The following is a 57671-nucleotide window of genomic DNA, read 5'->3' as shown; positions in this document are numbered from 1 at the left end:
GGCTAAGTCAATAGATTCTTTCTTCGTTGGAGTTGTCAGCTTTGTGGGCTTAGCACTGATTGGTTCTAAATATGCGTTGCTACTTGGGATTATCTGTGGACTTACTAACATGATTCCATATTTTGGACCGATAATTGGTATGGTGCCAACTGTGTTAATAAATGTATTCTATAGCTTTAAAGTTGCAATAATAAGCTTGATATTTCTTCTTGTTTTACAGCAGATTGAAGGTAATATAATTGAGCCTAAATTTGTTGGAGGCAAGCTTGGTTTAAGTCCAATATTAACCTTACTTGCAGTTACTATTGGTGGTGGATTCTTTGGAATAATGGGAATGATCTTATCTGTTCCAGTTATGGGAGTAATAAAGATATATATGGATAAGAGTGTTGAAAAGTATAATTACAGACAAGAAATTTAAATTATATCAGGCAGAAATTCGTTGAAATATTTCTGCCTGATTTTTAAGTGAACATCAAAATATATGATTTGGTATATGTGAACTTACTCCTTCGAAAAAAGAGAGAAGGAGTTTCCTTATAAAAGTATATTTTTTCTTTCGAATATCTTAAAAATTTCTTACATGTTAACTCTTAATGGAAAAAAGGAAGTTCCTATGGTATAATCTGTGGAGACCGAGATAATAAATATATATAAAAGTAGGGAGATTGTATGGAGACTAATTTTGATTATATTGTTGTAGGCTGTGGTTTTGCTGGCAGTGTAATGGCTCGAAAACTAGCTGAAGAAGGTGACAAAAAAGTTTTAATTATAGATAAAAGAAGTCACTTGGGTGGAAATGCTTATGATTTTGTGGATGAAGCTGGAGTGCTTATTCATAAATATGGTCCGCATATATTCCATACAAATAATGAAAATGTATATAAGTATTTAAGTAATTTTACGAAGTGGTATGATTACAGCCATGAGGTTGTAGGAAGTATCGGAGGAAATTACATTCCTATTCCATTTAATCTAAATTCTTTAAAGCTAACTTATGAGGAAGATAAGGCGGAAAGATTAAAAGAAAAATTGCTAAAGGTTTATGGGCTAGATAAAAAAGTATCAATTTTAGAATTGCAAAATCAGCAGGATGAGGAATTAATTGAACTAGGAAAGTATATATATGAAAATGTATTTCTTTATTATACTATGAAGCAATGGGGGCAAAGTCCTAATGAAATAGATAAATCTGTTATTGCAAGGGTGCCAGTTCATATATCTTATGATAATAGATATTTTCAGGACAAGTTTCAAGGGGTTCCAAGGGATGGATACACTAAAGTATTTGAAAATCTCTTAAATCATCCGAATATAACTGTAAAGTTAAAGCTTGATGCGGGTGACATCTTAAAGTTTACAGAAAATCAGGTTTATGTTGACAATAAAGTTTTTAATGGTGGAGTAATATATACAGGAGCTATAGATGAACTTATGAAGTGTAAATATGGAAGACTTCCATATAGAACTCTTGATTTTAAGTTTGAGACTCATAATATAGATTACTATCAGCCAAGGGGAACAGTGAATTATACTGTAGATGAACCGTATACTCGTATTACAGAATTTAAATATCTTTCTGGGCAGAAGATTAGTGGGACAACCACTATCGTTAAAGAGTATTCAAGACAGTATACAGGAGCAGAGGGGGAAACTCCTTATTACGCCATATTAAATGAAGAAAATAGAAATAAGTATGATGAGTATTGTAAGGATCTAAAGAAAGTAAAAAATGTATATCTTTTAGGACGATTAGCTGAGTACAAGTATTACAATATGGATCAGATTGTGGCTCATGCTTTAGAGCTTGCAGATAAAATATTAAATAATTAGTAAATATAAAGAAATAGGAGTTGTGGCTATGAAAATATTAACATTTGTTGTTCCATGCTATAATTCAGCAGCATATATGGATCATTGTATTTCAACACTATTAGCATGTGGTAATGAAGAAGATATAGAAATAATCATAGTTAATGATGGATCAAAGGATGATACAGCTAAAATAGCTGATAGTTATGGGGAGAAATATCCAAAGGTTGTTAGAGTGATACATCAAGAAAATGGTGGACATGGTGAAGGGGTTAACCAGGGAATAAGGAATGCAACAGGAAAATACTTTAAAGTTGTAGATTCTGACGATTGGATTGATGTTAAATGTGGAAAAGCACTTATTGGAAGAATTAAGGAATTGATGAAGGGTAAAGAAGAAATTGACTTATTTATCTGTAATTATGTTTATGAGCATTCAAGAGATAATTCACAGGTTGTTATGGATTACAGAGGTATACTTCCAGAAAATAAAATTATTCATTGGGCGGAGACAAAGAGATTTAGTATAGATAGATATCTTTTAATGCATTCCCTTTTATATCGCACAGAAGTGGTGAGAAAAAGTGGGTTGGAACTTCCAAAGCATACTTTTTATGTGGATAATTTATTCGCATATGTACCTCTACCTTTTGTAAAAAGTATTTATTATATGGATTTAGATTTATATAGATATTTTATAGGAAGAGATGATCAATCGGTAAATGAAGCAGTTATGGTTAAAAGGGTAGATCAACAGCTAAGAGTAACCAATGCTATGTTAGATGCTTATGATATTTCAGAACTGATAAAAACAAATAAAAGACTAGGTGTTTATATGAGAAACTACTTAGCAATGATGGTGGTTGTATGCCAGATGCTTTTACTTGTTGATGGAAGCGAAGAAGCGCTGCAAAAGAAAAAAGAATTATGGAAACATATTAAACAAAAGGATGAAGCTTTATATAGACACTTTAAGTATGCATCAATTGCATTGTTTATGAATCTGCCAGGAAAATTGGGAAGAAAGTTAGGTATAGGCCTATATAGAATAGCTAGCAGGATATATAAATTTAACTAAAGTTAAAAGGTTATTAACATCCACTACATTTGTTTTTAATAGAATTTAAAGAAACTCCTCTCAAAAATAGTCGAAGGAGCAAATTCGCATTAACCAAATCTTTGATTTGGTTATTCATTTAAAAGTAGTCTTATAAAGAGGATGATGAATATGAAAGAAGTTATAAAAGGTAACGTGGTATCTGAAGAAATAAAGCTTGAAATGTGTGAAAGTGTTAAAGAAAAGATATATAAGTTTAGTCCGTTAGCTATAATGATATATTTTCCAATATACTCTATTTGGTTTGCGGCCTTAGAGAAAATAAATGTAAATGTAAATATTATTTATTCTCCATTAGATTCGTTGATACCATTCTGGGAAGTGTTTGTTATCCCATATTTAATGTGGTTTGGATATGTGGCAGTGGTTATGATATATTTTATGTTTACTTCTAGAAGAGATTTTGTGAGAATAGGAATGTTTTTACTTGTTGGAATGACCATTTGCTTAATAATTTATACTGTATTTCCAAATGGGATAGATATGAAGCCAACGGAATTTGCAAGAGATAATTTTATGGTTGATATTGTTAAATATATCTACTCTATTGATACTCCTACTAATGTATTACCGAGTATTCACTGTTTGAATTCTATTGGTATTCATATTGGAATCATGAAATCAAAGAAATTTAGCGGAAGTAAATTTGTTCGTACAGCATCTGCTATTATGGCAGTTTCTATATGCCTATCAACAGTATTTATCAAGCAGCATTCAATTTTAGATATGTTTGCAGCTATAGCATTATCAATTCCTCTTTATTATATTTCTTATGTTTTTGATTGGAATAAAGTTTTGATTAAGTTTATGAAGCGTAAAGTAATAAAAGAATGTGTTAATAGTAAAGGAAATCCTATATAAGGATTTCCTTTTTTTAGAGCGTATTTTGGTTAGTAAGTAACTTCGTTTTTATGAGAGTGATCCTTGCTATTTGCGTAGGAGCCTATTTTGACTCCGTTAACAATTCCAACATCTGCGCCATCTTTAGGATACATTTTTCTAAGTTTAGATTGACTATACTTATGATCCTTTAAGCGGCTTTTATTGTTATCAGTCATAAGAGATACCTCCTTTAAAATAATGACAACTCATACTCCTATATAATTTTAGGAGTGAGTTGGAATAATCTAAGGTAATATTTAGATTATTAGTTTAAATAATTTAGCAGAGCTATGAGTTGAAAAGATTAAATAGATATCATTAAGTAGTTTGTCCTAAGGTAAATAAATTATGGTGGGGATTGAAGGAAAAGAAGGGGAATAAAACAGATTTGGATTTATTTAAATGTATTAAAGGTAAGTTTGGACACATACTATAAATGTAGAAAAAATCATTAGGAGGTTTTAAATCTATGTCTAAGTTATCAAAGAATCATGAGCATACTCCTAGCAACCCTAAAACTGGAAATGTTAAGGAACACATATCTTCAAAAGCTGGAATTAAAGCTCCTAAGGAAAAGGAATAGAAAATTACAAGAGGAGCAAATTTAAAGGGTCATCTAGAAAGTTTAGATGACCCTTTAAATTGTATAGCACATTTATCAGTAAGTTAATTAATTGAAAATAAAATAAACTTGTTCTACATCTAAAGTTCGAATAATAAGCATTAAACAAGTGAAATAAAGGTGAAAAACTAAAAAAAATAAATATTTTTGATAAAATACGAATAATAAATCGAAAAAAACGTAGAAAATTTGTGCATCATCGTGTATAATAAGGATATAAGATAAAAATAGTTCGAAAAACTTATTTCTAGGTTTGTAATATTGTTTTAGAATTGAAAAATTGCAGGTTGGACTTGTTCAACAAGTTTATTGCAGGGAAGTTCAATGGGGTAAACGGAATTTATTTTTGCGGACTTGTGGGGTTGAAATTATGGGTGAAAGAAAAGTAGTAAGTAAGTCGAATAAAAAAATTCCTAGCTATGTGCCGATTTATAATATGATATATTCTGATATAATAAATGGATTTTATAAATATGGCAGTCAACTTCCAAGTGAAGTTGAGCTTACAGAAAAATATGGTGTTAGCAGGAATACATTAAGACAAGCTTTAACAATATTAAGAGAAGATGGGCTGATTGAAAAACAGCAAGGGAAAAGTTCAATTATTACTTATAAAGAAGAGAAAAATAATACTGTAGAGAAAAGAATAAACAATATGATGATTAGCTGTTCCAAAGATGAAATAGATGCGATAGACATAGATTATAACTTTGGACCACCGACGGATGTTGCACAGAAGAAGCTTAAGATTAAGGCTAGTGAGGTTATACTAGCAAGTAATGTGGTGTACTATGTTGATGAAGTTCCAGTTGGACATGCATTTCTTCAAATTCCAGTTAAACATATTGAACAACTTAATGTGGATTTGAACTCAGAGAAAGATGTTTCAAAACTGATTAATAAGACAATATTTGAAATTGCTGATTCTTCCGTTATTAATATTAGAATAGTAAATGCAGAAGAGAATATAACAGAATTTTTGAAGGTTGGAAAGAATCATCAGATTATTTATATTGAAGAAGTTTTACATAACAGGGAAGAGGTTCCGATATGTAGATGTAAATTTTATTTCAGACCAGAAAGGTATGAAGTCACCATAAAAATCTAGTATATTTTAGTATCTAAAATGCACATTAATAGTGTATAATAGATGTCTATATGTAATTATAAAAATTTAATCTAAGGGGGAACTTAAAATGAAATTCAAGGATTACTTCAAGGTTAACACGAAAACTATTGTTGCTACTGGACTCGGAGCAGCTATATTCATGCTTCTATTTATGTATGTTAAGGTGCCATCACCAGTGCCAGAAACAAGCTTTCAAACTGCATATGGTTTAAGTGCATTCTTTGGTACTTTATTTGGACCAATTGCTAGTGGATTAATTGCATTCATAGGTCATGCTTTAAGTGATGCTGTTCAGTATGGATCACCATGGTGGAGCTGGGTTATAGCAAGTGGAGTTGCAAGTTTCATATTTGGTTTTGCTTACAAGAGAACAGGGGTAGAAGAGGGCGATTTCGGTAAAAAAGATATTATAACATTTAATGTTATTCAAATTATCGGAAATGTATTTGCTTGGCTTTTATTAGCGCCAGTATTGGATATCGTTGTTTATAGTGAGCCAGTAAACCTTGTATTTACACAAGGAGCAATTGCTGCTATATTAAACTCTATAGCTACAGGAGTTATGGGAACATTACTTTTAATTGCTTATGCTAAAACAAGAACTAAAAAAGGAAGCTTAAGCAGAGATTAATTATAAAGTATTCCTTCTAAGGTTTATTTGAAGGAATACTTGAATAGTGAGTTTGAGAAACTAAATTATGAATTTAGTTTCTCACTTAACCTCATATTACCAAATTAAAGGTTTGGATGTTTACTTATGGATAAAGGGAGACTGCAATAATGAATAAGAAACCAATTATTGAATTTAATGACTTTACATTTCAATATTTTAGTCAAGCCCACCCAACTTTAAAAAATATAAATTTAAAGATATATCCAGGAGAAAAAGTATTAATAGTAGGACCTAGTGGTAGTGGTAAAAGTACTCTAGGACATTGCTTAAATGGACTGATACCTTTTTCTTATAAGGGTGAGATTGGTGGAAGCTTAAAAATCAATGATTTAGAAAGTAAAGAACAAAATATTTTTAAATTATCTAAAATGGTAGGAACTGTGCTTCAAGATTCTGATGGTCAGTTCGTAGGAATAACAGTTGGAGAAGATATCGCTTTCGCATTAGAAAATGATTGTATTCCAACAGAAGAAATGAAGGAAAGAGTAAAAAAAGTAGCAAAGCTAGTTGATATGGAAAACTGGTTAGCATCTTCACCATATGAGCTTTCAGGCGGACAAAAGCAAAGAACTGCTTTAGGTGGAGTAATGATAGATGATGTTGATATATTACTTTTTGATGAGCCTTTAGCAAACTTAGATCCAGCAACAGGAAAAAGTGCCATAGAGATAATAGATGACATTCATAAGCAGTCAAATAAGACAATAGTAATAATTGAACATAGATTAGAGGATGTATTACATCGTGATGTAGATAGAATTATACTGGTTCATGATGGAGGAATCCTTGCTGACATGCGTCCTGATGAATTGTTATCAACATCGATTTTAACGGACAATGGTATCAGAGAGCCTTTATACGTAACTGCTTTAAAATATGCGGGAGTTAACATTACCGAGGAAATGAGACCAGGGCATATTGATACTTTAACGCTTAATGAAGAAGAAAAAAGTAAGGTGTCTGCATGGCATAAATCTATTGTAAAGAATACAAGTGAAGATGATAGACCATCAATTTTAAGGTTAGAAAATATATCTTTCTCTTATGATGGCGTTAGAAATATATTAAATGATGTAACTTTAGATGTTAAAAAAGGCGAAATGGTATCTATCGTTGGAAAAAATGGAGCTGGAAAATCCACTTTATCAAAGGTAATATGTGGCTTTATTAAGGAAGATTGCGGTAAAATTTTTTATGATGGAAAAGATATCAGCAGCAAAAGTATAAAAGAACGTGCTGAAAATATCGGTATAGTAATGCAGAATCCAAATCAGATGATTTCCAAGGCAATGATATTTGATGAGGTTGCATTAGGGCTGCGTTTAAGAGGTGTAAGTGAAGAAGAAATAACTGAAAGAGTGGAAAAGGTTCTTAAGATATGTGGATTAGCTCCATTTAAATCTTGGCCTATATCTGCATTAAGCTATGGACAAAAGAAAAGAGTTACAATTGCATCTATTTTAGTACTTGATCCGAAGGTCATCATTCTTGATGAGCCAACTGCAGGCCAAGATTATCGTCATTATAGTGAAATTATGGAGTTTTTAAAAGAGTTAAATGCTGAGGGTGTTACAATCATCATGATTACCCATGACATGCATTTAATGCTTGAGTATACACCAAGAGCTATTGCTATTGCTGGCGGAAGAAAAATTGAAGATGCACCATCATCTGTTATTTTAACTAATGATGATGTAATTAATGAAGCTAATTTAAAGGAAACATCTCTTTATAATTTAGCAACTCTTGCGGGAATCGAAGATGGAACAGCGTTTGTTCAAGGATTTATTGATTATGAAAGGTTGGTGGAAAATAGATGAAGGCAAAGTTATTTTCCTATAACCTTGTAGACACATATATTCACAGATTATCAGGTTTAACAAAATTAATATGCTTTTTATGTTTAACATTTTCAGTAATGTTTTCTTATGACATAAGAATAAATTTAGGTATTTTAGTATTTTCATTTATATTACTTAAAATATCTAAGATAAAGTTTACTCAAATTAAAGTAATGATGATTTATGTTTTGGTGTTTTTGGCTACCAACGTAATTTTAACCTATTTCTTTGCTCCAGAAGAGGGCGTAAGAATTTATGGAACAAGGCATGAACTTGTGCGTTTATTTGGACATTATACCATTACAATTGAACAGTTATTTTACTTAATAACAAAGTTCTTTAAATATGCATCGGTTGTTCCACTGGGAATTATCTTTTTATTAACTACTAATCCTAGTGAGTTTGCAGCTGCTTTAAGTGGAATAGGTGTAAGTTACAAGGCATCTTATGCAGTAGCTTTAACACTAAGATATTTTCCGGATGTTCAAAGAGAATATCATGATATAAGTCTTTCGCAGCAGGCTAGAGGGCTTGAAATGTCTTCTAAGGCTAAGCTTTGGGATAGATTTAAAAATTCAGTACTAATAGTAATACCTCTTATATTTTCAACTTTAGACAGAGTCGAGAATATAAGTAATGCTATGGATTTACGTGGATTTGGTAAAGAGAAGAAACGTACATGGTACAACAGAAAAAAATTAACCAAAGAAGACTATACTGCTATTGCTGTTTCTGCAGGAATATTTATTGCAACTATATGCATAACAGTATTTGTTAACAAGAGTAGATTCTATAATCCATTTATATAGACTTAGGGGAGGAAATTAATATGAAACCAATGTTAGTATTTCAAACGGACTTTACTTATAAAGAAGGGGCAGTATGTGCAATGTATGGCGTTGTAAAAAGCGTTGACAGAGAACTAGAGATTATCGATGGTACTCACGAGATAGCTCAATACGATACATGGAGTGCTTCATACAGATTATATCAATCTATGAAGTTCTGGCCAAAAGGAACAATATTTGTATCAGTTGTTGACCCAGGTGTTGGTACACCACGTAAGGCATGTGTAGCTAGAACTACAGATGGATATTATGTTGTAACTCCAGATAACGGTGCTTTAACTCACTTAAAAGCATGGGTTGGAATTGAAGAAGTAAGAGAAATTGATGAAACAGTAAACCGTTTAAAAGGAAAAGGAACTGAAGGAGTTGCTATATTCCACGGACGTGACTTATTTGGATACTGTGCAGCAAGACTTGCTAGCGGAATAATAGATTTCGAAGGTGTAGGTCCTAAGTATAGTGTTGATGAAATAGTATGCCATGAAATATTAGAGCCATCAGTAGAAGGTAATAAGGTTTGCGGTATATTCGAAGTTAATGACCCTAACTTTGGAAACCTATGGACTAATATTCCTCTATCAATGTTTAAAGAAGCTGGATTTGAGTACGGTGATTACTTAAATGTAACTGTTAAACATGAAGGAGAAGTAGTTTACAGTGATAAAGTATTATTCCATCAGTCATTTGGATATGCTAAAAAAGGTGACGTAATGATATACAATAATGAGCTTATGAAGGTTTCTATGGCTGTAAGTCAAGGAAGCTTATGCAAGAAGCATAACTTAAGCTTTGGATCTGATTGGGTAGTTGAATTCGAAAAATAGGAGATATAGTATGCTTATCAAGGCAAATGAGGAACATAGATTCATAATTATGGACTATTGTAAATCAGAGCCATCTATCAACCTGTTTATTATGGGTGATATAGAGAACTTTGGTTTTGATAGTGAATTCCAAGATGTCTGGATGCAAGAGCTGAATGATAAATTAGTTGGAGTGGTACTAAGGTACCACGACAACTTCATTGTCTACAGTAAGGACTTGGATATGGACATAGAGGAAGTAAATTGCCTTTTATCCAAAATGGATAGTAAGGTTATCAGTGGAAAGCTTTCTGTAATAAATCTTCTTTATCCCTTAGTTGCAGAGAATTACAATAAAAAAGAAATGTTTTTCTGTGAACTTAAAGATGGAAGCTCTTTAAGAAAAGAAGAGACCGATATTGTTGTTGCTGAATATGAAGATGCTATGGAAATAGCAGAGACTTATGGCCTTATTGAAGAGTTTAAAGGTATGTATTCAGAGGATGTACAAGAAAGGTATAAGCAAATAAGTACCCGAATTAAGACAAAAGAGGGTATTCATATGTTTATGAAGGAAAATGGGAAAATAATAAGCCACGGTAATACTACAGCAGAAACAAGTGTTGCAGGTATGATTGGCGGGATTTTCACTTTACCTGAATATAGAAACAATGGATTAGGCAGCAAGATGGTTGGGGCTTTGGCTTCTAGTCTCATTTCAAGAGGAAAGTCTGCATGTCTATTCTTTAATAATCCTGATGCAGGAAAAATTTATTACAAATTAGGATTTAAAAACATTGATAAATGGGCAATTTTAGGGAGGAAATAAGAATGAAGAAAATATTAGTTTTTCAAAGTGATTTTGGATTAGTTGACGGAGCAGTTGCAGCAATGTATGGAGTTGCACATGAAGTAAGTGAAGATTTAAGATTATATAATTTAACTCACGACATAACACCATATCAGCTAGATGAAGCATCATATCGTTTATTTCAGGCTGTAGAGTATTGGCCAAAAGGAACAGTATTCGTATCTGTTGTAGATCCAGGTGTTGGTTCAAGCAGAAAGAGTGTTGTAGCTTTAACTAAGGATGGTCATTACATTGTTACACCAGATAACGGAACTTTAACACATCTTAAAAAGTATGTTGGAATAGTTGCAGTTCGTGAAATAGAGGAAATCAAGCACCGTCGTCAAAATACAGAGCATTCTTACACTTTCCATGGTAGAGACGTTTACGCATTTACTGGTGCTAAGCTTGCATCAGGACAAATAACTTTTGAAGAAGTTGGAGAAGAGTTAAGTGTTGAGGGAATAGTGGAAGTTGAATTAGGTGAAGTTGTAAGAACTGAAACTGGAATTAAAGGAAGCATTGATATCCTTGACGTTCGTTTTGGAAGCTTATGGACTAATATAACAAGAGAAGATTTCTTAGCAGCAGGATTTGAAATAGGTGAAAAAGTAGAAGTTATAATTCAAAACGGACCAAGTTTAGTGTATAACAACTTAGTTGTCTATGGAAAATCTTTTGCAGATGTTCGTATAAGTGAACAAATAATCTATGTTAACTCATTATACAGAATGGCTTTAGCTATAAACCAAGGAAACTTTGCTAAAGCATACAGTGTTGGCACAGGAATCAACTGGACAATAGAATTTAGAAAAGTTAATAGATAAAATGAAAAGCACCAGTATTTGGTGCTTTTTTATTTTAAAATGTTGAAAAATCATATATAATGTAGATAATGTTGGTAAATAATAAAAAATGTACATAAAGAGAATTAATATTATGGAGGTACGTTATGTTAGAATTTAAGTTTGCACATGGTGATGATGAGTTTGTTTTAGGAGAAGAAAATCTTACTTATATAGATAATGAAGACGTAGAAAACTTTGACGTAGAAGAGATTATAGAACTTTTAAACGAAACAAATGAAGAAGTCGACTTTGATTATGAGTATTTTGCTGACAAATGCGAAGAATGCGGTGGAGGGAAAACACAGGATAAAAAGCACTATGGATTTTTAGAGTATCACTTTTATGTCTTCACTAAAGGTGGCAAGTATATAATTAGTAACATAAGCAAGGACTTTGAAAATACTTCTTATACTCAGTTAGTTAAAGAGAGAAAGATAGATAACAGCTATATTGTATCAGTTTTATTATGTGAGGATTGCAAAACTTATAATATAGCTATTGAACAATGCGATATGTAATTTTAATTTAGAATGTCCGAATGTAGAATTTAGAATGGTGGAGGATATTCTTATAGAATTTCTTGTGAATAATTTAAAGTTAGAAATGATTTCAATTTTATTATTAAATTGAAAAAAATAGTTTTATAAAGAACAAAATTTATTTTACTTAGCAATAAAGAAATTCAGCGTTAGCTAAATTTCACCTATCATTCTACATTCTTAATTTTAAATTCTATATTATATTAAAGTTTTAAAACTAGAAGAAGTTTGATTTTACAATTTATTTACAAAATCTTCTTAACTGATGTATAAAAAAATCAGACTTGTCAACAATCCCTAATAGAGGAGGGATTGTATGTTTGATAGGATTAAAAAAAATGCGAAATCATATATAATTTTTGTGTGCATAGGTATAATTGTCTTTTTACTTAGTTATACTGTTAGTATAGGTATTTTAAGAGGAAATGACGGTATTTTAGGTTTTCTTGGTGATGCAAAGGAAACAAATGCCTTTGGAGAAGATAATACTATAATTAATAAGGATACAGAGATAAAGTTTGTTCTTAATTATGGAAATTGTATAAATAAGGTTAAAGCAAGTGAAAACTTAGAACAACCAATTAATGTTGAACAAGATAAACTTTTAGGATTAACAGAAAAAGAAGCAGATAAGATTTTTTCAAATTTTGGATATACAGTTGATAAGTTTTCAAGCGATGAAGTTGTATTTGAAAAAAATATCCCAGGATTCAAGTATGACGATGAATGTTACTTTATTGGTGTAGCAGAAGATAATGTTGTTATCTATAAGAAGAATAGTAATGAGACTATTGAGATTGCTCAAGATCAGATTATAAATCCTAAAGGGGATGGAACTTCTTACTTACAAATAAAAGACATAGAAAACAGAGGTAATTTACTAAAGACTTTTTATGAAGGAAAGGCTGATTACCAGTTTTCAGATATACAAGAAGCTATAGAGTATGCTCAAGCTCTTTGTAGCACATAGTTTTAAACAAAACCTAAGAACGTAAATTGTTCTTAGGTTTTTGTTTGCTAAACTTTAATATAGTTTATGTTGAATTGTGAGGGTATAGATGATAAAGTATATAAAGGAAACTCATTCTCAAAAATAGTCGAATGAGTGCTCTACTGAGTAAGTTTGAGGAACTAAATCAAAGATGCACGTAGTGAAAGTTCTGCTGACCAAATCATAGATTTGGAGCATCACTTTTAGACTCTTACTTAACTTCGCCTTAGCCAAATGTAAAATTTGGAGGTTCACTTAAGGAAATGGGTGGTTTAATGTACGAATACATAAAAGGGATTTTTAAGTCTATAGAAAAAGAATATATTGTTATAGAATGTGGAAATATTGGATATAAGATTTTCACATCAGGAAGTACGATTTCTAATATGCCTTCTACGGAGAATGAAGTTAAAATCTTTACACATCAAATCGTTAGAGAGGATTTTATTGGATTGTATGGTTTTTTAACTAAAGAAGAAATAGAAATGTTTAATCTTCTTATAGCGATTAATGGAGTAGGACCTAAGGCTGCGTTGTCTTTAATGTCCATTGCTAGTGTTTCAAATCTTAAATATGCCATAATCACAGAAGATGAGAAATTAATTGTAAAAGCACCTGGAATAGGAAAGAAAACTGCTCAAAGAATAATTCTTGAGCTTAAAGATAAGGTTGGAAAAGGTGAGGCTGTTCATGTGACATCTTTAGAAGAACTTGTGGATGGTCATAGTGAAAAGCTTGCAGAAGCTGTAGGAGCACTTATGGCGTTAGGGTATTCTGATAAGGAAGCAGAAAAGGCAGTTGAAAAAGCTGACAAAACTAAGAGTGTTGAAGAGATTATTAAGGAATGTTTAAGAATATTAATGGGATAAAATAGAACGGAGGGGTATTATGGACGATAGATTTATCACCTCTAGTAGTGTAGAGGAAGATACAGAAGTTGAATATTCCCTAAGGCCCCAACGTCTTAAGGAATATATAGGTCAGGAAAAGGTTAAGGGGAAGTTGGATATCTTTTTACAGGCCGCTAAAATGAGAAATGAGGCTTTAGACCATGTTCTTCTATATGGGCCCCCAGGACTTGGGAAAACGACCCTTGCAAATATTGTGGCAAAGGAGATGGGGGGGAACCTTAAGGTTACTTCAGGACCTGCAATTGAGAGAGCGGGTGATTTAGCGGCATTATTAACTAACCTTAATACGAATGATGTTTTGTTCATAGATGAGATTCATAGATTGAACAGGTCTGTTGAAGAAATTCTTTATCCTGCCATGGAGGATTATGCACTTGATATTGTTATTGGTAAGGGAGCCGCAGCAAAATCTATAAGGTTAGATCTGCCTAGGTTTACATTGATAGGGGCAACTACAAGGGTTGGATTATTAACAGCTCCTTTAAGAGATAGGTTTGGAGTGCTGTGTTCTATGGAATATTACACGGATGAAGAGCTTAAAGAAATAATAATAAGATCCTCAGATATTTTTGGAATTAAAATGGATGAAGAAGGGGCACTATGTCTGGGAAAAAGGTCAAGGGGAACACCAAGAATTGCTAACCGATTGTTAAAAAGGGTGAGAGATTATTCTATGGTTAAGGGTGTTAACAATGTCGATAAGGAAATTGTTGAACAAGCGACGAAATTATTAGAGATTGATTGTGAGGGATTTGATCGTTTAGATAATAAAATATTGGAAGCTATTATTGATAATTTTGGTGGTGGTCCTGTTGGTATTGAAACTCTTGCTTATTTTATTGGAGAAGAGGTCAATACTATAGAGGATGTATATGAGCCTTATTTAATTCAAAAGGGCTTTATAATTAGAACGCCAAGAGGCAGAGTAGCTGGACACAAAGCTTATGACCATTTAGGAAGACTTATACCAGATCATATGGGTCAATTAAGATTTTAAATATGAGGTTTTAGGGAAACAAAAGAAAGTAAAGGAGTGTCAGTTTTGAAGGTAAAAGATTTTTATTTTGATTTACCACATGAATTAATCGCTCAGCATCCTTTGGCAAAAAGAGATGAGTCAAGATTAATGGTTCTTAATAAAAAGACAGGCGAATTAGAACATAAAGTGTTTAAAGATATAATTAATTATTTAAACCCAGGAGATTGTTTAGTTTTAAATGATACCAGGGTTATGCCTGCAAGATTATACGGAGCGAAGGAAGGCTCTGGAGGTAAAATGGAGTTTCTTCTTTTAAGAAGATATCCCGATGATGTTTGGGAAACTCTTGTTAAACCAGGTAAAAGAGGTAAAGTAGGTGCACGTTTTGTTTTTGGAAACGGTGAGCTTACAGGAGAGATTGTTGAAGTTTTAGAAAATGGAAATAGAAAAATTAAGTTTTTCTATGATGGGATTTTTGAAGAAGTTCTTGATAGACTTGGAGAAATGCCACTACCACCATACATAGAAGAAAAGCTTGAAGATAGAGAGCGCTATCAGACGGTTTATTCTAAAGAAGTTGGATCAGCAGCTGCACCAACAGCAGGGCTTCACTTCACAAAAGAACTTTTAGAAGACATAAAAGAAAAAGGTGTTAAGGTTGCCTTTGTAACTCTTCACGTTGGTCTTGGAACCTTCAGACCAGTTAAAGCAGAAAATATTGAAGAGCATGAAATGCATTCAGAATTTTATATTTTAGATGAAGAGAATGCAGCAATAATTAATAGTGCAAAACAGAGTGGTGGTAGGGTTATAGCAGTTGGTACTACATCAAACAGGACTTTAGAGAGTATTGCATCTGAAGATGGGGTTGTTAAGCCTTTAAGTGGATATACTAGTATATTTATTTACCCAGGTTATAAGTTTAAGATCGTTGATGCTATTATTACTAATTTCCATTTGCCAGAATCAACTTTAATTATGCTTATCAGTGCTTTCTCAACTAGAGAAATCGTAATGAATGCTTACAAGACTGCAGTAGAAAACAAATATAGATTCTTCAGCTTTGGAGATGCTATGTTTATAAATTAGTGTGTATATCATATAAACTAAATTGGAGATTCAAAGTGAAAAAATGAGCGTATACTTTAAATGAAGGATATGAATATATTTTAAGAATTAAATTGAAAATTTAGGTTCTCACTTAAGATTAACTTTGTTCAGAACAGGGAAGGACGATGTACAGGTGTATAAATTATTAAAGAAAAGTGGAAAAGTTAGACGTGGAGAGTTTACTACTCCTCATGGGAAAATACAGACTCCAGTATTTATGAATGTTGGAACTCTTGCAGCAATAAAGGGTGCTGTATCATCTATGGATTTAAAAGAAATTGGCTGCCAAGTAGAGCTATCAAATACTTATCACTTACATTTAAGACCAGGAGATAAGGTTGTTGCTGCTAACGGTGGATTACATGAGTTTATGAATTGGGATAGACCAATTTTAACAGACTCAGGCGGATTCCAGGTATTCTCTTTAGCAGGACTTAGAAAGATAAAAGAAGAAGGGGTTTACTTCAGTTCACATATAGATGGTAAGAAGATATTTATGGGGCCAGAAGAAAGCATGCAGATCCAAAGCAATCTTGCATCAACAATTGCAATGGCTTTCGATGAATGTATACCAAATCCATCAACTAGAGAATATGTTGAGAAGTCAGTTGCAAGAACAACAAGATGGCTTGAGAGATGTAAAATTGAGATGGACAGATTAAACTCTTTACCTGATACAATAAATAAAAAACAGATGCTGTTTGGTATAAATCAAGGTGGAGTTTATGAAGATATAAGAATAGAGCATGCAAAAACTATTGCTAAAATGGATTTAGATGGATATGCTATTGGAGGATTAGCCGTTGGTGAAACTCATGAAGAAATGTATAGAACAATTGATGCTGTTGTGCCACACTTACCTGAAGATAAACCAATATATCTAATGGGAGTTGGAACTCCAGAAAATATATTAGAGGCAGTAGCAAGAGGCGTAGATTTCTTCGATTGTGTACTTCCAGCTAGAAACGGAAGGCATGGACATGTATTTACTAAGTATGGTAAAATAAATATCATGAACGCTAGATTTGAACTTGATAAAAGGCCTATAGACGAAGGATGTCAATGTCCTGCATGTAAGCATTATACAAGAGCATACATAAGACATTTATTCAAGGCTAAAGAGATGTTAGCTATGAGATTATGTGTACTTCACAATCTGTACTTCTATAATAAGCTTATGGAAGATATAAGAACTGCTATTGATGGTGATTATTTCGAAGAGTTTAAGGCTCAGAAACTAGCAGAATGGAAAATTGGAGATAAATAGTTAGGTATCTATTAAAAATTAATATATACATATAAGATTTGAAAGGAGTGGTTTTAAATGCAACAATTAGCAGCATTTATTCCAATGATACTTGTATTTGTATTATTTTACTTTATGATCTTCGTACCAGAGAAGAAAAGAAAGAAACAATACAATGATATGATAAGCTCATTAGCAGTTAATGACGAAATCATGACTAAAGGCGGAATTATGGGTAGAATCATTAACCTTCAAGATGAGTTCTTCATTCTTGAGAGCGGCCCAGACAGAGCAAGAATAAAAATGAGCAAACTTGCAATTGCTTCAATTTCAAAAAAGGCTAACGAGCCTACTGAAGTTCAGTAGGAAATCAGCATAAATCCCCTTATATATGAATATTTATTAGGTATAGGGGGGTTTAAGTATGTATAAGAAATTCAATTATTCAGCCATTGGTTTTGGGGTGCTTAGAGCATCAGTATTAACAATTTTATTTGTCCTAATATATTCACTAATTACATCATTTTTAACACCAAGCGATACAGTTACTTCTGTAGTTTTAGTAATTGCAACGCTTCTTAGTGTTGCATATGGATCAGTATTTGCAGCATTAAAAATTGGAAGTAAGGGATGGTTAGTTGGATTATTGGTGGCATTCTTTTATATGTTAATAATTTTTGCTGTATCTTTAGCTTTTGGCAGGGAATTATCATTTCAAACAAGAGACATAGTTAGATTAATCCTTGCATTAGTGGCAGGTTCATTGTCAGGAATGTTAGGAGTTAATTTATAGATTTATTAACACTTGGAGGGATAGGGAATGAAACACATAAAGACAATCAATAAGTCTAACATCAAAGAAAGCTTAAAGAAGCCAGGCTGCAAAGAGTGCGCTAACTCTTGCCAATCAGCATGTAAAACTTCTTGTACAGTAGCTAACTTAGAGTGTGAGAACTAATCATTTTTTAAGGCAGTAACTAAGGTTACTGCTTTATGTTTAGTTTAGGAGGAAAATAAAAAATGGAACTAATACATAAATTTAGACAAGGTAATGATTTTTACGTAATCGATGTTAATTCAGGTGCAGTACATGAAGTGGACGAGCTTGTGTATGATATGCTTGATGCAGATAAATTAAAGAGCGTAGATGAATTAAAAGAAATTTATAAAAATAAGTATTCAGTTGAAGAGATTGAAGAAGTATATAGTGAATTAAAAGAGCTGGTAGACGATGAACTACTATACTCTAAGGATTTGTATGAAGGAATTGCAATGTTAAGTGAAAAGGCTGAAGTTGCAATAAAGGCATTGTGCTTAAATATAATCCATGATTGTAATTTAAAGTGTAAATACTGCTTTGCTGATGAAGGTGAGTATAAGGGATGCAGAAAATCCATGAGTACACAAGTTGGTAAAGATGCTATAGATTTTGTTATAAAGAATTCAGGGAAAAGAAGAAACATAGAGGTCGATTTATTTGGTGGTGAGCCATTAATGGCTTTTGATACAATAAAGGAAATCGTTGATTATGCTAGAGAGCAAGAGAAAATATATAACAAAAATATAAGATTTACAATGACAACTAATGCAACACTTTTAGATGCAGAGAAGATGGATTACCTAGATAAAAATATGGGAAATATTATCTTAAGCATAGATGGAAGAAAAGAAGTTAATGATAAGGTTAGAATCAGATATGATGGAACAGGATCATACGATACTATTCTTCCAAAAATAAAAAATATGGTAGATGTAAGAGATAAATCAAAGACTTACTATGTTAGAGGTACATTTACAAGAGAAAACACAGACTTCTTTGAAGATGTTAAGCACTTTGTAAATGAAGGTTTTGATGAAATATCTATAGAACCAGTTGTGCTTCCAGATGAGCATGAACTATCTTTAAGAGAAAGTGATTTAGAAACAATATTTGATCAGTATGATAAGCTTTGTGAATACATGATACAAAAGCATGAAGAAGGTAAGGAATTTAAGTTCTATCACTTTAACATTGACCTTCAAGGTGGACCATGTATTTATAAGAGAATTTCAGGATGCGGAGCAGGGCATGAATATGTGGCTGTTACTCCGGATGGAGAGGTTTATCCATGTCATCAATTTGTTGGAAATCCAGATTTCTTAATGGGTGATATCTATAATGGTGTGAAAAACTTTAAAATAGTTCAAGAACTTAAGGACGCTCATATTTACAATAAACCAACTTGTAAGGGATGTTGGGCAAGATTCTATTGTAGTGGAGGCTGTCAAGCTAATAACTTTAACTTCAATGGAGATGTTCACATACCATATGAGTTAGGCTGTAAAATGCAAAAGAAGAGAATTGAATGTGCAATAGCATTAAAAGCAAAAACGTCTAAGTAATGAATTAAAGAAGCCCTTGGACTGTTGAGGTTTCAAGGGCTTTTATGTATAAAAATGTAGAATTGTAAAGTAAAAGGATTTAAATATCTTTATAATTAAGAAAACTTCGTTAATTCTCATCAATTCACTTGATTTTACACATGAAATAAATGTAAAATAAATAATTGATAGGACTATTAAGAAAAATATTTTAATAAAAAACAGGAAAGGGGATAACCATGAAGAAGAAAAGCGTAAAAAGTGGAGTGATACTAGTAATTTGTGCAGTATTAATTGCTATGTTCGCATATTTAGGGCTTTTTGGAGCTAATTTAGGCGATTATAGAATTAAAACTTTTGGAAGCAACATCGATAAGGGATTAGACTTAGTTGGAGGAACTTCGCTTTTAATGGAAATAAAAGAAGATAACGTTGATGACGAAGCAGTTACAAGAACTATGGAACTAATTAAGATGAGAATTGATCCAGAAGGAGTTAAGGAAGTACAAGTAAGCCAAGAGGGTGAAAAGAGAATAAAAATCGAAATTCCTGGTGAATTTGATACTGATGGGGTTATCGAAACTATAGCTAAAACTGGTGAATTAACATTTGTAGATCCAAATGGAGATACTATCTTAACAGGAAAAGATGTTAAGGAAGCAGGAGCATATATGGATTCAGACGGTAAATTCTTAGTGAGTTTAGAGTTAAATGAAACAGGTAAAGAAGCTTTCAAAAATGCAACTGAAGAGTTTTTAGGAAAGCAGATTGCAATTAAAATGGACGAAGAGACTTTAACTAATCCAACAGTTCAATCTGTAATTACAGAAGGAAAAGCAAGTATTTCAGGAATGTCTTCTTTAGAAGAAGCAAATAAAATTGCAAATATCATAAATTCTGGAGCACTTCCGGTAAAAGTTGAGGCAATATCAGCTAAAACAGTAGGACCTACTATAGGAGCTGAATCTTTACAATTAAGCAAAAAAGCTTCAATTATAGGAGTTGCATTAGTAGTATTATTTATGACTGTATTCTATAGAAGACCAGGTTTTGTGGCTTCTATATCACTTGCATTATATTGTTGTATTATATTAACTATATTTGCAGAAACAGGAGTTGTTTTAAGTTTAGCTGGTATAGCAGCACTTCTTTTAACAATCGGTATGGCTGTTGATGCTAACGTGTTAATTTTTGAAAGAACAAAGGAAGAGCTTAGACTTGGTAAATCAATTTCAACAGCAGTTGAATCAGGATATAAGGGAGCATTATCTTCAATCCTAGATTCTAACATAACAACAATTATTGCATCATTAGTACTATATTTCCTTGGAACAGGTGTAGTTAAAGGCTTTGCTACAACTTTATTTATAGGTATTCTTGTAAGTATCGTAACTGCTCTATTTGTAACTAGATTCCTTATGAATTGTGCTGTAAAAGCAGGATTTATTACTAAAGCATCTCACTTTGGTATCAAAGGAGGAAAAAGCAATGAATAAAATAATAGAAAAAACTAAAATTTGGTTTTCTATATCTTTAGTGGTAATACTTATTGGCGTTGGCTTTATGATGTTCAAAGGCTTAAACTATGGTATAGACTTTAAAGGCGGTACACAAATCACTGTTCAAATGAATCAAGACTTTGTTAAAGGTGATGTTGATAAAATAATAGATGAGTTTGCAGCTGGAAAGTACTCTTCAAAAGTAATTAACGATGGTGAAGAATTAGAAATTGTTATTCAAGAAGGCGTTTTAGATGAAACTCAAGTAAGTAGTCTTATTGGCAAAATTACTGAGAAGTATTCTCTAGAAGATGGTTCTTATCAAACAGAAACAATTGGAGCTACTGTAGGAAAAGAACTTCAAAATAATGCTTTCCTAGTAGTTATAGTTGCAAGTATAGGAATGCTTATATATATTTCTATAAGATTTGAGTTCAGTTTTGCCATGGCAGCTATTATAGCTCTTCTTCATGATATTTTAGTAACTTTAGCTGTATATGCCGTATTAGGGATACAAATTAATACTCCATTTATAGCAGCTATACTTACAATCGTAGGATATTCTATAAACGATACTATAGTTGTATTTGATAGAATCAGAGAAAATCGTAAGAAGCACTTAAAAGCTTCTCCTGCAGAAGTTGCTAATATGAGTATAAAAGCTTGTATAACTAGAAGTATAAATACATCTATTACAACTTTAATAACAATTACTTGTCTATTTATATTTGTACCAGCTATAAGACCATTCTCATTACCTTTAATAATTGGTATAGCAAGTGGTGCTTATTCATCAATCTTTATTGCTTCTCCATTATGGGTAATATTTAAAAATGCTAAAGCTAAAAAAAAGGCTAAAATTAGTAATGGTGTAGCTTAAAACCAGTAAAAACCATGAAATATGGACAAATTTCGAGGGTGAAAAACATTTTACGATGTTTTTCACCTTTTTTATGAGAAATTATTTGTATTATTGCCTGATTTAAATTATAATATATGTGTTTTCTATTAATTTGGAGGAGAGCATATGGAGTATAATTTAAGTAGCAAAGTGAGTAATTCACTTTATTTAAGAAATATGAATATTGCATTAAATAGAATCGTAAAGGCTATCAATGAGAGGGAAAAGATAGTTATATATGGCTATCATGACTTCGATAGCATATGTGCCATCTCTCTTCTAATGTTAGTTTTAAGATATGTAAATAGTGATGTAGAATATTTTATACCAAGCACATACAGAGAAGATCGAAATTTAATTAAAGAGGACGTTGAGGAAAATATCCTTTGTTTTGGTGCCAGTTTAATAATAACAGTTGGATGCGGAGTTAATTCTAGAGAAGAATTAGAGATATGTAAAAAGAACAATATTGACGTTATAGTGACGGATTATCATGATTATGTGTTAGAAGATGATAATTGTATTACAATTAATACAGCACAACCACAGTGTAACTATCCATTTAAAGAGTTTACGGCTTGTTCTTTAATATATAAATTTGTAGAAGTAATTGCTGATTATTATAAAATAAGTTCTATAAAAAAGTACTTAGATTTAGTAATGATGGGTATAATTACAACAGGTGTTGAAATTAAGGATGAAAATAAGTTCTTTGTGGAAGAAGGCTTAAAAATGCTTAAGCTGACTAATAATTATGGTGTAATTGCATTAATGAAAGAGCATCAAAAAAGTTATGGAGATTCAATGGAATTTTATGATGAGGGAATTAAGACTTTGCTTCCGAAGATGATTTCAAGGAATAATCCAGATAATGCAAGGATAATAGTTGAGCTTTTTACTACAAATGATAGTTATAGAGCAAAACAAATTTCTAAGTATTTATATAAGGAGCTTATGAGAAGGAAAGAGAACTAGCTAAGTATGGCAATTGTCTCCTTCAAGGTATTGCATAAGCAATAAATATTAATATATAATTTAATTGAGACTAAAACAATATTTAGTTTAGTCGGTAGGAGGAATAATGATGGATTTAAAGGAGAAGGTAAGAGTAATAGAGGGATTTCCTAAGGAAGGAATAAGCTTTAAAGACGTAACGACATTATTACAGGATGGAGAAGCTTTAAAAGAAGCAATAGATATATTTAAAAATCACTTAAAGGATAAAAACATAGATATAATTGTTGGACCTGAAGCAAGAGGATTCTTATTTGGAGTACCAGTTGCTTATGCACTAGGAGCAGGGTTTGTACCAGTTAGAAAGCCAGGCAAGCTTCCGTTTGAAACTATCCAAAGCTCATATGATTTAGAGTACGGTAGTGATACTTTAGAAATTCATAAGGATGCAATAAAGCCAGGACAAAGAGTTGCAATTATTGATGATTTACTTGCGACAGGAGGAACGGTTGCTGCTGTTGCTAAGTTAATAGAACAGTCAGGTGGAGAAGTTGTTGCCATTGATTTTTTAATAGAATTAACAGGATTAAATGGAAGAGATAAAATAGCAGGGTACGATATTATGTCTGTTATAGATTACGAATTCTAATAAAGGTAAATTGCAATAATTGAGGTTCTAAGATATAATTATTAAGAGATTTAATAGATGGCTGGTTCTTTATAACCAGCCTTTAGTTTTAGGAGTGTATTACGATGATTGATAGATTGATAGAAAAAATTAATAGCAATTGTCATAATGTAGATATAAACCTAGTAAATAAGGCTTATGAGCTTGCAATGAATGCCCACAAAGATCAAAAAAGAGTGTCAGGAGAGCCTTATATTATCCATCCAGTGGAGGTTGCTTGTATTCTTGCAGAACTTGGGCTCGATACTTCAACCATAGTTGCAGGGCTTCTACATGACGTAATTGAAGATACAGAATATACATATGAACAGATTTGTGACTTGTTTTCAGTAGAAATTGCAAATCTTGTTGAGGGTGTTACTAAGCTTGGTAAATTTAAGTATAAGACTAAAGAAGAGCAGCAGGCGGATAATGTTCGTAAGATGCTTCTTGCCATGGCAAGGGATATTAGGGTTATACTTATTAAGCTTGCAGATAGACTACATAACATGAGAACGTTAAAATATATGCCAGAAGCTAATCAGAAGGAAAAGGCTAAAGAGGTTTTAGACATATATGCACCGCTTGCACATAGACTTGGTATTTCTAAAATTAAGTGGGAGCTTGAGGATTTAGCATTAAGATACTTAGAGCCAACGGAATATTATGATTTAGTGAAAGTTATTGCAGAAAAAAGAACTGAAAGAGAAGAGCAGATAAGCCATATTATATCTCAACTTAAATTAAACCTTACTATGGGCGGAATTGAAGCAGATATCGAGGGAAGACCTAAACATTTCTATAGTATATATAGAAAAATGATTAAGAGCCACAAAACTATTGACCAGATATTTGATTTAACAGCAGTGAGGATTTTAGTAGAGGACATCGGTAGCTGTTATGCTGCACTTGGAATAGTACATACAATGTATAAGCCTATACCTGGTAGGTTTAAGGATTATATAGCAATGCCTAAACCTAATATGTATCAATCATTACACTCTACAGTGATAGGGCCTTTTGGAAAGCCTTTCGAAATTCAAATAAGAACTTTTGATATGCACAGAACTGCAGAATATGGTATTGCAGCACACTGGAAGTATAAAGAAAATAGTCAGGATGATTCACTTGATTCTAGGCTTTCATGGCTTAGAGAAATGCTGGAATGGCAGGGTGAAACAGCAGATGCAGAAGAATTCATGGAAGGTTTTAAAATCGACTTGTTTTCTGATGAAGTTTTTGTATTTACACCAAAGGGAGATGTAATTCCTCTTCCATATGAATCAACACCTTTAGATTTTGCTTATGCAATACATACGGCCGTTGGCCATAAATGTGCTGGAGCAAAAGTTAATGGTAAGATTGTGCCTCTTGAGTATAAGCTTAAGACGGGGGAAATAGTTGAAGTTATTACTACAACTAATGGAAGAGGACCTAGTATAGATTGGTTGAAGATTGTTAAAAGCAATCAGGCAAAAAGTAAAATTAGACAATGGTTTAAAAAAGCAAATAGAGAAGAAACCATCGCTAAAGGAAAAGAAATTATTGATAAAGAGTGTAAAAAGGTAAATTGCACCTTTAGTCAGATTTTCAATGAAGATATAATTGAAAAAAGTATAAGAAGATATAATCTTAAATCCATGGAAGATTTATACCATGGAGTGGGAATTGGAGATATAAATCCAGCAAGTATGCTTACAAAGCTTAAGGATGCTTATGATAAGGAGCACTCTAAGAAACTTAAAATAAGTGAATTAACCTTTGTTGAAGAAGAAAAAGTTAATAAAAAGAAAAAGGTTACTAATGATTCAGGGGTAACAGTTAAAGATATGACTAACATTCAGGTTAGATTTGCACGTTGCTGCAGCCCCGTATTTGGAGATAACATAACTGGATATATAACTAGAGGAAAAGGTGTATCTATTCATAGAAGTGACTGTAAAAATATAATAGCATTACAAGAGACAGAGCCACATAAAATAGTAGATGTTTCTTGGGGTAAATCTAGTAAAGACCGTTACACTGCTGATATTGAAATTAAAGCAGAAGACAGACAGGGGATACTCACTGAAGCTATTGAAATTCTAGGAAACATGAAGGTTAATATTTTATCTATTAGTGCAAACACAAATAGATATGGCTTGGCTACCATAGAATTAAAGGTTAATATTACTAGTATAGAGCATTTAAAAGAAATTTTAGCTAGACTTAGAAAGATTCAGGATGTAACTGAAGTTTATAGAAAGAAGTATTAATGAAGAGGGAGTGTTATTGTGAGAGCAGTAGTTCAAAGAGTTAAATCATCTAAAGTTGAAGTTGATAATAAGGTTATAGGGGAAATAGGAAAAGGAATTAACCTTTTAGTTGGAATCAGCAAAGAAGATACAAAAGAAGATATAGATTACATTGTAAGAAAAGTTCTTGGAATGAGAATATTTGAAGATGAAGCTGAGAGAATGAATTTTTCACTTCAAGATATAGGCGGAGAACTGCTTGTTATATCGCAATTTACTTTATATGGTGACTGTAGAAAAGGTAAGAGACCAGATTTTATGAAGGCTCAAGGCGGAGAAAAAGCCGTTGAACTTTATAATGAACTTGTTGAAGCATTTAGAAAAGAGGTGCCAAACCTTCAGACAGGAGAATTTGGAGCAGATATGAAGGTTGAAATTATCAATGATGGTCCTGTAACTTTATTATTAGAAAGTAAAAAAGACTTTTAATAGTATCCTAGACAGAATTTTAGAATAGATTTTATTTACAAGGTTTTAGAGGTTGAATAGGAGAATGATAGTATGATTATAAAAAGAGTTATGGCTGGAGTTAATGCAGCTAATTGTTATATAGTATTTGACGAAGAAACAAGAGAAGCAGTAGTGTTAGATCCAGGTGGAGATGTAGATGATATATGTAAAGCCTTAAATCAATTTGGAGCAACTGTAAAATATATTGTTTTAACTCATGGTCACTTTGACCATACTACAGGTGTTGAAGAACTTAAGAGTATAGTGGGAGCACCAGTAGCAATTGGATTTGAAGATAATGAGATGGTTTTAAAAGGAGCAATGTATTATGGACCACTTCCAGATGGCGGTGCAGATATTCTTTTAAAGGATGGAGACACGCTTAAATTTGGAGGTCATACTATGACTGTTATAGAGACACCAGGACACACTCCAGGCGGAATCTGCTTATTAGTTGAAAATGATATATTCACTGGAGATACTTTATTTGCAGGTTCTATAGGAAGAACTGACTTAGCAGGTGGAGATTATGATACCATTATTCATAGCATAAAATTTAAACTTATGTCTTTAGCTGATACAGTGGCTGTTCACCCAGGTCATGGACCAAGTAGTACAATTAATAGAGAAAAGCTTATGAATCCTTTCATGAGATAGTTAATAAACAATAAGGATATGATATAAATGATAAACAATATAAAAGCTATAAAAATAAAGCTTAGTGATATGAAATACAGATATGATGTGTTTTTAATGATAAATTTATTCTTCAGCTTTATTGATATAGACTTCGGTGACGAGGATTGGGACCTAGCTATCGATATAGAGAGGGACAGAGTTCTTATTAAGGGTAAAGATGATGAGCAAGTTTTTAATTACGAAATCAACGAAGGCTGTAAGCCTTCAGAGGAGATTAAGAAGAGCATATTTATATATTTAAGAGAAAGAACGCAAAAGGTACTTCCGTGGGGAACTTTAGTTGGGATAAGACCATCAAAGAAGGCCTTAGATCTTTTGGAAAAAGGATATGATGAGGAAGCTGTTATAGCACACTTTAAAGAAAGACATGAAGCTTCAAGGGAAAAGGCACAACTTTGTATAGATGTTGCAAAATACGAGAAGAGTGTTGTGAATAAGGACACAAATACCATAAGTATTTATGTTGGTATGCCATTTTGTCCTACAAGATGTGTTTACTGTTCATTTACAGCAAATCCTATTGGAAAAGCTAAATCCTTAGTTAAGGAATACATTGAAGCGTTATCTAAAGAAATAGCTTCAATAAGTGAATATGTAAAAAGTAAAAATTTAAAGATTGAAACAGTATACTTTGGTGGAGGAACACCTACCTCTGTTAATAATGAAGAGTTCGAAGAAGTAATGAGTAAGATATACCATGCTTTTGTTGAAGGCAATGAAGTAAAGGAATTTACTGTAGAGTGCGGAAGAGTTGATAGCATTACTAAAGAAAAGCTGGAGTCAATGAAAAGATATAAGGTTGACAGAATCAGCATAAATCCTCAAACTTTAAATGATAAAACTTTAAAGCTTATTGGCAGAAATCATAATACTGAAGCTGTATATGAGTGCTTTAAAACTGCAAGGGAGCTTGGTTTTGATAATATCAATATGGATTTAATTGTTGGTCTTCCAGGAGAAAATCTAGAGGATATTAAAAGAAGCTGTGCCGGAATCTTAGAAATGAATCCAGACAATCTTACAATCCATGGCTTATCAGTAAAAAGAGGTTCAAGGCTTTATGAGAATATGATAAATAACATTACACATAAGGTACCTGAGCAAGATGAGCTTAATGCTATGTACGAAGCTACTAAAAAGCTTTCAGAGGATATGGGAATGAAACCATATTACATGTATAGACAAAAGAATATGGTTGGAAGCATGGAGAATGTGGGATATTGCAGAGATGAAAAAATCTGTATTTATAACATTCAAATGATTGAAGAAAAACAGACCATTATTGCTCTTGGTGCTGATGGGGTATCAAAGGTAGTATTCCTAGATGAAAATCGTTTAGAGCGCTTTGCTAATGTTAAAGATGTTAAGGAGTACAATAGCAGAGTCGATGAAATGATAGAAAGAAAGATAGCACTTTTGAATACTTTATATTAGAATTTAAGAGAATGGCGGGAAGTTGTTCCCATTAAATTATTGAAAAACCATCCCTATTGATGGATAATATTTATTGTAAATTATATTTAATTTTTAACAGGAGGAATTTACATGGGTGAATCACTTAATGGACTTAAGAGAACCATCATGTGTGGTGAAGTAAGAGAATCTAATATATCTGAAAAAATCACTGTAATGGGTTGGGTTCAAAGAAAAAGAAATTTAGGAAGTCTAGTTTTTGTAGACCTAAGAGACAGAACAGGATTATTACAGCTTGTATTTGGCGAAGAAATAAATAAAGAGGCTTTTGAAAAAGCAGATTTAGTTAAATCAGAGTATTGTATTGCTGTAACAGGTGAGGTTATAAGAAGAGAATCTCCAAATACTAACTTACCTACAGGAATGGTTGAGGTGAAGTGTGAAAGCATTAAAATACTTTCAGAATCAGAAACTCCACCAATATACATAAAAGAAAATCTTGATGCTAATGAAAATCTTAGATTAAAATATAGATATCTTGATCTTAGAAGACCAGATATGCAGAAAATTCTAATGATAAGACACAGAGCAGCTAAGATTGTTAGAGATTATTTAGATGAGCAGGGCTTCTTAGAAATGGAAACTCCAATGCTTACTAAGAGTACTCCAGAGGGAGCAAGAGATTATCTTGTACCAAGCAGAAACTATCCAGGAATGTTCTATGCGCTTCCACAATCTCCACAAATATTCAAGCAGCTTCTAATGGTTTCTGGATACGATAAGTATTTCCAAATCGTTAAATGCTTCAGAGATGAGGATTTAAGAGCAAACAGACAGCCTGAGTTTACACAAATAGACTTAGAGATGAGCTTTGTTGATCAAGAGGACGTTATAGCTTTAAATGAAGGCTTACTTCAAAGAGTATTCAAAGAAGTTAAAGGTATAGACATCCAACTTCCAATAAGAAGAATGCCATATGCAGAAGCAATGAGCAAATATGGTAGTGACAAGCCAGACCTAAGATTTGGAATGGAAATTCAAGATATAACTGAAACAGTTAAAGGAACAGAGTTTGCTGTATTTAAAGGAGCTATCGAAAATGGTGGTTCTGTTAGAGCTATTGTTGCTAAGAACTGTGCAGATATGGGAAGAAAGAAAATTGATAAGTTAGGTGAGTTCGTTAAAACTTACAAGGCTAAAGGACTTGCTTGGATAGCATATAAAGAAGGAGAAATTAAATCTCCAATAGCTAAATTCTTCTCTGAGGAAGAAATGAACAACATATTAAAGGCTGCAGGAGCAGAGGTAGGCGATTTAGTTCTTATGGTTGCTGATGCAGATAGTGTTGTACTTCAAGCTTTAGGAGCTTTAAGATTAGAGCTTGCTAAGGAACTTGGAATTCTTGAAGGAAACAATGAATTTAATTTTGTTTGGATTACTGAATTCCCAATGTTCGAATATGATGAAGAAGAGAAGAGATATGTTGCTCTTCACCATCCCTTCACAGCGCCAATGGATGAAGACTTATCACTTTTAGAAACCGATCCAGGAAAAGCTCGTGCTAAGGCATATGACATAGTTCTTAATGGAGAAGAGTTAGGTGGAGGAAGTATTAGAATTCACGATACAAATCTTCAACAAAGAATCTTCAACCTTCTTGGCTTCAGTGATGAAAGTGCATGGGAGAGATTTGGATTCTTATTAGAGGCCTTCAAATATGGTCCACCTCCACACGGCGGACTTGCATATGGTCTTGATAGAATGGTAATGTTCTTAGCAGGAACAGATAACATTAAAGATGTTATTACCTTCCCTAAAAACCAAAATGCGTACTGTCCAATGAGTGAGGCTCCAAATGTTGTTGATAATAAGCAGCTTGTTGATCTTGGAATAGAAATCAGCAAGGTAGAGAAAGCTGAAAAAGAAGAGCAATAAAATCGGTTTACCATAAATTAATGATTTTATAACAAAAAATTAGTCCTTAAGATAGGGTATCTTAAGGACTAATTTTTTTTACCAGCATATACTAATAGTAGACAAGAATAAATGACACATTTCCGGATATACTATGATTATAAAGCTATTGATACATTCTTTTATTTTCAATTTTTTTATTTGCAATTCGCGAAGGATTGCTATATAATATGATTAAAGATTATTCTGCTGTGTGCGTATGAAGTGGTCTATGTTGAGCCAACATTTTCGCATTGTGGCTGATGCTCTTGTTACGAAGTGTTGACCGGTCATTTTATGACTGGTACCAGATGTAATGAGGCGATTCCACCCCTGGTAGACAGGGTTCAAATATACCATGGAGACGGCATGGCGGTGTATCAATAGTTTTAACATTTAAGAGAGTAAATACTGTAAAGTACTTACTCTCTTTTTTATGGTGCTTTAATGGTATTTATACGATTTGCAGCCATACTTGTTGTTATGAAATTAGATAAGTAAAGATATTTTTAAAAGTGAAATTCACCTATTAGTTGAGTTATTCTAAAATTACTAGTTATTGTAAAAGTATATTATAAAGTCTAAAATTTAATTATGCTAATCGATTAGAAAATAAAATTTAAGCCTTTATGGGAGGAAATATAAATGGAGTTTTAATAGGAAAACAAATTAAAGCGCTGAGAAATGAAAAGGGCGTTACACAAGAAGAGCTTGCTAGTTTCTTAGGCATATCCTATCAAGCAGTTTCAAAGTGGGAGAATGGAGCTACAGCTCCGGATATTCAGCTTTTACCAGAGCTATCAGTGTATTTTGGAGTAACAATAGACGAGCTTTTTAAATTAACTAATGAGGATAAATTAAAAAGAATAGATAGTCTGATAGAAAATGAAAGGTATATATCAGAAGAAAAGTTTCTTGAAACTGAAAAATTCCTTTTAGACCTTTTAAAAGAGGATAGGAAGTCTTCTAAGGCATTATACCTTTTAGCTGAGCTATATAACCATAAGGGAGATAGAGCTAAGGAGACAGCGGCTGAGTATGCTATAAAGGACTTTAAAACAGCTTTAGATAAGCAGGAGAAACCGAGATATCCAGAGATGGCAGAAGCCTTAGCACAAGCTTATGAGATAAAAAAGGAGTATGATAAATCAATAGAAGCTAATAAGGAAAAGCTTAAAATATTAAAAGAGGATTACGGAATATTAAATGGTGAATTAGTGGATGAAGCTTTAAGAGAAATTAAAAGGTTAAAAGCTGAAATAAGAAGTTAAAATAATAAACTCCCCTTAAGAAATTTTGTGTTCTCAAGGGGAGTTATTTAAGTTACTCTATAAAAAATTATTTTAATTGTCCTTTATATTTAGATATACCACCACTTAAGTTATATATATGATTAAAGCCATTATTGGATAAGAGCTTTGCAGCGCTTGAGCTTCGAGCACCAGAAGCGCAGTATAATATTATATCTGTATTTTTATAGGCATCTAATGTGTGAATTTTTGAAGATAGTTCCTGAACAGGTATGTTTTTAGCTTTAGGAATATGTCTATTTCTAAATTCACCAACTGATCTCACATCGATAATTAAAGCATCTTTGTTCTCTTTTGATATTTTATTTAATTCATCTTCATTTATATTTTTATATTTGCTATTACCAAATAGTTCAGAAAAAAAGCTCATTTATTTAGTCCTCCTTGAATTTATTTGTTTTGTAAAAGATCTTTTAAAGCTTCGTAAGAGAAATCTATAATATCACCACAGCTTATTTTGTTTCTTTTTAAATCTGAACATATCTCCGTACTATATTTTTCTTTAACTCTTTGCATTAATTCTTTAGAGAGGCCTCGGGCTTCGTTTGTAACCTCGTTAGAGTTTCTTCCTTTAATAAAGCCTAGTACCATTACAGCTGCATTTACAGCACCACAGATACTTCCAACGGAAAGACCGGTCCCCATTCCACTGCCTAAAGCTATTGGAATAGAAGTATTAAATTCTTCGTTATATGATTTTAAAATTGCTTCTGCACAATTATAGCCTTGTTTATGATATATAGATGGTTTTGTCATATTTGTCATCCTTTCAAAATAAAGTTTTTATCTAAATGTGTTAATTACTTAATCTATAATATATTGTAACATTTATATAAAATAATTGTGTGATTTGGTCACAATAAAAGGGAGTACTTGGTGTACTCCCTTTTATTATATATTATAGTTCTACAGCAGATTCAATATCTGATTCAAGTTTTTCCATTGTAAAGCCTGTAAATCCATAAATTATTGAAATAATAGGATTTATATAGTTTAGTATGCAGTATGGAGCATAAGCTAGAGGGGATATACCTAAGGTTGTAGACATATATGCACCACAAGTATTCCATGGAATAAAGGCTGATGTTAATGTACCACAGTCTTCTAGACATCTAGAGAGGTTCTTTGGATGTAATCCACGTTTAGCAAATTCATTTTTATACATTCTTCCAGGGATTACAATTGATAAGTATTGATCAGCAGCTAGAAGGTTAACTAAGAAACAAGATAAAATTGTCACAAAAACCAGTGAACCAGTTCCTTTTGCAAATCTTAGTAAACTTTCTGCAAGAGCATTAAGCATTCCAGACTGTTCCATAACACCACCAAATATCATGGCAGATATGATTAAGGATACAGTAAACATCATACCTTGAAGTCCACCACCGCTTAACAAGTCATCTACAACGGCAACTCCAGTTGAACTTGTATAACCATCATTAAGAACAGTTACTATATCTCCAAAGTTGACACCTTGTACAACTATAGCTAAAATTGCACCTGCTACAACACCAAGTAGTAGACCGGGAATAGCAGGCATCTTTTTTACTACAAGAAAGATAACTAAAACTGGAGGAAGAAGTAATATAGGATTTAAAGATCCAGAAGCTTCTAAGCCAGCGAAAATATCATTTAATAAAGAAGTATCTAATGGTTTTCCAACATACTTTAAGCCCAGGATACCAAATACGATTAAAGCAATTACTAAGCTAGGAGTAACAGTATATATCATATGTTTAATGTGTTCAAATAAGGTTGTACCTGCCATTGCTGGAGCTAGGTTTGTTGTATCTGATAAAGGAGACATTTTATCTCCAAAATATGCTCCAGATATAATTGCACCTGCAATTTGAGGAGCTGGTATGCCGAGGCCAGCACCAACACCCATAAGAGCTATACCTATTGTACCAGCAGTAGTCCAAGAACTACCGGTAGCTAATGAAACAATACAGCAAATAATACAGGTTGCTAAAAGAAAAATTGAAGGTGAAAGAATCTTAAGCCCATAATAAATCATAGTTGGTACGGTACCACATAATATCCAAGTACCTACTAATATACCTATAATCATTAGTATTAGTATAGCTTGCATTGACATTTGAATTGTATTAATAATACCAGCTTCAATGTCGTTCCATTTGTTACCTAGGATAAGGGATATAATTCCAGCTACACAGGCAGAGATTAAAAGTGGTATGTGTGGACTTCCTTCATATACAATTATAGTCACTGATAGTGATATCATTAGAACTAGAATTGGAATGGCTGAGATTAGTAAATTGGGTTTGAGAGGTACCTTTGAGTCTTTAGAATTACTTTCTTTTTTTTCTTTCATTAAAAACACACTCCTAACAAAATTAACTTATAATAAGATTGAATTAAGTATAGTACAAGCTAATTGTTAGGTAAATATGAACGTTGTCGATAAAAAAATAAATTTTACGACAAAGATATACAAGAATTCAATGAAATTTATTAATAAATATTAAATAAAAATCTTTAAGATGATTAAATTTAAAATAAGTATAAACAATTAATGAACTATAAGAAATTTATTAATATATATTAAGAAAATTTTATATAGAAGGAAGTAAATTAAGAATTATTAGGAGTTTTTAATTTTGTCAATTTCTTTTTTTAGATTATTTATTTCTTTATGTAGTTCATCAATGGTTATTTTTAGGTCGTTTACATTATATTCTTGATTGGAGTAATTTGACCTGGGATTATTTTTAGTCGATTTTGATGATATATTTCGTTGACTTTCATCAGATGAATCACTACAGTAAGGATTGGCTGCGTTTCTGTATATAGGATTGTATATTCGTCCAGGACCTCCTTGGAAGTATTGCTGTTGTGCATTAAATAGCTCTATGGATTGTCCAAGAAGCATTAGCCAGTTAGCAACAGCATTTTGTACATTAAAGGGCATCTTTTCTGCAAGAAGTGTTCCTATTATTGAAGTGGCCATTATTAAAAATTGCGGATTTGCATCTTGAAAACCACCCGGTATATCGCTGTTGGCACAACGAGAAGATAGGTCAGCCTCAGCATTTTTATTTCCAAACTCACAGTTGTTACAAGTACTATTTGTATTATTACAGGAATTATAGAAAAAATTTATAAAATCTTCAAGGCTGTTAAATTGATAATTGCTCATAAAATTTCTCCACAAAAGTTATTTATTATCATAATAAGCAATAAAGGGGGTAAGTGTCACATAACAAATAGAATCTATTAATTTGGAGAAAGTAGTTATTTAATAATATTTGGTTAAAATAAAAATTTAGTATATAATTATATAGATATATTTTACATATATGGATAGGTGTTACCTTGTTTTATGTATAATAATAAAATAGTTAATTATTTGGAGGATAAAATGTTGAAATATAAATGTTTAGTATTAGATCATGATGATACAGTTTTTGATAGCACAAAGGATATACATTATCCAGTATTTATGCGTGCGTTAAATGAATTAAGACCAGGGATGAAGATGACTTTTGATGAGTATAATTTAGCTTGTTTTGATCCAGGGTTTGGAGAGTACTGTAATGATGTTTTGAAGCTTTCTGAAGAAGAAATGGAGTTTCAGCTAGCTAATTGGGATAACTATGTGAAAGAGCATATACCTTCTTATTATGAGGGGTTTGATAAAATTTTAAAGAAGCAAAAGTCTGAAGGTGGACTAATTTGTGTTGTGTCACATTCTCTAAGTGACAATATAAAAAGAGATTATATAGAGAGCTTTGGATTAACTCCAGATATGATTTTTGGATGGGATAAGGGAGATGGTTATCGTAAACCTAATCCTTTTCCATTGGAGGAAATAATGAGAGTATATAATTTAAAACCAGATGAGCTTCTAATGGTAGATGATTTAAAGCCTGGATTTGATATGGCTAAAAAATGTAAAGTAGATTTTGCTTGTGCTGGATGGGAAAAAACAACACCGTTAATAAAAGATTTTATGAAGAAAAATTGTGACTATTACCTTGAAACTGTAGATGAATTATATAATCTTTTATTTTCAGATGAAAAGAAATCAAATAAGTAATAGGTTGGGGGAATGGGAATGCTGGGAAAGGAAAAACTAAAAATAGTTCTGGGAGTATCTGTTTCCATATTGTTTATTTTTACTTTTATAGAAGTAACTAAATTGAAAAAAGAAAACCATGACTTAATTGTCAGATTAGATTATTTAGAAAAAAGACTGCAGAGTGAGAGGAAAAATATCAGTAATATTCAGCAGGAATTTACAAACAAAATAAATGAAGCAACAAGTATTTTAGATGATGTACATACCAAAGCGGTTTATGAAGATCAAAAGATGTACATAGATGTATTTTTTGAACCGAAGGAACTTCGTAATGGAGAAAAGGTTTTTGTTAAGTTTGAAACTTCAAATGGAAGCGGGAAGATAGAAGCATTAAAGAATGAAACAGAAGATTATTTTGCAAGAATAGAAGTAAAGTTAGATAATGAAGCAAGAATAACTGTTATCTTTGAAACGGATAATTCAAGCAGACAGCAATCTTTAGAACCAATAAATATTAATGAGATGTTTGCATTTGGAGTTGAAAGTCATTGGGGAGCCGGAGTAGATTGGATGGATGCAGAGGAGCAGGAAATCACTATAACAGTAACCCCACAAAGTGAAACAAGTAAGAATTTTAATATAAAACCTGAAAAGGTTGAATTAATTATTCTTGACTGGAATGGAAAAGAAGTTGGAAGAGAGCAAGTAAAAAAAGTTAGTTTAGATTCCTATGGAGATATTTATAGATGTAAGCTTGGTGAATATTTTGGTCAGGAAGGTGGTTATAATACTGTCTTCGAGATGACAACAGAAGAAGGTATAAAATATTCTTCAAATGTAGGTGGATTTGATATATACGAAAATGAGGATATTGAGTACAGAACAAATGCAGAGGTTATTTATCCTAAATGGTGATGGAGAAATTGGATTTAGATGTATTTAATTATATGATTATTTATGTTATAAAAAGGTAGAAGAAACAGGCGATAAAGGCTTTAATAAACCAAGAAAGAGGTGAAGATAAATGGAAATGTCCATTTTGCATGGGATACAAAATATACATAGCAGTTTATTAGATTCCATTATGTTTTTTATAACTAGTCTAGGCAATGCGGGAATAATTTGGATTGTACTTTCGGTTATTTTTTTATTTTCTAAAAAGTATAGGAAATGTGGAATTGCTATGGCTTTAGCATTATTATTTTCTTTTATTTTTGGAAATGTTATTTTGAAGAATGTCTTTGCGAGACCAAGGCCATCATGGGTTGATACAAGTGTAATTCTATTGATTAAAAACCCGACTGATTTTTCATTTCCATCTGGTCATTCCTTTGCATCTTTTGCAGGAGCGACAGTTATTTATATGTATCATAAGAGAGAAGGCATAGCAGCATTAATATTAGCTGCGCTTATAGCATTTTCCAGGTTGTATCTATTTGTTCATTATCCATCAGATGTTTTAATGGGTTCGATATTTGGGGTAATTTCTGCAATTGTAGCAGTAATGATTGTAAATAAGTTTATAAGTGATGATAGTATTAAAGTAAATAAAAGCTGACCAATTTTGGTCAGCTTTTATTATTGGAAGACTGTGAATATAAATGTAAATAACAAATAGATTAAAATATATATAGCTAATGCTCCGATACTGGTTCCACCGCGGTTAAGTATTTTATTTTCTAAGTCTTTATCATCTGAAATATTTCCTTTAATCTTTTTTACTTGATTTTTAGAGTAGTGGAAATACAGCTTATTACTGAAGAGTGCTATAAGAAAGCAAAAAGACCAGTTAACAAACAGTGTGAAGGTTGAAGAGTTTACTAAGATAGAAACTAAGTTTATAATAATTGACGAATAAGCCCAAAAGTACATCTTCCTATAGGATATCCAAAAAAAACCAAATAGAAAAGCTGTCCAATTCCATGAGGGTGAAAGAGAGTTTTCATTCTTAATGTATTTCTCCCATTTTTCCAGGTAGTAGTTTGAATTATCTATTCCAATAAATAACTGGAGTTCATGGAGGGTTACTTCATCAGAAGAGAAGTTATTAAAGTTAAACTCGGATTCAGCTGATTGGATTTCAGTAAAAGCTCCACATTTGGGGCAGAGGGTAGTGTTCTCAAGAATTTCATATCCACAGTACTTACAATACATTAAGGAGCCTCCTAAGGATGAATTATATAATATTATATTTATTCTTAGGACTTAATAATAAAACCAATATAAATAAAAATGCCAAACTCAATTAAGAGTATGGCATTTTTATTTGCTAATTTTTGATAACTTGTTGTGTCGAATATAGTTTATTCTTTGAATAAGTCTGCTTAAGGTTGAAACAGTTATAATCCCAAGAGCGATTAATCCAGCCACTGATAAGGTTTCTATTCCTTTATTTAAAGACTGCATAATGTCTCCCTGCACAGCTGCAAGGATTGTATAATACATTCCACTTCCTGGGGCAAGTGGAATAAGAGCACAGATTAGAAACAGGGTTACTGGATTTTTTAAAACTCTAGAGAAAATTTCAGCATATATACTAATTACAAGTGAAGCAATAAAAGTAGACAGCATTACAGAACCATTTATATTCATGGAAATTAGATATGCAAGCCATCCAAGGGCACCACCTAAAGAGGCAAAAAATAGATTTTTATCACGAACATTAAATAATATTCCAAAGCCAAGAGTGGCAATGAAAGCACATATAATTTGTAAAACCATTTCTAATCCTCCTATACAATATACATCCAAAGTTTAAAGCTAAAGGCAGCACCGATTGCTATTGCACCAGCAATCACAATGGCTTCAAGTCCACGTGAAAGTCCAGAGATTAAATCACCTGCTATAGTATCGCGAATAGCGTTAGTTATAATTAGGCCAGGCACAAGCAACATTATAGAGCCTATGATAATAACATCTTCATGAAAAACGGGACTTAAAGAGGAGGCTGAGAGCCCGATAAGGCCTGCAATGGTACCTCCTATAATGTTTATAAAGAAATCGTTAACCCTAAATCTTGCTAATAGAGCACATACTCTGTTAATTATCATTCCTGTAAAGAATGCAGCTATAAAGTCAAAAATGCGTCCGCCAAATAGGAAAGTAAAAGAAGCGGTAGTTAATCCAGCAAAAATCATTTTAAGTAAGGGACTATAGCTGGGATACTTAGAGATTTCATGAAGCGCTTTTTTAAATTCATCAAAAGATAGTGGATTATTCTGTACTTTTCTTGATAAATCATTAATCATTGCTACTTTATTTAAATCAATTGAACGAGCTGTTATCCTTTTTATTATTGTGCTGTTTTTACCATCATCACTAGTTGTTGAAGTGATAATAGCTGTAGGTGATACAAAGCTCTGTGTATCTTTTATATTATAAGCTTGGCAAATCATTCCTATGGTTTGTTCAACTCTATAGGTTTCGCCGCCATTTTGTAACATAATTTTGCCTGCTTCTGCAGCTAGATTTACTATAGTATCATTTGCCATATTAATACTCCTTATCTAATTTATATATCTAAAATATATTATCATATTTTATTATTATTGGAAACTCATCTTCATATGCATTTACATGATTAAGTTTGAATAACTAAATAAAAAATTATATCACTTTATTTTATGAATAAGTAGTAAAATATATTATATATTATTGAAATATTGTGATAAATTATAATTAGCGATATTTGTTAGGGTTTGAGTTGTTATTTTACTATTTAATTGTTCGTATGGGGTGAGTTTTTTGAAGGACAGTAAATTGCTTTTGAATTGTTTGATTGAGAATCTAAAAGAAGGTATACATATTGTTGATGCTAAAGGGAAAACAATCTACTACAATGATGCAATGGGTGCCATTGAAGGTGTCGAAGCAAAGGATGTTATGGGAAAAGAAATTCAAGAGTATTTAAAGGGGCTTGAAGAAAAATCAACAATTATTAAGAGTTTGAAAAGTGGAATTGCATCTAGAGATAATATACAAAACTATAGTAATGATAAAGGAAAAGTTATAACAAGTATTAATTCAACTATACCAGTTCTAAAGGATGGTGAAGTTAATGCTGTTATAGAGATTGCACGAGATATGACTCAAATTAAGAAACTTAATGAAACTATTTGTAATCTTGGAAGTAAAGCAAAATCAGAAAAGCACTATTATACATTTAAAGATATTATAGGCGGAAGTGAAGTTATGCAGGAAGAGATTGTAAAGAGTCGAAAGGCAGGGCTATCAAACTCTTCTGTACTTATATATGGGGAAACCGGCTGTGGGAAGGAGCTCTTTGCTCAAAGTATCCACTATGAAGGTGTCAGAAGCAACAAACCTTTCATTGCAATAAATTGTGCTGCAATACCAAGTGCCTTATTAGAAGGGATGCTATTTGGAACTGTTAAAGGAAGCTTTACAGGTGCTGAAAATAAAAAGGGGCTCTTTGAGGAAGCTCATAGAGGAACAATGTTATTGGATGAAATAAATGCTATGGACCCATACCTACAATCTAAATTACTTAGAGTGCTTCAAGACGGTTATATTCGTCCTATAGGGAGTAATAAATATATAGATGTAGATGTTAGAATTATAGCTACTATAAATGAAGAGCCTAATAAGCTAATGGAAGAAGGAAAATTACGGAAGGATTTTTATTATAGGTTAAGTGTCATAAGGCTTAGAATTCCACCACTGCGTGAAAGGCGAGAAGATATAAGACCTTTATGCAAGTATTTTATTGATTATTATAATAAAATTTTATTTAAGAATGTAGAATCAATAAGCGAAGAGGTTCTAGAAGGTTTTATGAACTATGATTGGCCAGGGAATGTGCGAGAACTTAAAAACTCCATAGAAGGAGCTATGAACATGATAGAAGATGGACATGTATTAACTAAGGAATCTTTCGGAAATAAAATTAACATGATTATTGAGAAAGAATCACAAAGGGAATATAAAGAACTTGTTGGCTTGGATGAATATATTAATAATATAGAAAAGGATATTATAAAAAGAGTATTTCAAAAAAATAAGAATAATGTGAGCAAAACATCAAAGGAGCTAATGATATCACGGCAAAATCTTCAATATAAATTAAAAAAACATGGTTTGATATAAGATTAGTAATGAAAATAAGGTGATAAAATGATAATTAATATGACTAGCTTATTAACTAAAGAAGAAAAGGATGATATACAAAGTCTTGAAAATAGATGTAATGTAGTTGAGGGGTTAAAAAATAAAGCTTATCTTTCAAGTGAAATTAATTTTAATAAAGAACTTCCATGCTTTTTTATGGCATATGACCATGGGAAGCTTAAGGCTTTTTTAACTGCCTTTATGCCAACGTCAGAGGTGGCTGAGATCATAGCAGTTACAGCTCCTAAGGCAAGAAAAAAAGGGTATTTTAAAAATCTATTTTTATTTGCAAGGGAAATTTTGTTACAAGCTGGAGTCAAAAAGGTCTTATTTCAATTAGAGCCAAATGGAGTAGCTGCATTAAAAGCAATTGACAGCTTTAAGCCTAATAAATTAGAACGGTCGGAATACACAATGAGCTGTAAGCAAAGAATTGATGATGGTGCAAGTAATGAGTTAGTGTTTAAGGTACTGAAGGTTGAACATAAGGATGAGTATATTAAGTTGAATAATGAAATTTTCGAAGATGTAGGGGATAATGAAAAATTAGTAAATGCAATATTAAATTCGGATACTAGGGTCGCATATATAGCATACTTGGGAGATGAATCAGTTGGAATGTTTAATTTAGCTTATGAGGAGGATATGGCATACTGTTATGGCGTTGGAATAATAAAAAAGTATCGTGGAAAAGGTTTGGGAAAACAGCTTATGACCTTTATTTTAGATGAGGGTTTAAAGCATACAAATAAGATAGTTTTGGATGTGGACTCAAGCAATCCAGCAGCATATAATCTATACTTAAAGTGTGGTTTTGAAGTAGATTTTCAAGTTGACTACTATTTGTACGATTTAGAAAGTAAGTTGGATATAAAATATGAGTGATGATAAAATTGTTTTATTAATTGTAACTTTTTTAATAGGTGTAATGTTTTCAGGGTTTGGAGCAATAATTAAAACTCAAAATGCCGGAGATATGATAAATGGTTTTGATGACAATGGGGACGATAAGGAAAAGGTTTCAAGGATTATGGGGAGATCTTTGTTATACACTGGACTATTAGAAATTATAGTTGGGATAATAGGGATATTATTTTTAGATAGATACCTTAAAGCAGTGTGTATAATTCAGATCATAATTGTGTGCAGTGGCATTGGAATTGGCGTTTATAGAACAAATAAGTATGGAAAAAAAGAAATAAATTTGAGAGGTAAGTAATGGGAAAAATAAAATATAGAAAATTAGAAGTAGATGAAATAAATAAAGACTTATTTAAGGATTTTAATAGATACCAAAGGGTAACTAAATGCTGGCGAAAAGTTGAAGATAATTGGGTAATAAAGGATATTGAATTTACAGAAGAATGGACTTCAAAGGAGTATGAGTTCCTAGTGAAATGTCTTCAAAATACAGCAAATACTGGCGGAGTGGTATTCGCAGCATTTAATGCTGAAAGTCTTGCAGGTTTTGTATCTGTGGAAAATGCTCTATTTGGTAGACAAAAGGAGTATCTACAATTATCATCTATCCATGTTACATTTGAAGGACGTGGTATGGGAATTGGAAGAAAACTTTTTGAGTTAGCAGTAAACAGTGCTAGGGATATGGGTGCAAAGAAACTTTATATTTCGGCACACTCATCCATAGAATCACAAGCATTTTATAAAAAGCTTGGATGTGTTGAGGCAGTGGAATATAATGAAAAATTAGTGGCTGAGGAGCCTTGTGATTGTCAGTTGGAGTTTGTTTTATAAGCTTAGTTTAGATGATAATAAAAAAGTTATAATTTAAGGGTTGCAATATTGTAACATTAGATATATTATAAATAATGAGTTATAATGTAAGATAGTTGGCTATAATAAATAATAGCTTATAAGTGAGTGTTCAAATCTTCGATTTGACTAACACGAGATTAAGTGAATATCCAAATTAAAATTTGGATAATATGAACTTACTCTGTAAGAGTACTCCTTTGAATGAATATTATAAGGAGTTTCCATTTAAAAATAAATTCTGTGAAGAGGATAGTACTTATTTCAACATGTCTTTCAGCGAGTAAGAGGAGGGTGTGAGTCTTACAAGATATAAAGTAAGGAAGAGGACCTTGGAGAAGCTATTCGAGCATTTTAGAAAAATTCATAGTAAAGTAAATTTCTATGGAAAGATTTCTAAGAGGTAAGGATGTGACGTTGACCGCGTTAAGGTTTTGAGTGAACTTATTATTTAGTTAAATTGAGTGGTACCGCGGAATATCCGTCTCTTTGTTGTAAAGAGGCGGTTTTTTATATGCAAAAATAGGAGGAAAAGTATGGACATTTTTATTAATCAAATTAGTAATGTAGTAAAAGATGCCTTTGAAAACCTTGGATATACAAGGGAAAGTGGAAAGGTAAATACATCAAACAGACCAGACTTATGTCAATATCAATGTAACGGAGCTTTAGCGGATGCTAAGAAATTTAAAAAAGCTCCAGTTGTGATTGCAAATGAGGTTGTTGAAAAGTTAAAGGAAAATCCAATGTTTGCTAAGTTGGAAATTGCAGGACCAGGATTTATTAACATAACAATTAACGATGAGTTTTTAGTTGATTATGTTAATAAAATGAATGGTGATGAGAAGTTAGGACTTTCAAAAGCAACGGAAGTTAAGAAGGTAATAGTTGATTACGGTGGAGCTAACGTTGCAAAACCACTGCATATCGGACATTTAAGATCTGCCATCATAGGAGAAAGCATAAAGAGAATTGCTAAGTTTATGGGCCACGATGTAATTGGTGATGTTCACTTAGGTGACTGGGGACTTCAAATGGGAATGGTTATATCTGAGGTTGAAAGACGTAATCCAGAGCTTCCTTACTTTGATGCAAGCTTTGAAGGAGAATATCCAGTAGAAGCTCCATTTACTATTGATGAGTTAGAAGATATTTATCCATATGCAAGCAAGCTTGCTAAGACTGATGAGAAGGTTATGGAAGCTGCAAAACAGGCAACTGTTGAACTTCAACAGGGTAGAAGAGGATATTATGCTTTATGGAAGCACATCTTAAATGTTTCAGTTAAAGATCTTAAGAAAAACTATGGAGATTTAAATGTTGAGTTTGAATTATGGAATGGTGAAAGTGATGCACAAAAGTTAATTCCAGCAATGATTCAAGAATTAAAAGATGGTGGCTTTGCGAAAGAAAGTGAAGGAGCTTTAGTTTTTGATGTTAGTGAAGAAACAGATAAGAGCCCAGTTCCACCACTTCTTTTATTAAAATCTGATGGAGCATCTTTATATGGTACAACTGACCTTGCTACAGTAGTAGAGAGAGTTAGAGATTTAAAGGCTGATGAGTTAATATACCTTGCCGATAAAAGACAAGGACTTCACTATGAGCAATTCTTCAGAGGCGCTAAAAAGTCAGGTATTGCTGGTGAGAATGTAACACTAGACTTCGTAGGCTTTGGTACTATGAACGGTAAGGATGGAAAGCCATTCAAAACTCGTGAGGGTGGAGTAATGAGACTTGCAGATTTAATAAACCTTATTAAAGAAGCGGGTAAAGAGAAGCTTAAGGATAATAAAAATATAGCTGAGGAAGATGTTGAAGAGATTTCATCAAAAGTAGGTTTAGCTGCTTTAAAATATGGTGACTTATCAAATCAAGCATCTAAGGATTATATCTTTGATATTGAAAGATTTGCTTCATTTGAAGGAAATACAGGACCATATATCCTATATACAATAGTAAGAATTAAATCTATATTAAATAAAGCTGGAGTTACTGAATTCTCTAATATTGCAGCTCCACAAAGTGATGCAGAAAGAAACTTAATGCTTCAATTAATCAAGTTTAATGAAGTTATAGAATCAAGTTACAGAGACCGTGCACCACATAAGATTTGTGAATATGTTTATGAGTTATCTAATAACTTTAACAAATTCTACAATGATACAAAGATATTAGCTGAAGAAGATGAAGCTAAAAAATCTTCATGGCTAAGCTTAATCAACCTAGTTAAGAATACACTAGAGCAGTGCTTAGATTTATTGGGTATGGAAAGTGTAGAAAGAATGTAATAAGAAAAGGCTGTAGGAAACCTACAGCCTTTTGTTTTTTTGAAATTATTAAAAGTTAAAGTTTCTTGGATAGTGGCTTGAAATATTATAAAATAGAGTAAGATGAATAAATAAAGTAAATGATGCTTTAGTTTTTAAAGGCATGAATATGGCATTGTAAATAAGCTTTTAAATAAGATTTCAACATTTGAAGTGAATACCACTTCAAGGAATAAAAAAATAATTTTAAGATGATTGGTGGCTTAGTAATGATAAATGGTAAAGCCTTGAATGAGGAAAATTTAAAAATGGAATTAAGAGCACAGTGTGATAAGTGTTTTGGCTTTTGTTGTGCAGCGTTATATTTTTCAGCAGCAGAAGGGTTTCCAGTAGATAAGGAAGCTGGAAATCCTTGTATTAATTTGATGGAGGATTATAAATGCAAGGTTCATAGTGAGCTTAGGAAGAAAGGCTTGAAAGGGTGTACAGCTTACGATTGCTTTGGAGCAGGTCAGAAGGTTGCAGAGATAATTTATAAAGGGAGAGATTGGAGAGTAAATCCAGAAATAAAAGATGAAATGTTTAATGTATTTTTAATTGTGAGGCAGCTACAGGAAATGCTGTGGTATCTGAATGATGCAATAAAAGTCAGGAGGACCTGAAAGTAAAGGAAAAAATAATGGAATTGGTAAAGGAGACTGAGACATTAACTATTCTAGAGCCATCTGAATTAAAAAAAGTTGATTTAATTCTCCATAGACATAAAGTAAATCAATTTCTTGCAGAAACAAGTGAGCTTGTAAGAAGAAATTACAGAAAAGGTAAGAAATCATCATTAAAGAGAAAAAAGAAATTAGCAGGCAGAGATAACTTTATAGGCTTTGATTTTAAGAACATTAATTTGATTGGAGAGGACTTAAGAGGAGCACTTCTCATAGCAGCAGACTTGAGAAATATGAATTTGGAAGGTGTAGATTTCATTGGAGCAGATATGAGGGATACTGATTTAAGAGGAGCCGACCTTTCAAAAAGTATATTTATAACACAGCCACAGATTAATTCAGCAAAGGGAAATGAACATACAAAACTCCCAGATTCAATTGACAGCCCGTCTCACTGGTAAAATTAAATTAATGTTACAGCAGACATACATTAAGTAGGTTTGATTTTTTATTACATAATATCCTAAAGTTTGGATGAGAATATACGATAATATATAGTGGGTAGAAAATGGAATAAAGAGGAGAAGTAAGATGTTTAGCTGGTTTAATAAAAAATCTGAAAAAAATGTTGAGAAATCTTTGGAGAAATATATTGAATTACTAAAAGAAGATTTTAATTTAACAATTAGAACAAGATTTAATGGCAGGTTATATACAAGCTATGTAGAATCTTTAAATAATAAGGAAGTAGTATTTAGATGTCCTATTGATGAGCGTGAGATTATTAGATTTGCACCTAATAGTGTTATAAAAGTTGAATTTATTAGTTATGGGGAACTATATTCCACAGAGTTATTGATACATGAAAAGATAATAAGGGATAATATTGTATTTTATAGAGGAATTATATGTAATTCAATTGAAAAAAATCAAAGAAGAAAAAATTATAGACTTCCAATAGTAATGGATATTGAATATACAATTCTTCCTGAAGAGAGAGAAGTATATACAGGAAACACTTTAGATATAAGCATAGATGGAATGCTTATGGAGGCCTTAGAAGATATTACAAAGAAAGATATTAAGGTTAGTTTTAATTTAGACGGAAAGATGTATAGAATAAAAAGTACCATTTTGAAGAAAAGAATTAATTATAGAAGTGGAACATACTTATACAACTTAAAATTTAGTGGTATGAGTCAAAGGCAGAGAAATGAAATTAACAGATACATATATGATAACTCTGCTAGATCAAGAAGAGAACTTAACTCATAAGGAGTGTAAGTATGCAGATGAAGCAGGACAAAATTTAATGTATTATTAAAATATGTATCAGTGGTAGTAATATAATTAATACCACTGATTTTTTAATTTATAACATAAATTTAGTATAGTCTACAGCTTTTAGGAAATAAAATAAGTATAAGTTAGTACCTAAATCCTTTATTTGGACAATAATAACTTACTCCTTCGAATAAAATGAGGAGGAGTTTCACAAGTTAGTATCCGAATCGGTGATTTGGTAAGTTGAACTTTTTAATATTTCCTAGGAGGGCGAACAAATGAAGAAAAGTGGAGAAAGTACATGGAAAGTCATGGCACTAATGTTGATGATGGTATTAGCATTAACTCCAATGATTGCCGTAATAACAGTTATGACAAGTGAAGGAGGAATCGTGCAAACAGCCTTTATGTCAGATAGAACAGCTAATAATATAATTCCAAAGCCTTTGAGCTATGAAGCTGGAAAAGGCAAGTTTATTCTTAATAAAAATACCTCAATTTATGTAAAAGGAAATAATGAGGAAGAAACAGAAGAGCTAGTAAAGGTTGCAGAATTTTTAAGAGAAAAGCTAAGTCCAGCTACAGGCTATGAGTTAAAAGTAATAAAAGGTGAAAATACTGCTAAAGGAAACATCATTTTAACTACTGTTGGTGGAGAAGAAAATCAAGGAACTGAAGGATATAAAATGGTAACAGATCCAAGTGGAGTAACCATAACTGCTTTTAAACCTGAAGGAATTTTTCGAGGAGTTCAAACATTAAGACAATCCCTACCAGCTGACATTGATAAAAGTACTATAGTTAAGGGTGTTGAGTGGAGTATTCCAGCAGCGACAATAGTAGATAAACCAGAATATAGCTATAGAGGATTAATGATAGATGTAGCTAGGCACTTCTTTACCGTAGATGAGGTGAAACGTCAGATTGATTTAGATGCGCAGTATAAGATAAATAAGGTTCATTTACACTTAAGTGATGACCAAGGCTGGCGTTTGGAGATAAAAAAATATCCTGACTTAACCTTAATAGGAGGCAGTACTGAAGTTGGAGGAGGTCCTGGTGGATATTATACTCAAGAACAATTTAAAGATATAGTGGATTATGCAGCTAAAAGATATGTTGAAATAATACCTGAATTTGATATGCCAGGACATACTAATGCAGCTTTGGCATCCTATGGGTTCCTAAATCCAGATGGACAAAAGAAGCCATTATATACTGGCACTAAGGTTGGGTTTAGTACTTTTATGACAGACAGTGAAAAGACATATAATTTTATTGATGACGTGATTAAAGAGGTTTCAGAGATTTCACCATCAAAGTATATTCATATAGGCGGGGATGAAGCTGATTCCACACCCAAAGAAGGATATGACTATTTTGTTGGAAGAGTAGCTAAGATTGCACAGAAGTATGGGAAGGAGCCCATTGGATGGGATCCAATAGAGACTTCACCGGAGATAACTTCAGATGTTATTCTTCAAAACTGGAGGGATTCTAATAGTGCAGCAGTAGAAAAGAAAATGAAGATAATTACTTCAAATGCTTCAAAGGCATATTTAGATATGAAATATAATAAGGATACACCTTATGGACTTGATTGGGCAGGATTAATACCAGTTGAGACAGCATATAACTGGGATCCAACAGACTTTGCACCAAAGGAACTTGTTTTAGGGTTAGAAGCTCCTTTATGGACTGAATTTATTGAAGATCAAGATCAAATGGATTACATGATATATCCAAGACTTCCTGGTTATGCAGAGATAGGTTGGACTCCTAAAGCGTCTAGAGATTGGGAGGAGTATAAAGTTAGATTGAAAGGTCAAGGATCAAGACTAGAAAATGAAGGTGTAAATTATTATAAGGACCCTGAAATTTGGGGAAGTACTAATTAAATAAATTAAATAAATTAAATAAATTAAATAAATTAAATAAATTAAATAAATTAAATAAAGTGCCGAAAAGTCGGCAGAAGGTGTGCAAGGAATTTTGCACACCTTATTTTTATGGAGAAAAACCAGTTAATTGATGCAAAATAATTTGCATTTAACTAAATAATTAGTAGTTAGAAGAAGGGAAACCAGCTTAATATTTGGACAAAATCGAAATAAATATAGCTGAGCAATAGTAAAAATTTGGCATAAGAATTGCTGTATATATTATTAGAAAAATTTATTGCTAAATAAGAAAATTCAAAGGGGGATATAGTAATGGAAAATGTAAAAGTTGCAATATGGGGCTTCGGAGCTATGGGAAGTGGTATGGCAAGAATGCTTCTACATAAAAAGGGTGTAGATATAGTTGGAGTATGTGATATGCATCCAGAAAGAGTTGGAAAAAGTATTTTTGAAGTTTTGGGAGTAGCGAGAGGAGCAAGAAAAGATGTACTAATTAAAGCTGATATTGATGAAGTGCTTACAGATAAATGCTGTGATGTATGCTTATGTGCTACTGATTCCTTTACTAAAAATGCTTTTCCAAGATTGAAGCTTGCACTTGAGAAAAAGGTTAATGTTATCTCCACTGCTGAAGAAATGTCTTACCCACAGGCTCAAAATCCAGATTTAGCAGAAGAGTTAAATAAAATAGCAAAGGAAAATGGAGTAACAATTCTTGGGACAGGTATAAATCCAGGATTAATAATGGATTTATTAGTTGTATGTTTAACAGGATGTATGACTGATGTAAAGCATATTGAAGCTAAGAGAGTTAATAGCTTATCTCCATTTGGTCCAGCAGTAATGGAAGAACAGGGTGTTGGAATGAAAGTTGATGATTTTATGGCTGGAGTTGAAAGTGGACATCTTGCAGGTCACGTTGGTTTTTCAGAGTCAGTTAATATGATAGCTGATGCTTTAGGGTGGAAAGTTGAAAAGTTTGAGCAACAGATGGCACCAATTGTTACAACTGTAGATAGAAAATCACCTTATGGCTTTGCAGCTGCTGGAGATGTGGCTGGAGTTAATATGACAGGACAAGGGTATGTTGATGGTGAAGTGAAAATTGATATGATTCACCCACAGCAAATTGAACCAGAGATGGAAGGAACTCATACAGGAGATTATATAACAATTAAGGGAACTCCAGAAGTAAACATGGCAATTAAGCCTGAGGTTGATGGGGGACTTGGAACAATAGCTATGGTAGTTAATATGATTCCTCATGTAATAAATGCAAGACCAGGCTTAAAGACAATGATAGACTTACCGGTTCCTAGAGCTATTATGGGTGACTTTAGAGACATGATTGAAAGATAAAAAGAAGGTGTTAAATAAATGATTAAAAAAGGTACATTTGTTGAAATAGAAACTTTAGTTTTGGATTGCCCAGATCGTTCTCCTGCAATTCCAGAGGATACAAAGAAAACTCAACTTAAAATGTGGGTTAGAGGGTTTGTAAATTCAGATTGTGAGATAGGTGATGAGGTTGAAGTTACTACTGCAATAGATAGAACAATAAAAGGTAAAGTAGTAGAGGTTGAGCCTGGTTATAGTCATGATTTTGGTAGATATATAAGTGAGCTTGCCTATATTGGAAAGCAGGCTAAGGAAATCCTCAAAGATTAAAAATAATGAAGAATAAAAAATTTATGAGGAAATTCCTTCGGAATTTATTTAAGTGAGTATCCAAATCTGTGATTTGGCTAATACGAACTTACTCCTTTAAATGAATATGAAAAGGAGTTTCCTAAAAAGAAAGTTGGTGGGACATTGAATAAATATGAAGAGGTCATGAGCAGAAAAAATGAAATTATGCTTAAATCAGTTGGCATGAATTTTGATAAATATGAAGAAGGAAACATAGCTTTTAATTATGAACTGATGATGAGAGATATAGGATATTCCCTTCAGGATATTATGAGAATTCAAGGAGAGGTTGGAGTTGGAAATACACCCCTTTTAGAGCTTAGAAATATTACTGCTCTTGCTAGAAAGGTTTCTAAAACTGGAAAGGCAGCAAGAATTTTTGTTAAGGATGAAAGTTGCAATCCTTCAGGAAGCTTTAAGGATAGAAGAGCATCAGTATCAGTATATGATGCTAAGGAAAAGGGATATAAGGGAGTTGCTTCAGCTACTTCAGGAAATTATGGAGCAGCAGTTGCATCCCAAGCAGCCATGAGAGGGTTAAAATGCACTATAGTTCAAGAGTGTTTTGATTCTAGAAAAGTTGGACAGCCAGAGATTATAGAGAAAGCTAGAAAGTGTGAATATCTTGGAGCTGAAGTACTTCAGCTTACGGTAGGACCTGAGCTTTTCTTTACCTATCTTCAAACTTTAGAAGAGACTGGTTTCTATAATGCCTCCTTATATTCAGCTTATGGAATAGCAGGGGTTGAAACCCTTGGATATGAAATTGCTACTGAATGCAGAGAAAAGTTTGGAAAGGACCCAGCTGCAGTTGTAATTACCCACGCTGGAGGAGGAAATGTTACAGGAACTGCTAGGGGTCTCCTTAAGGCTGGGGCAGATAATACAAAGGTAATTGGTGCTTCTGTTGATTTATCAGGACTTCACATGGCAAGTGATGGTGCTTTTAATAGAAAATCCTTTACTACTGGTCATACGGGCTTTGGAATTCCATTTATGGTTTGGCCAGATAGAAGTGATGTTCCAAGAAGTGCTGCAAGACCATTAAGATATTTAGATAGATATGTAACGGTTGCTCAAGGTCAGGTATTTTATATGACAGAGCTTTTATCAAAGCTTGAAGGACTTGAGAGAGGACCAGCAGGAAATACATCCTTAGCAGCAGCTTTTGTTATTGCTCAAGAGATGGAAGATGATGAAATTCTTGTAGTTCAAGAAACTGAATATACAGGAGCAGGAAAGCACATAGTGCCTCAATTAACCTTTGCAAAGGATAACGGAATCAAGATAATTAAGGGGAATCCAGCGGAAGAAATTCCAGGGGAAAATATTATACTTCCACAGGATCTATCCTGCTTATGCGTAAGAAATATGGACTTAAATGATTATAGAAAATCTTTAATTAAGAACACTTCAAAACAATTAGAATGTAAGAGCGTAGAGAAGGTTGATATGGAATTCTTGTGTGCAGAAACAAAATTATCTTACGAGGAAGTAGCTGGAATTCTTAAGGAATATGGTGTAACTACAAGGTTTAAATAAATGGAAAAACCAAAAGGGGGAGTTTATTGTGAAAAGAGAAGATGATTTTGAAATTAGAAGAAAACATTTAGCTGATTTAAGTGATGAAGAATTATACGAAAGGTTTTGGAAGTTAACAGAACAGATAGTTGATCCATTAATAGATTTAGCATACAATCACACCTCTTCTTCTATTGAGAGATCTGTACTACTTAGAATGGGCTTTTCAAGTATTGAATCAGATGCCATTGTAGCTGAAGGATTAAAGGCAGGATTACTTGGTAAAGGCATGGGAAATGTAGTTTTAAAGTACGGTGACCTTAAAGGCATGTCATATTTAGAAGCAGGAAGACAGTTAGCACAGGGAAAAGGCTGGAATGAAGCAGCAGCTTTATTTAAGGGAGGTGTTGTAAATTGTTAGAAGTGAATAAAAAATTAGATGTGGAAGAAATTTTAAAGGATTTAGATAAATATGAACCAAAGAGAAGAGGGTGGCACTGGAGAGAAGCTTACAATGAACCAATAGGAGAGTTTGAGTATAAGGAAATATCAAAGCCACTAAAGAATAGCAAAGCACTTCCAGGTTCAGCTGGCTTTGGAAGTATTGATCCTCAACCGATGCCTGTAATAACTTCTGAGATAGCTTCAGGAAGATTTGAAGACGATATTAGAAGAATGAGAATGGCGGCTTGGCATGGAGCTGACCATATCATGGTTATCAGAACTGCAGGACAAAGCCACTATGATGGTTTAATTGAAGGAAGCCCAGAAGGAATCGGAGGAGTACCTATAACAAGAAAAGAGGTTAGAGCAACAAGAAAGGCTTTAGACCTTATTGAAGAGGAAGTGGGAAGAGAGATTAACTTCCACTCCTATGTATCAGGGGTAGCAGGTCCTGATATAGCTGTAATGTTTGCAGAAGAAGGAATAAATGGAGCACACCAAGACCCACAATACAATGTGCTTTATAGAAATATAAATATGGTTCGCTCCTTTGTGGATGCTGCTGTTGCTAAAAATGTTATGGCCTGGGCAGATATGCTTCAGATAGATGGAGCACATAATGCCAATGCTACAGCAATGAAGGGTTACAAGGTAATGCCTGAGCTTATGGTGCAACATGCAATAAACTCTAAGTTCTCAGAGAAAGCAGGTATGAAGCCAGAGAATATTTCTTTATCTACAGTACCTCCAACTGCACCACCAGCTCCATGTATGAGGCTTGACTTACCTTATGCAGTGGCTCTTAGAGATTTATTTAGAAATTATAAGATGAGAGCTCAAATGAATACTAAGTATATGTCTTCTTGTACAAGAGAAGCTACAGTAACTCATGCACTAAATCTTTTAATTTCTGAGCTTACTTCAGCTGATATTCAAAGTACAATTACTCCTGATGAAGGAAGAAACGTACCTTGGCACTACAATAATATCCATGCAGTAAATACAGCAAAACAAGCTCTTTTAGGTATGGATGGCTTGAAGGAAATGGTAGAGCTTAAGAATGAAGGATATCTTCCAGAGAAGGTTAGAGAGCTTAAGGAAAGAGCAGTTTTATTCTTAGAAGAAATGATTGAAAGAGGTGGCTACTTTAAGGCTGTTGAAGAAGGGTTCTTCGTTGATTCAGGAGAATACCCAGAGAGAAATGGGGATGGAATAGCAAGAAAGATTGACGGTGGACTTGCAGTCGATACAGTTGTCCAAAGAGATGAAGATTACTTTGCTCCAGTTTGTGCTCATTTTGGTTATAACAATGTACCAGAAAAGTACAATAAAGCCTGTGACCCTATAGAAGGCTGTACTTTATGTGATCACAGTAAGATAGTTTATATAGATGAATTAGATGAAGTTGATAATGTAAAAACAAGAATGGAAAATGTGAAAGAGGATGGGACTATTATTCCAGAAGTTGAGTGGAAGAAGGATGGTTATGTATCTGTAACACTATGTATTACAGAAGAAGAAAACATAGCTGAAGCTGCTGCTCTTGAAATGGGAAAAAGAATGAATCTTAGAGATGTGGAAGTGATTCATAAGCAAGTTCTTCAAGATGCAGAGGGGGTTCTTGTTGAAATCAAGGGGAGAGTTAATTTTGCAGTTAAGAAGGATGAACTTGTTATTCCTGAAAAGCAAAAGCTTTTAGAGGATGATGTAATGAGAAATTACGTTAAGGAACATCCATTAAGAGTTGTTGCAGCAACGGTAGGAGAAGATGAGCACTCCGTTGGTCTTAGAGAAATAATTGATATTAAGCATGGTGGAATAGAGAAATATGGTATTGATGTAGTTTATTTAGGAACTTCATGTCCAGTAGAAAAGTTAATTGATGCCGCTATAGAAACTAAGGCACAGGCAATTATCATGAGTACCATCATCACTCACAATGATGTTCATACAAAGAATATGAAGAAGATTAATGATTTGTGTATTGAAAAGGGTGTCAGAGATAAATTCATAATCTGCTGCGGTGGAACTCAAGTTACAAATGAAATTGCAGTAGCTAATGGAATGGATGCTGGGTTTGGAAGAGGAACTCACGGTAATAACGTTGCTTCATTTATCATCGAAACTCTTATGAAAGAGCAACAATAATTAAAAATCTAATATTGAGGGGCATACATGAAATACTGTATGCCCTTTAAAGCAGGAGGAGTTATGAAGGTAGAATATTTGATAGCAGAGATAGGAAGTACTACTACGGTTGTAACAGCCTTTAATTTTAGTAATGGTGTAGAAGTTGTGGGTCAAGGCAAGGGGTTTACTTCTGTTTTAGAAGGTGACGTAACCATCGGACTTCGAAATGCTATAAAGGAAATTGAAGATAGCTTAGGAGAATATTTAGAATATGGAAGAATGATTGCTACTAGTAGTGCTGCAGGGGGACTTAAAATTACTGTTCATGGATTAGTTGAAGATATGACAGTAAAGGCGGCAAGGGAAGCAGCTCTTGGAGCAGGGGGAATTATTAAGAATGTTACTGCAGGGAGGCTTCGTAGAACTGATTTAAAGAAAATAAAAGCTATAAATCCTAATCTTATAATGATTGCAGGGGGAACAGATTATGGGGAAAGAGAAACAGCTCTAGATAATGCAGAACTTATAAGTGCAGCTGATTTTAATATTCCTGTGGTATATTGCGGCAATATTGCCAATCAAGATGAGATAAAAGAAATCTTTGAAGATAAGGAGCTCTACGTTATAGACAATGTATATCCAAAGGTTGATGAGCTTAATGTAGAGCCAGCTAGAGCGATAATTCAAGATGCCTTTGAAAAGAATATTGTAAGGGCTGGTGGAATGGATAAAATCAAGGAAATGGTAGATGGAGCAATTATGCCAACTCCAGGAGCTGTTATGGAAGCAACTAAGCTGCTTTATGAAATGCTCGGAGATGTAATGGTTCTTGATGTTGGGGGAGCCACTACGGATGTTCATTCTGTTACTGATGGAAGCATAGAAGTGTTAGATATTTTAATTACACCTGAACCAAAGGCTAAAAGAACTGTTGAAGGGGATATAGGTGTATATGTAAATCGTGAGAATGTTATTTCACTCCTTAATGATTATGAGTTAGAAGGCAAAACTAGAGAAGAAATTGAAGGATATATTAAACCAATTCCAGCAACGGAAGAAGAAAGGCATTGGAGCAGAGTACTAACCCAAAAGGCAGTTAATGTAGCTGTGGACAGACATGTTGGATATATAAAAAGAGTATTTGGTTCTGGAAGAAAGTTTAGTGCATACGGTAAAGATTTGTCAATGGTTAAGTATATAGTTGGAACAGGGGGAGCTTTAACAAGGCTTGGTGAAGGAGAAGAACTTCTAGAAGCTATTAAAGATGTAAAAGGCGATATCACCATGAGGCCAACAAAGGAAGCTAAGGTGCTCATAGATAATATGTATATTATGGCTTGTGCAGGAGTCCTTTCAAGGGAAAATAAAAAGGCGGCAGCGGAACTTTTAAAAGCAAGCTTGGGATTAAATTAGTAGGGGGAAATTCAAATGTCTGAGGTATATAATATTCCACAAGAGATGACTATTACCAAAGATGAAAGCTATCCAAGAATAGAGATAAACTTAGATAAATTAAGTCATAATACTAAAATGGCTTTAAATATCTGCAGAAGAAATAAGATAGATTTAGCAGTGGTAACAAAGGTGTTTTGCTCCATGCCAGATATGGTGAAGATTATATTAGAGGCTGGGGTTAGTATAATTGGAGACTCAAGGGTGGAAAACTTAAAGAGAATAAAGGGTTTAAGTTGTGAAAAGCTGCTTTTAAGACTTCCATCCATTAGTCAAGCTGAAGAAGTTGTAAGGTATGCGGATATATCTTTAAATTCGGAAATGGATACTTTGAAAGCTTTGTCAAAGGCAGCCGTTAAGGCTAATAAGGTTCATAAGATTATATTAATGATAGATTTAGGAGATTTAAGAGAGGGTATATGGCCGGGGGAGGTTATAAATACCTCAAAAGAGGTTATAGGTTTGCCTAATATTGAATTCTTGGGAATAGGAACTAACTTAACTTGCTATGGAGGAATTATTCCAGATGATAACAATTTAGGCAAACTTGTGGATATAAAGAGGGACATTGAGGAAAAGCTGGGGATAAAATTAAAGGTGGTTTCAGGTGGGAACTCCAGCAGTTTATATAAGGTATTAAATAAAACTATGGTAGATGGAATTACTAATTTAAGATTAGGAGAATCTGTGGTTTTAGGTAGAGAAACAGCCTATGGTAAGGACATTCCAGGAATGTTCAAGGATATATTTACTTTTAAGGGTGAAATCATTGAATTAAAGGAAAAGCCATCAATGCCTATTGGAAATATAGGAATGGATGCTTTTGGAGAAATTCCAACCTTTGAGGATAAGGGCATTATGAAAAGAGCAATAATATCTGTTGGCAGACAGGATGTAAGAATTGATGGCCTAACTCCAAGAGACAAGACCATTGAAATCTTAGGAGGCAGCAGCGATCATCTACTTTTAAATTTAACTAATTGTAAGGGAAATTATAAGGTTGGAGATGTTGTTGAATTTGATGTGGATTATGGTGCTTTGCTATCACTGATGACTTCGGAGTATATTAATAAGTATATAGTGTAATGTATAAATGTAAGCTATAATGGAGTTATGAGTAAATGAGGGAGATGGTTTATGTGGTAGATTTTAAAGAGTTTACTGAAGATCTTAATATGGCAGTTAGAAATCTTCACGAAAAGGGTGCATTTTTAACAGTTAAAGCAGGAAATAACGTGAATACTATGACTATTGGCTGGGGGAACGTTGGTTATCAATGGGGAAAATGTATCTTTGCTGTAATGGTTAGAAAACATAGATATACTTATGATTTCATTGAGAAAGTAGATAACTTTACTGTTACAATTCCAATGGATGATAACTTGAAAAAGGAAATAGTTTTCTGTGGAACTAAATCAGGAAGAGATTATGACAAGTTTCAAGAGTGCAATTTAGAGCTTATACCAGCTAAGTTTGTTGATACACCAGTCATTAATGCTCCAAATGTTTTGACTTATGAGTGTAAGATTGTTTATAAACAAGAAATGAGTCCAGAATTTTTATCAGAAGATATTAAAGCTTCTGCGTACCCTAAAGAAGATTACCATGTGATTTATTATGGAGAAGTGGAAGCAGTTTATAAATTATAGCTTAAAATAATTGAGGGTTATATCA

The 57671-nt window shown here is 32.8% G+C and carries 57 protein-coding genes, 1 other RNA gene, 1 pseudogene and 1 other annotated feature (1 of these 60 only partly in view); of the genes and pseudogenes, 51 read left to right on the top strand and 8 right to left on the bottom strand.

Translation table 11 applies throughout. The features are described from left to right. The 4 genes from BN1075_RS11495 to BN1075_RS11480 all read left to right on the top strand — a co-directional run. Window positions 1-421: the 3' end of an AI-2E family transporter gene (locus tag BN1075_RS11495; protein WP_081911566.1), read on the top strand. Its footprint begins 662 nt before the window's first position; 421 of the gene's 1083 nt are visible here — the last part of the coding sequence; its start codon lies beyond the left edge, outside the window; its stop codon occupies window positions 419-421. A gap of 251 nt (window positions 422-672) precedes the next feature. Continuing rightward, window positions 673-1833, top strand: coding sequence for a UDP-galactopyranose mutase (gene glf / locus BN1075_RS11490; RefSeq protein WP_040193281.1), 1161 nt, complete (start codon window positions 673-675; stop codon window positions 1831-1833). Between the two features lie 28 nt (window positions 1834-1861). Continuing rightward, on the top strand, window positions 1862-2890 hold the full coding sequence (locus BN1075_RS11485; protein ID WP_040193280.1) for a glycosyltransferase family 2 protein: 1029 nt from the start codon (window positions 1862-1864) through the stop codon (window positions 2888-2890). Window positions 2891-3040: 150 nt separating this feature from the next. Beyond that, the gene (locus BN1075_RS11480; protein WP_052406515.1) at window positions 3041-3790 is read left to right on the top strand and encodes a phosphatase PAP2 family protein; all 750 of its coding nucleotides are present in this window, start codon (window positions 3041-3043) and stop codon (window positions 3788-3790) included. Between the two features lie 29 nt (window positions 3791-3819). Here BN1075_RS11480 and BN1075_RS21940 read toward each other — a convergent pair whose 3' ends face one another. Then, complete coding sequence (locus tag BN1075_RS21940; RefSeq protein WP_197072304.1) at window positions 3820-3987, bottom strand: hypothetical protein; 168 nt, start codon at window positions 3985-3987, stop codon at window positions 3820-3822. Window positions 3988-4803: 816 nt separating this feature from the next. Here BN1075_RS21940 and BN1075_RS11475 point away from each other — a divergent pair. From BN1075_RS11475 to BN1075_RS11345, 28 genes are all read left to right on the top strand, one after another. Then, a complete protein-coding gene (locus tag BN1075_RS11475) occupies window positions 4804-5541 on the top strand; it encodes a GntR family transcriptional regulator (RefSeq protein ID WP_040193279.1) in 738 nt (245 codons plus the stop codon). 88 nt (window positions 5542-5629) lie between these two features. After that, entirely contained in the window at window positions 5630-6193 is a 564-nt protein-coding gene (locus tag BN1075_RS11470; RefSeq protein WP_040193278.1) for an ECF-type riboflavin transporter substrate-binding protein, read from the top strand. Window positions 6194-6342: 149 nt separating this feature from the next. Then, entirely contained in the window at window positions 6343-8055 is a 1713-nt protein-coding gene (locus BN1075_RS11465) for an ABC transporter ATP-binding protein (protein ID WP_040193277.1), read from the top strand. Further along, window positions 8052-8885 (top strand): energy-coupling factor transporter transmembrane component T family protein, encoded by an 834-nt coding sequence (locus tag BN1075_RS11460; protein WP_040193276.1) that lies wholly within the window; start codon window positions 8052-8054, stop codon window positions 8883-8885. The genes BN1075_RS11465 and BN1075_RS11460 overlap by 4 nt, the downstream gene beginning before the upstream one ends. Window positions 8886-8905: 20 nt before the next feature. After that, window positions 8906-9748 carry an SAM hydrolase/SAM-dependent halogenase family protein gene (locus tag BN1075_RS11455; protein WP_040193275.1) on the top strand — a complete coding sequence of 281 codons (843 nt, stop codon included), beginning with the start codon at window positions 8906-8908 and terminating at the stop codon, window positions 9746-9748. Window positions 9749-9758: 10 nt separating this feature from the next. Next, complete coding sequence (locus BN1075_RS11450; RefSeq protein ID WP_040193274.1) at window positions 9759-10556, top strand: GNAT family N-acetyltransferase; 798 nt, start codon at window positions 9759-9761, stop codon at window positions 10554-10556. 2 nt (window positions 10557-10558) lie between these two features. Further along, the gene (locus tag BN1075_RS11445) at window positions 10559-11404 is read left to right on the top strand and encodes an SAM hydrolase/SAM-dependent halogenase family protein (protein WP_040193273.1); all 846 of its coding nucleotides are present in this window, start codon (window positions 10559-10561) and stop codon (window positions 11402-11404) included. Window positions 11405-11529: 125 nt separating this feature from the next. Then, window positions 11530-11943 carry a DUF3785 family protein gene (locus BN1075_RS11440; RefSeq protein WP_040193271.1) on the top strand — a complete coding sequence of 138 codons (414 nt, stop codon included), beginning with the start codon at window positions 11530-11532 and terminating at the stop codon, window positions 11941-11943. A gap of 337 nt (window positions 11944-12280) precedes the next feature. After that, window positions 12281-12934, top strand: a complete 654-nt coding sequence (locus BN1075_RS11435) for a hypothetical protein (RefSeq protein WP_040193270.1) — start codon at window positions 12281-12283, stop codon at window positions 12932-12934. A 296-nt stretch (window positions 12935-13230) separates the two neighbouring features. Beyond that, complete coding sequence (ruvA, locus tag BN1075_RS11430; RefSeq protein ID WP_040193550.1) at window positions 13231-13824, top strand: Holliday junction branch migration protein RuvA; 594 nt, start codon at window positions 13231-13233, stop codon at window positions 13822-13824. Window positions 13825-13843: 19 nt separating this feature from the next. Beyond that, window positions 13844-14863, top strand: a complete 1020-nt coding sequence (gene ruvB / locus BN1075_RS11425) for a Holliday junction branch migration DNA helicase RuvB (RefSeq protein WP_040193269.1) — start codon at window positions 13844-13846, stop codon at window positions 14861-14863. A gap of 45 nt (window positions 14864-14908) precedes the next feature. Further along, window positions 14909-15934, top strand: coding sequence for a tRNA preQ1(34) S-adenosylmethionine ribosyltransferase-isomerase QueA (gene queA / locus BN1075_RS11420; protein WP_040193268.1), 1026 nt, complete (start codon window positions 14909-14911; stop codon window positions 15932-15934). Between the two features lie 154 nt (window positions 15935-16088). Continuing rightward, window positions 16089-17222: a tRNA guanosine(34) transglycosylase Tgt gene (gene tgt / locus BN1075_RS11415; protein ID WP_040193267.1), complete on the top strand. Its 1134-nt coding sequence runs from the start codon at window positions 16089-16091 to the stop codon at window positions 17220-17222. Between the two features lie 57 nt (window positions 17223-17279). Further along, window positions 17280-17567, top strand: coding sequence for a preprotein translocase subunit YajC (yajC, locus tag BN1075_RS11410; protein ID WP_040193266.1), 288 nt, complete (start codon window positions 17280-17282; stop codon window positions 17565-17567). Between the two features lie 58 nt (window positions 17568-17625). Continuing rightward, window positions 17626-17994, top strand: a complete 369-nt coding sequence (locus BN1075_RS11405) for a TIGR04086 family membrane protein (RefSeq protein WP_040193265.1) — start codon at window positions 17626-17628, stop codon at window positions 17992-17994. Between the two features lie 27 nt (window positions 17995-18021). After that, window positions 18022-18159: a six-cysteine ranthipeptide SCIFF gene (gene scfA, locus BN1075_RS11400; RefSeq protein ID WP_035134469.1), complete on the top strand. Its 138-nt coding sequence runs from the start codon at window positions 18022-18024 to the stop codon at window positions 18157-18159. Between the two features lie 62 nt (window positions 18160-18221). Then, entirely contained in the window at window positions 18222-19583 is a 1362-nt protein-coding gene (gene scfB, locus BN1075_RS11395) for a thioether cross-link-forming SCIFF peptide maturase (RefSeq protein ID WP_040193262.1), read from the top strand. Window positions 19584-19801: 218 nt separating this feature from the next. After that, window positions 19802-21058: a protein translocase subunit SecD gene (gene secD, locus BN1075_RS11390; protein ID WP_040193261.1), complete on the top strand. Its 1257-nt coding sequence runs from the start codon at window positions 19802-19804 to the stop codon at window positions 21056-21058. Then, a complete protein-coding gene (gene secF, locus BN1075_RS11385) occupies window positions 21051-21941 on the top strand; it encodes a protein translocase subunit SecF (protein ID WP_040193260.1) in 891 nt (296 codons plus the stop codon). Before secD ends, secF begins: the two co-directional genes overlap by 8 nt. A 147-nt stretch (window positions 21942-22088) precedes the next feature. Next, window positions 22089-22937 carry a DHH family phosphoesterase gene (locus BN1075_RS11380; RefSeq protein WP_040193259.1) on the top strand — a complete coding sequence of 283 codons (849 nt, stop codon included), beginning with the start codon at window positions 22089-22091 and terminating at the stop codon, window positions 22935-22937. 109 nt (window positions 22938-23046) lie between these two features. Continuing rightward, window positions 23047-23565, top strand: coding sequence for an adenine phosphoribosyltransferase (locus BN1075_RS11375; protein WP_040193258.1), 519 nt, complete (start codon window positions 23047-23049; stop codon window positions 23563-23565). 104 nt (window positions 23566-23669) lie between these two features. Continuing rightward, window positions 23670-25838: a RelA/SpoT family protein gene (locus BN1075_RS11370; RefSeq protein WP_040193257.1), complete on the top strand. Its 2169-nt coding sequence runs from the start codon at window positions 23670-23672 to the stop codon at window positions 25836-25838. Window positions 25839-25856: 18 nt separating this feature from the next. Beyond that, window positions 25857-26306, top strand: a complete 450-nt coding sequence (gene dtd, locus BN1075_RS11365) for a D-aminoacyl-tRNA deacylase (RefSeq protein ID WP_040193256.1) — start codon at window positions 25857-25859, stop codon at window positions 26304-26306. A 72-nt stretch (window positions 26307-26378) separates the two neighbouring features. Next, window positions 26379-26984: an MBL fold metallo-hydrolase gene (locus BN1075_RS11360; protein WP_040193255.1), complete on the top strand. Its 606-nt coding sequence runs from the start codon at window positions 26379-26381 to the stop codon at window positions 26982-26984. 27 nt (window positions 26985-27011) lie between these two features. Then, window positions 27012-28460 carry a coproporphyrinogen III oxidase gene (locus tag BN1075_RS11355; RefSeq protein WP_040193254.1) on the top strand — a complete coding sequence of 483 codons (1449 nt, stop codon included), beginning with the start codon at window positions 27012-27014 and terminating at the stop codon, window positions 28458-28460. A gap of 111 nt (window positions 28461-28571) precedes the next feature. Beyond that, the gene (gene aspS / locus BN1075_RS11350) at window positions 28572-30374 is read left to right on the top strand and encodes an aspartate--tRNA ligase (protein WP_040193253.1); all 1803 of its coding nucleotides are present in this window, start codon (window positions 28572-28574) and stop codon (window positions 30372-30374) included. Between the two features lie 219 nt (window positions 30375-30593). Continuing rightward, window positions 30594-30775: non-coding RNA, 6S RNA (gene ssrS / locus BN1075_RS22565), on the top strand. Window positions 30776-31021: 246 nt separating this feature from the next. After that, the gene (locus BN1075_RS11345; protein WP_040193252.1) at window positions 31022-31663 is read left to right on the top strand and encodes a helix-turn-helix domain-containing protein; all 642 of its coding nucleotides are present in this window, start codon (window positions 31022-31024) and stop codon (window positions 31661-31663) included. Between the two features lie 67 nt (window positions 31664-31730). On the opposite strand, the gene BN1075_RS11340 is transcribed toward BN1075_RS11345, so the two are convergent. The 4 genes from BN1075_RS11340 to BN1075_RS11325 all read right to left on the bottom strand — a co-directional run bounded on the left by BN1075_RS11340 (window position 31731) and on the right by BN1075_RS11325 (window position 34862). Next, entirely contained in the window at window positions 31731-32072 is a 342-nt protein-coding gene (locus BN1075_RS11340; RefSeq protein ID WP_042387229.1) for a rhodanese-like domain-containing protein, read from the bottom strand. 20 nt (window positions 32073-32092) lie between these two features. Beyond that, on the bottom strand, window positions 32093-32458 hold the full coding sequence (locus BN1075_RS11335; protein WP_040193251.1) for a C-GCAxxG-C-C family (seleno)protein: 366 nt from the start codon (window positions 32456-32458) through the stop codon (window positions 32093-32095). A 142-nt stretch (window positions 32459-32600) separates the two neighbouring features. Next, entirely contained in the window at window positions 32601-34037 is a 1437-nt protein-coding gene (gene nhaC, locus BN1075_RS11330; protein WP_042387227.1) for a Na+/H+ antiporter NhaC, read from the bottom strand. A gap of 270 nt (window positions 34038-34307) precedes the next feature. Beyond that, entirely contained in the window at window positions 34308-34862 is a 555-nt protein-coding gene (locus BN1075_RS11325; protein WP_040193250.1) for a hypothetical protein, read from the bottom strand. A gap of 222 nt (window positions 34863-35084) precedes the next feature. Here BN1075_RS11325 and BN1075_RS11320 point away from each other — a divergent pair, with 222 nt between their 5' ends. The 3 genes from BN1075_RS11320 (at window position 35085) to BN1075_RS11310 (ending at window position 37302) form a co-directional block, all read left to right on the top strand. After that, window positions 35085-35762, top strand: a complete 678-nt coding sequence (locus BN1075_RS11320) for an HAD family hydrolase (protein WP_040193249.1) — start codon at window positions 35085-35087, stop codon at window positions 35760-35762. Window positions 35763-35780: 18 nt separating this feature from the next. Beyond that, window positions 35781-36659, top strand: coding sequence for a hypothetical protein (locus BN1075_RS11315; protein ID WP_040193248.1), 879 nt, complete (start codon window positions 35781-35783; stop codon window positions 36657-36659). 169 nt (window positions 36660-36828) lie between these two features. Further along, entirely contained in the window at window positions 36829-37302 is a 474-nt protein-coding gene (locus tag BN1075_RS11310; protein ID WP_235777787.1) for a phosphatase PAP2 family protein, read from the top strand. A gap of 20 nt (window positions 37303-37322) precedes the next feature. Here the strand turns inward: BN1075_RS11310 and BN1075_RS11305 are convergent, their stop codons facing one another. The 3 genes from BN1075_RS11305 to BN1075_RS11295 form a co-directional block, all read right to left on the bottom strand. Then, a complete protein-coding gene (locus tag BN1075_RS11305; RefSeq protein ID WP_040193246.1) occupies window positions 37323-37898 on the bottom strand; it encodes a DUF2628 domain-containing protein in 576 nt (191 codons plus the stop codon). Between the two features lie 108 nt (window positions 37899-38006). After that, complete coding sequence (locus BN1075_RS11300) at window positions 38007-38465, bottom strand: threonine/serine exporter family protein (RefSeq protein ID WP_040193245.1); 459 nt, start codon at window positions 38463-38465, stop codon at window positions 38007-38009. An 11-nt stretch (window positions 38466-38476) separates the two neighbouring features. After that, complete coding sequence (locus BN1075_RS11295) at window positions 38477-39235, bottom strand: threonine/serine exporter family protein (RefSeq protein ID WP_040193244.1); 759 nt, start codon at window positions 39233-39235, stop codon at window positions 38477-38479. Between the two features lie 244 nt (window positions 39236-39479). On the opposite strand from BN1075_RS11295, the gene BN1075_RS11290 reads away from it, so the two are divergent. The 16 genes and pseudogenes from BN1075_RS11290 (at window position 39480) to BN1075_RS11215 (ending at window position 57646) form a co-directional block, all read left to right on the top strand. Continuing rightward, window positions 39480-40850 carry a sigma-54 interaction domain-containing protein gene (locus tag BN1075_RS11290; RefSeq protein ID WP_040193243.1) on the top strand — a complete coding sequence of 457 codons (1371 nt, stop codon included), beginning with the start codon at window positions 39480-39482 and terminating at the stop codon, window positions 40848-40850. Between the two features lie 27 nt (window positions 40851-40877). Further along, window positions 40878-41756 carry a GNAT family N-acetyltransferase gene (locus BN1075_RS11285; RefSeq protein ID WP_040193242.1) on the top strand — a complete coding sequence of 293 codons (879 nt, stop codon included), beginning with the start codon at window positions 40878-40880 and terminating at the stop codon, window positions 41754-41756. Continuing rightward, window positions 41749-42090 carry a DUF3784 domain-containing protein gene (locus tag BN1075_RS11280; RefSeq protein WP_040193241.1) on the top strand — a complete coding sequence of 114 codons (342 nt, stop codon included), beginning with the start codon at window positions 41749-41751 and terminating at the stop codon, window positions 42088-42090. Before BN1075_RS11285 ends, BN1075_RS11280 begins: the two co-directional genes overlap by 8 nt. Then, a complete protein-coding gene (locus tag BN1075_RS11275) occupies window positions 42090-42626 on the top strand; it encodes a GNAT family N-acetyltransferase (protein ID WP_040193240.1) in 537 nt (178 codons plus the stop codon). The genes BN1075_RS11280 and BN1075_RS11275 overlap by 1 nt, the downstream gene beginning before the upstream one ends. A 252-nt stretch (window positions 42627-42878) precedes the next feature. Further along, window positions 42879-43136: a binding site (T-box leader), on the top strand. 44 nt (window positions 43137-43180) lie between these two features. After that, on the top strand, window positions 43181-44935 hold the full coding sequence (gene argS, locus BN1075_RS11270) for an arginine--tRNA ligase (RefSeq protein WP_040193239.1): 1755 nt from the start codon (window positions 43181-43183) through the stop codon (window positions 44933-44935). A 248-nt stretch (window positions 44936-45183) separates the two neighbouring features. Continuing rightward, window positions 45184-46037 (top strand): annotated as a pseudogene (locus BN1075_RS11265) (pentapeptide repeat-containing protein). Between the two features lie 130 nt (window positions 46038-46167). Then, window positions 46168-46851, top strand: a complete 684-nt coding sequence (locus tag BN1075_RS11260) for a flagellar brake protein (protein WP_040193238.1) — start codon at window positions 46168-46170, stop codon at window positions 46849-46851. Between the two features lie 287 nt (window positions 46852-47138). Continuing rightward, complete coding sequence (locus tag BN1075_RS11255) at window positions 47139-48758, top strand: beta-N-acetylhexosaminidase (protein WP_040193237.1); 1620 nt, start codon at window positions 47139-47141, stop codon at window positions 48756-48758. 315 nt (window positions 48759-49073) lie between these two features. Continuing rightward, window positions 49074-50120 carry a 2,4-diaminopentanoate dehydrogenase gene (gene ord, locus BN1075_RS11250; RefSeq protein ID WP_040193236.1) on the top strand — a complete coding sequence of 349 codons (1047 nt, stop codon included), beginning with the start codon at window positions 49074-49076 and terminating at the stop codon, window positions 50118-50120. Window positions 50121-50138: 18 nt separating this feature from the next. Continuing rightward, window positions 50139-50429, top strand: a complete 291-nt coding sequence (gene ortA, locus BN1075_RS11245; RefSeq protein ID WP_040193234.1) for a 2-amino-4-oxopentanoate thiolase subunit OrtA — start codon at window positions 50139-50141, stop codon at window positions 50427-50429. Window positions 50430-50573: 144 nt separating this feature from the next. Then, complete coding sequence (gene ortB / locus BN1075_RS11240) at window positions 50574-51992, top strand: 2-amino-4-oxopentanoate thiolase subunit OrtB (RefSeq protein ID WP_040193233.1); 1419 nt, start codon at window positions 50574-50576, stop codon at window positions 51990-51992. 28 nt (window positions 51993-52020) lie between these two features. After that, window positions 52021-52392, top strand: coding sequence for an ornithine aminomutase subunit alpha (locus BN1075_RS11235; RefSeq protein WP_040193231.1), 372 nt, complete (start codon window positions 52021-52023; stop codon window positions 52390-52392). Window positions 52393-52394: 2 nt separating this feature from the next. Continuing rightward, a complete protein-coding gene (gene oraE, locus BN1075_RS11230) occupies window positions 52395-54563 on the top strand; it encodes a D-ornithine 4,5-aminomutase subunit OraE (protein WP_404989236.1) in 2169 nt (722 codons plus the stop codon). Window positions 54564-54626: 63 nt separating this feature from the next. Next, on the top strand, window positions 54627-55958 hold the full coding sequence (locus tag BN1075_RS11225; RefSeq protein ID WP_040193547.1) for a GlmL-related ornithine degradation protein: 1332 nt from the start codon (window positions 54627-54629) through the stop codon (window positions 55956-55958). A 15-nt stretch (window positions 55959-55973) separates the two neighbouring features. Then, window positions 55974-57083 carry an ornithine racemase Orr gene (gene orr, locus BN1075_RS11220; protein WP_235777785.1) on the top strand — a complete coding sequence of 370 codons (1110 nt, stop codon included), beginning with the start codon at window positions 55974-55976 and terminating at the stop codon, window positions 57081-57083. Window positions 57084-57118: 35 nt separating this feature from the next. Beyond that, entirely contained in the window at window positions 57119-57646 is a 528-nt protein-coding gene (locus BN1075_RS11215) for a flavin reductase family protein (protein ID WP_328286192.1), read from the top strand. Window positions 57647-57671: the final 25 nt, after the last annotated feature.

Origin of the sequence: Clostridium culturomicium (assembly GCF_000821305.1) — a bacterium.
GTDB classification, from domain to species: domain Bacteria; phylum Bacillota; class Clostridia; order Clostridiales; family Clostridiaceae; genus Clostridium_J; species Clostridium_J culturomicium.
Note: the sequence above shows the minus strand (reverse complement) of the source record. Positions and strands in the feature narration are given on the sequence as shown.

Coding starts and splice junctions, on each gene's coding strand:
- BN1075_RS11300 (WP_040193245.1), bottom strand. CDS start 38,465: ATGGTTTTACAAATTATATGTGCTTTCATTGCCACTCTTGGCTTTGGA.
- ruvA (WP_040193550.1), top strand. CDS start 13,231: ATGTACGAATACATAAAAGGGATTTTTAAGTCTATAGAAAAAGAATAT.
- BN1075_RS11225 (WP_040193547.1), top strand. CDS start 54,627: ATGAAGGTAGAATATTTGATAGCAGAGATAGGAAGTACTACTACGGTT.
- BN1075_RS11360 (WP_040193255.1), top strand. CDS start 26,379: ATGATTATAAAAAGAGTTATGGCTGGAGTTAATGCAGCTAATTGTTAT.
- BN1075_RS11475 (WP_040193279.1), top strand. CDS start 4,804: ATGGGTGAAAGAAAAGTAGTAAGTAAGTCGAATAAAAAAATTCCTAGC.
- BN1075_RS11315 (WP_040193248.1), top strand. CDS start 35,781: ATGCTGGGAAAGGAAAAACTAAAAATAGTTCTGGGAGTATCTGTTTCC.
- BN1075_RS11340 (WP_042387229.1), bottom strand. CDS start 32,072: ATGAGCTTTTTTTCTGAACTATTTGGTAATAGCAAATATAAAAATATA.
- BN1075_RS11485 (WP_040193280.1), top strand. CDS start 1,862: ATGAAAATATTAACATTTGTTGTTCCATGCTATAATTCAGCAGCATAT.
- BN1075_RS11480 (WP_052406515.1), top strand. CDS start 3,041: ATGAAAGAAGTTATAAAAGGTAACGTGGTATCTGAAGAAATAAAGCTT.
- BN1075_RS11470 (WP_040193278.1), top strand. CDS start 5,630: ATGAAATTCAAGGATTACTTCAAGGTTAACACGAAAACTATTGTTGCT.
- BN1075_RS11335 (WP_040193251.1), bottom strand. CDS start 32,458: ATGACAAAACCATCTATATATCATAAACAAGGCTATAATTGTGCAGAA.
- BN1075_RS11345 (WP_040193252.1), top strand. CDS start 31,022: ATGGGAGGAAATATAAATGGAGTTTTAATAGGAAAACAAATTAAAGCG.
- secD (WP_040193261.1), top strand. CDS start 19,802: ATGAAGAAGAAAAGCGTAAAAAGTGGAGTGATACTAGTAATTTGTGCA.
- BN1075_RS11255 (WP_040193237.1), top strand. CDS start 47,139: ATGAAGAAAAGTGGAGAAAGTACATGGAAAGTCATGGCACTAATGTTG.
- BN1075_RS11320 (WP_040193249.1), top strand. CDS start 35,085: ATGTTGAAATATAAATGTTTAGTATTAGATCATGATGATACAGTTTTT.
- scfB (WP_040193262.1), top strand. CDS start 18,222: ATGGAACTAATACATAAATTTAGACAAGGTAATGATTTTTACGTAATC.
- BN1075_RS11280 (WP_040193241.1), top strand. CDS start 41,749: ATGAGTGATGATAAAATTGTTTTATTAATTGTAACTTTTTTAATAGGT.
- BN1075_RS11275 (WP_040193240.1), top strand. CDS start 42,090: ATGGGAAAAATAAAATATAGAAAATTAGAAGTAGATGAAATAAATAAA.
- glf (WP_040193281.1), top strand. CDS start 673: ATGGAGACTAATTTTGATTATATTGTTGTAGGCTGTGGTTTTGCTGGC.
- ruvB (WP_040193269.1), top strand. CDS start 13,844: ATGGACGATAGATTTATCACCTCTAGTAGTGTAGAGGAAGATACAGAA.
- BN1075_RS11375 (WP_040193258.1), top strand. CDS start 23,047: ATGGATTTAAAGGAGAAGGTAAGAGTAATAGAGGGATTTCCTAAGGAA.
- nhaC (WP_042387227.1), bottom strand. CDS start 34,037: ATGAAAGAAAAAAAAGAAAGTAATTCTAAAGACTCAAAGGTACCTCTC.
- orr (WP_235777785.1), top strand. CDS start 55,974: ATGTCTGAGGTATATAATATTCCACAAGAGATGACTATTACCAAAGAT.
- BN1075_RS11325 (WP_040193250.1), bottom strand. CDS start 34,862: ATGAGCAATTATCAATTTAACAGCCTTGAAGATTTTATAAATTTTTTC.
- ord (WP_040193236.1), top strand. CDS start 49,074: ATGGAAAATGTAAAAGTTGCAATATGGGGCTTCGGAGCTATGGGAAGT.
- BN1075_RS11450 (WP_040193274.1), top strand. CDS start 9,759: ATGCTTATCAAGGCAAATGAGGAACATAGATTCATAATTATGGACTAT.
- BN1075_RS11215 (WP_328286192.1), top strand. CDS start 57,119: ATGAGGGAGATGGTTTATGTGGTAGATTTTAAAGAGTTTACTGAAGAT.
- aspS (WP_040193253.1), top strand. CDS start 28,572: ATGGGTGAATCACTTAATGGACTTAAGAGAACCATCATGTGTGGTGAA.
- BN1075_RS11370 (WP_040193257.1), top strand. CDS start 23,670: ATGATTGATAGATTGATAGAAAAAATTAATAGCAATTGTCATAATGTA.
- BN1075_RS11305 (WP_040193246.1), bottom strand. CDS start 37,898: ATGTATTGTAAGTACTGTGGATATGAAATTCTTGAGAACACTACCCTC.
- BN1075_RS11285 (WP_040193242.1), top strand. CDS start 40,878: ATGATAATTAATATGACTAGCTTATTAACTAAAGAAGAAAAGGATGAT.
- BN1075_RS11380 (WP_040193259.1), top strand. CDS start 22,089: ATGGAGTATAATTTAAGTAGCAAAGTGAGTAATTCACTTTATTTAAGA.
- secF (WP_040193260.1), top strand. CDS start 21,051: ATGAATAAAATAATAGAAAAAACTAAAATTTGGTTTTCTATATCTTTA.
- BN1075_RS11355 (WP_040193254.1), top strand. CDS start 27,012: ATGATAAACAATATAAAAGCTATAAAAATAAAGCTTAGTGATATGAAA.
- BN1075_RS11435 (WP_040193270.1), top strand. CDS start 12,281: ATGTTTGATAGGATTAAAAAAAATGCGAAATCATATATAATTTTTGTG.
- scfA (WP_035134469.1), top strand. CDS start 18,022: ATGAAACACATAAAGACAATCAATAAGTCTAACATCAAAGAAAGCTTA.
- BN1075_RS11465 (WP_040193277.1), top strand. CDS start 6,343: ATGAATAAGAAACCAATTATTGAATTTAATGACTTTACATTTCAATAT.
- BN1075_RS11445 (WP_040193273.1), top strand. CDS start 10,559: ATGAAGAAAATATTAGTTTTTCAAAGTGATTTTGGATTAGTTGACGGA.
- BN1075_RS11295 (WP_040193244.1), bottom strand. CDS start 39,235: ATGGCAAATGATACTATAGTAAATCTAGCTGCAGAAGCAGGCAAAATT.
- argS (WP_040193239.1), top strand. CDS start 43,181: ATGGACATTTTTATTAATCAAATTAGTAATGTAGTAAAAGATGCCTTT.
- BN1075_RS21940 (WP_197072304.1), bottom strand. CDS start 3,987: ATGACTGATAACAATAAAAGCCGCTTAAAGGATCATAAGTATAGTCAA.
- BN1075_RS11455 (WP_040193275.1), top strand. CDS start 8,906: ATGAAACCAATGTTAGTATTTCAAACGGACTTTACTTATAAAGAAGGG.
- BN1075_RS11405 (WP_040193265.1), top strand. CDS start 17,626: ATGTATAAGAAATTCAATTATTCAGCCATTGGTTTTGGGGTGCTTAGA.
- BN1075_RS11310 (WP_235777787.1), top strand. CDS start 36,829: ATGTTTTTTATAACTAGTCTAGGCAATGCGGGAATAATTTGGATTGTA.
- BN1075_RS11460 (WP_040193276.1), top strand. CDS start 8,052: ATGAAGGCAAAGTTATTTTCCTATAACCTTGTAGACACATATATTCAC.
- BN1075_RS11260 (WP_040193238.1), top strand. CDS start 46,168: ATGTTTAGCTGGTTTAATAAAAAATCTGAAAAAAATGTTGAGAAATCT.
- BN1075_RS11440 (WP_040193271.1), top strand. CDS start 11,530: ATGTTAGAATTTAAGTTTGCACATGGTGATGATGAGTTTGTTTTAGGA.
- ortA (WP_040193234.1), top strand. CDS start 50,139: ATGATTAAAAAAGGTACATTTGTTGAAATAGAAACTTTAGTTTTGGAT.
- yajC (WP_040193266.1), top strand. CDS start 17,280: ATGCAACAATTAGCAGCATTTATTCCAATGATACTTGTATTTGTATTA.